Source organism: Haloferula rosea (assembly GCF_016595525.1).
Taxonomy (GTDB): Bacteria; Verrucomicrobiota; Verrucomicrobiia; order Verrucomicrobiales; family Akkermansiaceae; genus Haloferula; species Haloferula rosea.
On sequence record NZ_JAENII010000001.1, the window covers coordinates 115,344 to 173,014 of the forward strand.

The 57,671-nt window shown below is 60.7% G+C and carries 40 protein-coding genes (2 of these 40 cut by a window edge); 21 read left to right on the top strand and 19 right to left on the bottom strand.

Translation table 11 applies throughout. The features are described 5' to 3' along the window. The 3 genes in view from JIN81_RS19380 to JIN81_RS00445 are tightly spaced (at most 9 nt apart) and all read left to right on the top strand, a layout consistent with a single transcriptional unit that may run on beyond the window. A protein-coding gene (locus JIN81_RS19380) for a 3-keto-alpha-glucoside-1,2-lyase-like domain-containing protein (RefSeq protein WP_200275096.1) crosses the window boundary here: on the top strand, positions 1–904 show its 3' portion. Its footprint begins 2,645 nt before the window's first position; 904 of the gene's 3,549 nt are visible here — the last part of the coding sequence; the start codon falls outside the window, past its left edge; the stop codon is at positions 902–904. Further along, complete coding sequence (locus JIN81_RS00440) at positions 901–2,460, top strand: sulfatase (RefSeq protein ID WP_234044354.1); 1,560 nt, start codon at positions 901–903, stop codon at positions 2,458–2,460. The genes JIN81_RS19380 and JIN81_RS00440 overlap by 4 nt, the downstream gene beginning before the upstream one ends. A gap of 9 nt (positions 2,461–2,469) precedes the next feature. Further along, a complete protein-coding gene (locus JIN81_RS00445) occupies positions 2,470–7,860 on the top strand; it encodes a chitobiase/beta-hexosaminidase C-terminal domain-containing protein (RefSeq protein WP_200275109.1) in 5,391 nt (1,796 codons plus the stop codon). A 2-nt stretch (positions 7,861–7,862) separates the two neighbouring features. On the opposite strand, the gene JIN81_RS00450 is transcribed toward JIN81_RS00445, so the two are convergent. Next, positions 7,863–9,275, bottom strand: a complete 1,413-nt coding sequence (locus tag JIN81_RS00450; protein WP_200275111.1) for a GH39 family glycosyl hydrolase — start codon at positions 9,273–9,275, stop codon at positions 7,863–7,865. A 411-nt stretch (positions 9,276–9,686) separates the two neighbouring features. On the opposite strand from JIN81_RS00450, the gene JIN81_RS00455 reads away from it, so the two are divergent. From JIN81_RS00455 to JIN81_RS19385, 11 genes are all read left to right on the top strand, one after another. Beyond that, on the top strand, positions 9,687–11,228 hold the full coding sequence (locus JIN81_RS00455; RefSeq protein ID WP_200275114.1) for a PhoH family protein: 1,542 nt from the start codon (positions 9,687–9,689) through the stop codon (positions 11,226–11,228). Between the two features lie 119 nt (positions 11,229–11,347). Next, positions 11,348–11,848, top strand: a complete 501-nt coding sequence (locus JIN81_RS00460; protein ID WP_200275116.1) for an RbsD/FucU domain-containing protein — start codon at positions 11,348–11,350, stop codon at positions 11,846–11,848. A 52-nt stretch (positions 11,849–11,900) separates the two neighbouring features. Further along, positions 11,901–12,188 (top strand): ribonuclease III domain-containing protein, encoded by a 288-nt coding sequence (locus JIN81_RS00465; protein WP_200275118.1) that lies wholly within the window; start codon positions 11,901–11,903, stop codon positions 12,186–12,188. 161 nt (positions 12,189–12,349) lie between these two features. Beyond that, the gene (murG, locus tag JIN81_RS00470) at positions 12,350–13,501 is read left to right on the top strand and encodes an undecaprenyldiphospho-muramoylpentapeptide beta-N-acetylglucosaminyltransferase (RefSeq protein WP_200275121.1); all 1,152 of its coding nucleotides are present in this window, start codon (positions 12,350–12,352) and stop codon (positions 13,499–13,501) included. Positions 13,502–13,512: 11 nt separating this feature from the next. Continuing rightward, positions 13,513–15,813: a UDP-N-acetylmuramate--L-alanine ligase gene (gene murC, locus JIN81_RS00475; protein ID WP_200275123.1), complete on the top strand. Its 2,301-nt coding sequence runs from the start codon at positions 13,513–13,515 to the stop codon at positions 15,811–15,813. Positions 15,814–15,817: 4 nt separating this feature from the next. Next, entirely contained in the window at positions 15,818–16,738 is a 921-nt protein-coding gene (locus tag JIN81_RS00480; protein ID WP_200275125.1) for a D-alanine--D-alanine ligase, read from the top strand. Continuing rightward, positions 16,739–17,200, top strand: a complete 462-nt coding sequence (locus JIN81_RS00485) for a hypothetical protein (RefSeq protein WP_200275127.1) — start codon at positions 16,739–16,741, stop codon at positions 17,198–17,200. It abuts the gene before it with no gap. A gap of 8 nt (positions 17,201–17,208) precedes the next feature. Further along, the gene (locus tag JIN81_RS00490) at positions 17,209–18,171 is read left to right on the top strand and encodes a cell division protein FtsQ/DivIB (protein ID WP_200275130.1); all 963 of its coding nucleotides are present in this window, start codon (positions 17,209–17,211) and stop codon (positions 18,169–18,171) included. Between the two features lie 29 nt (positions 18,172–18,200). Further along, on the top strand, positions 18,201–19,400 hold the full coding sequence (gene ftsA, locus JIN81_RS00495) for a cell division protein FtsA (protein WP_200275132.1): 1,200 nt from the start codon (positions 18,201–18,203) through the stop codon (positions 19,398–19,400). Positions 19,401–19,424: 24 nt separating this feature from the next. Next, the gene (locus JIN81_RS00500; RefSeq protein ID WP_200275134.1) at positions 19,425–21,026 is read left to right on the top strand and encodes a cell division protein FtsZ; all 1,602 of its coding nucleotides are present in this window, start codon (positions 19,425–19,427) and stop codon (positions 21,024–21,026) included. Positions 21,027–21,316: 290 nt separating this feature from the next. Further along, positions 21,317–22,393, top strand: a complete 1,077-nt coding sequence (locus tag JIN81_RS19385) for a response regulator transcription factor (RefSeq protein ID WP_200275136.1) — start codon at positions 21,317–21,319, stop codon at positions 22,391–22,393. Here JIN81_RS19385 and metH read toward each other — a convergent pair. The 9 genes from metH to JIN81_RS00555 form a co-directional block, all read right to left on the bottom strand. After that, entirely contained in the window at positions 22,378–26,244 is a 3,867-nt protein-coding gene (gene metH / locus JIN81_RS00510) for a methionine synthase (RefSeq protein ID WP_200275144.1), read from the bottom strand. The two genes, JIN81_RS19385 and metH, sit on opposite strands and share 16 nt — an antisense overlap. Before the next feature lie 470 nt (positions 26,245–26,714). Beyond that, positions 26,715–27,614 carry a YceI family protein gene (locus tag JIN81_RS00520; RefSeq protein ID WP_200275148.1) on the bottom strand — a complete coding sequence of 300 codons (900 nt, stop codon included), beginning with the start codon at positions 27,612–27,614 and terminating at the stop codon, positions 26,715–26,717. Between the two features lie 69 nt (positions 27,615–27,683). Further along, complete coding sequence (locus tag JIN81_RS00525) at positions 27,684–29,924, bottom strand: ammonia-forming cytochrome c nitrite reductase subunit c552 (RefSeq protein ID WP_234044389.1); 2,241 nt, start codon at positions 29,922–29,924, stop codon at positions 27,684–27,686. Positions 29,925–30,065: 141 nt separating this feature from the next. Beyond that, entirely contained in the window at positions 30,066–30,536 is a 471-nt protein-coding gene (locus tag JIN81_RS00530) for an ecotin (RefSeq protein WP_200275153.1), read from the bottom strand. Positions 30,537–30,540: 4 nt separating this feature from the next. Next, positions 30,541–31,191: a L,D-transpeptidase family protein gene (locus JIN81_RS00535; protein WP_200275155.1), complete on the bottom strand. Its 651-nt coding sequence runs from the start codon at positions 31,189–31,191 to the stop codon at positions 30,541–30,543. Between the two features lie 99 nt (positions 31,192–31,290). Continuing rightward, the gene (locus tag JIN81_RS00540; protein ID WP_200275157.1) at positions 31,291–32,001 is read right to left on the bottom strand and encodes a peroxiredoxin-like family protein; all 711 of its coding nucleotides are present in this window, start codon (positions 31,999–32,001) and stop codon (positions 31,291–31,293) included. A gap of 78 nt (positions 32,002–32,079) precedes the next feature. Beyond that, a complete protein-coding gene (locus JIN81_RS00545; protein ID WP_200275159.1) occupies positions 32,080–33,159 on the bottom strand; it encodes an alkene reductase in 1,080 nt (359 codons plus the stop codon). 77 nt (positions 33,160–33,236) lie between these two features. Beyond that, complete coding sequence (locus tag JIN81_RS00550; protein ID WP_200275161.1) at positions 33,237–33,887, bottom strand: YceI family protein; 651 nt, start codon at positions 33,885–33,887, stop codon at positions 33,237–33,239. A 52-nt stretch (positions 33,888–33,939) separates the two neighbouring features. Next, the gene (locus tag JIN81_RS00555) at positions 33,940–34,656 is read right to left on the bottom strand and encodes a pirin family protein (protein WP_200275163.1); all 717 of its coding nucleotides are present in this window, start codon (positions 34,654–34,656) and stop codon (positions 33,940–33,942) included. A 145-nt stretch (positions 34,657–34,801) separates the two neighbouring features. On the opposite strand from JIN81_RS00555, the gene JIN81_RS00560 reads away from it, so the two are divergent. Further along, positions 34,802–35,689: a LysR family transcriptional regulator gene (locus tag JIN81_RS00560; RefSeq protein WP_200275165.1), complete on the top strand. Its 888-nt coding sequence runs from the start codon at positions 34,802–34,804 to the stop codon at positions 35,687–35,689. Positions 35,690–35,846: 157 nt separating this feature from the next. Then, the gene (locus JIN81_RS00565) at positions 35,847–39,371 is read left to right on the top strand and encodes a hypothetical protein (protein ID WP_200275167.1); all 3,525 of its coding nucleotides are present in this window, start codon (positions 35,847–35,849) and stop codon (positions 39,369–39,371) included. Positions 39,372–39,447: 76 nt separating this feature from the next. On the opposite strand, the gene JIN81_RS00570 is transcribed toward JIN81_RS00565, so the two are convergent. Next, positions 39,448–40,155 (bottom strand): DUF429 domain-containing protein, encoded by a 708-nt coding sequence (locus tag JIN81_RS00570; RefSeq protein WP_200275169.1) that lies wholly within the window; start codon positions 40,153–40,155, stop codon positions 39,448–39,450. A gap of 298 nt (positions 40,156–40,453) precedes the next feature. Between JIN81_RS00570 and JIN81_RS00575 the strand changes: the two genes are divergently transcribed. Next, positions 40,454–40,948: a fasciclin domain-containing protein gene (locus JIN81_RS00575; protein WP_200275171.1), complete on the top strand. Its 495-nt coding sequence runs from the start codon at positions 40,454–40,456 to the stop codon at positions 40,946–40,948. Between the two features lie 185 nt (positions 40,949–41,133). After that, on the top strand, positions 41,134–42,915 hold the full coding sequence (locus JIN81_RS19390) for an adenylate/guanylate cyclase domain-containing protein (protein ID WP_200275173.1): 1,782 nt from the start codon (positions 41,134–41,136) through the stop codon (positions 42,913–42,915). 1 nt (position 42,916) lies between these two features. On the opposite strand, the gene JIN81_RS00585 is transcribed toward JIN81_RS19390, so the two are convergent. The 3 genes from JIN81_RS00585 to ptsP form a co-directional block, all read right to left on the bottom strand. After that, positions 42,917–44,245, bottom strand: coding sequence for an NAD(P)/FAD-dependent oxidoreductase (locus tag JIN81_RS00585; RefSeq protein WP_200275175.1), 1,329 nt, complete (start codon positions 44,243–44,245; stop codon positions 42,917–42,919). A 130-nt stretch (positions 44,246–44,375) separates the two neighbouring features. After that, entirely contained in the window at positions 44,376–44,936 is a 561-nt protein-coding gene (locus JIN81_RS00590) for a hypothetical protein (protein ID WP_200275177.1), read from the bottom strand. A gap of 116 nt (positions 44,937–45,052) precedes the next feature. After that, positions 45,053–46,813, bottom strand: a complete 1,761-nt coding sequence (gene ptsP / locus JIN81_RS00595) for a phosphoenolpyruvate--protein phosphotransferase (protein WP_200275179.1) — start codon at positions 46,811–46,813, stop codon at positions 45,053–45,055. 152 nt (positions 46,814–46,965) lie between these two features. Here ptsP and JIN81_RS00600 point away from each other — a divergent pair, with 152 nt between their 5' ends. Then, positions 46,966–47,739, top strand: a complete 774-nt coding sequence (locus JIN81_RS00600; protein ID WP_325100825.1) for a CorA family divalent cation transporter — start codon at positions 46,966–46,968, stop codon at positions 47,737–47,739. On the opposite strand, the gene JIN81_RS00605 is transcribed toward JIN81_RS00600, so the two are convergent. Next, positions 47,702–49,078 carry an MBL fold metallo-hydrolase gene (locus JIN81_RS00605; protein WP_200275182.1) on the bottom strand — a complete coding sequence of 459 codons (1,377 nt, stop codon included), beginning with the start codon at positions 49,076–49,078 and terminating at the stop codon, positions 47,702–47,704. The two genes, JIN81_RS00600 and JIN81_RS00605, sit on opposite strands and share 38 nt — an antisense overlap. Positions 49,079–49,320: 242 nt before the next feature. Here JIN81_RS00605 and JIN81_RS00610 point away from each other — a divergent pair, with 242 nt between their 5' ends. Both JIN81_RS00610 and JIN81_RS00615 read left to right on the top strand, forming a co-directional pair. Then, positions 49,321–50,550: a zinc-dependent alcohol dehydrogenase gene (locus tag JIN81_RS00610; protein WP_234044355.1), complete on the top strand. Its 1,230-nt coding sequence runs from the start codon at positions 49,321–49,323 to the stop codon at positions 50,548–50,550. Between the two features lie 209 nt (positions 50,551–50,759). Then, entirely contained in the window at positions 50,760–52,343 is a 1,584-nt protein-coding gene (locus tag JIN81_RS00615) for an L-lactate permease (RefSeq protein WP_200275184.1), read from the top strand. A gap of 14 nt (positions 52,344–52,357) precedes the next feature. Here JIN81_RS00615 and JIN81_RS00620 read toward each other — a convergent pair whose 3' ends face one another. From JIN81_RS00620 to JIN81_RS00635, 4 genes are all read right to left on the bottom strand, one after another. Then, positions 52,358–53,335, bottom strand: a complete 978-nt coding sequence (locus tag JIN81_RS00620; protein WP_200275186.1) for a DUF6807 domain-containing protein — start codon at positions 53,333–53,335, stop codon at positions 52,358–52,360. A gap of 200 nt (positions 53,336–53,535) precedes the next feature. Continuing rightward, entirely contained in the window at positions 53,536–55,029 is a 1,494-nt protein-coding gene (locus JIN81_RS00625; protein ID WP_200275188.1) for an alpha-L-fucosidase, read from the bottom strand. Positions 55,030–55,100: 71 nt separating this feature from the next. Continuing rightward, positions 55,101–57,248 carry a right-handed parallel beta-helix repeat-containing protein gene (locus JIN81_RS00630; RefSeq protein WP_200275190.1) on the bottom strand — a complete coding sequence of 716 codons (2,148 nt, stop codon included), beginning with the start codon at positions 57,246–57,248 and terminating at the stop codon, positions 55,101–55,103. Further along, a protein-coding gene (locus JIN81_RS00635; protein ID WP_200275192.1) for an alpha/beta hydrolase crosses the window boundary here: on the bottom strand, positions 57,245–57,671 show its end. The gene runs 548 nt beyond the window's last position; 427 of the gene's 975 nt are visible here — the last part of the coding sequence; its start codon lies beyond the right edge, outside the window — the gene reads right to left on this strand; the stop codon is at positions 57,245–57,247. Before JIN81_RS00635 ends, JIN81_RS00630 begins: the two co-directional genes overlap by 4 nt.

The following is a 57,671-nucleotide window of genomic DNA, read 5'->3' on the forward strand; positions in this document are numbered from 1 at the left end:
CAATGCGGAGCTGGTGCGGATGCTGGCCTACCTGAATGCTCCGGGTGTGGTTGGCAGAACGCTTGCACTCATGGACACGGCGCCGCCTCCGGTCGCTCCCGATTGGCTGGCCATCGCCGAGCGGAATCAGCGCTACGGCTCCACGGTGAAGCAGATGCTTGAGGCTCAGCCTCCGGCACGGGTCATCCACTACGTGTATGCATTGCGGACCGTCCCTGGTCCATGGGACCGCAGTGAACGGGAACGTTTCTTCAACTGGTTGAAGCGTCTGGATTCGAAGAGTGGAGGAAAGTCCTATGATGGATTCCTGAAGGACCTCACGAAGCAAACCTTGCTCACCGCGACGCCGGAAGAGCGGGAGTGGTTGAAGGATTTCGTGCCAACGACGACCAAGGATCCGCTCGCTGACCTTCCCGTGGCGAAGGGGCCGGGCCGGGTGTGGACCGTCGAGGGTGTCGAAGAGCTTGCCCGCAAGGGGTTTGAGGGTGCGGACCCGGTTCATGGGGAGAAGATGTTCAAAGCGGCGCTCTGTGCGGCCTGTCACAGCTACGGGGGCCAAGGCGGTGCCGCCGGACCCGAGCTGTCGAACCTCGGAGGACGATTCACGGTGAAGGACCTTGCGGTCGCGTTGATCGAACCCAGCCAGGAAGTGTCCGACCAGTATTCCTTCGACGTGCTGACCAAGAAGGACGGCACTCAGGTGGTGGGCCGGATCAAGGAGGAGAAGGATGACCGCTGGATCGTCGCAGTGAACCCGTTCAACTTCGATCAAACCGTGGAGGTCGAGCGGGGCGACGTGGTGAAGATGGAAGCGTCGCCGGTCTCTCCGATGCCGGGTGGTTTGATCAATCAGCTCAACGAAGAGGAACTCCGGGACCTCCTCGCATACGTCTTGGGGAAATGAGGAAGTCTTCTGTCGATGGCAATGAAACGTTGGAGGGAAGCAATCTCGCCTCGATCAGTTCCGCATCTGCGGTCGAGATGAATCGAAGCAGGCTGTCCTTTGTCCGCGGATGTGGGATGCTTGCGGTCATGCTGTTTCTGGCATGTCCGCTCTTTGCGGATTCCAGCGACAGGAAGAACGTGCTCATCTTCTTCATCGATGACCTGAGGCCGGAGCTCAACTGTTACGGGGCTGATTCCATCAAGAGTCCGGCCATCGACAAGTTGGCGAAGGAAGGGGTTCTCTTCGAGCGTGCCTACTGCCAGCAGGCGCTTTGTGCGCCCTCGCGCATCAGCATGATGACGGGGCAGTATCCGGACAACACGGGGATTAGCGGGCTCTTCACTCCGTTGACGAAGGTTCAGCCAAAGGCGCTGACGCTTCCCGGCTATTTCAGAAAGAGGGGCTATGTCACCTGCTCGTATGGCAAGGTCTATCATCATGGTCGTGACGATAGCGAGAGCTGGTCGGATCTGGTGACGAAGTCGGCCGTGAAGTATGCCAACCCGAAGACGCTGGAGGCGATCAAACAGCGCGTCGCGGAGGGAAAGAAGAAGGGGCTGGGTGTTGATGAGATGCGGACGCTTGAAAAAGGTCCAGCCGTCGAGATGGCTGAAGTGGAGGATGAAGCGTATCCGGATGGTCAGGTTGCCAATCAGGCCATCGAGTCCCTGCGGAAGAACCGGGACCGCCCGTTCTTGATGTGTGTGGGCTTCGCCAAACCGCATCTGCCCTTCGCTGCTCCCAAGCGCTACTGGGACCTGTACGAGCGGGACCTGTTCGACGTGCCGGACCGCGGCTTGCCGGTGGGGGCACCAAGCCTGGCATTCACGCCGTGGGGTGAACTTCGTGCCTACCTTGGCATGCCGGAGCAGGGCCCTCTGACCGACGATCAAACGAAGGAACTCAAACATGGGTATGCGGCTTGCGTGAGCTATGCCGACGCCCAGGTAGGAAAGGTCATGGCCGAGCTGGAGCGGCTCGGGCTACGTGAGAAGACCATCGTCATTCTCTGGGGTGACCACGGCTACAAGCTGGGGGAGTTCGGTGCCTGGTGCAAACACACCAACTTTGAATTGGATACCCGTGTCCCGTTCATTGTTTCCGCGCCGGGTCGGCTACGAGGAGGGCGGTCGAAGTCCTTTGTCGAGATGGTCGATATCTTCCCGACGCTTGCCGAGTTGACCGGGGGAGAGGTTCCCGCCCGGCGGGACGGTCTGAGTCTCGAACCGCTGCTCAGGGATCCCGGTCACGAACTCCGGTCGTATGCGCTGAGTCAGTATGCGCGGGGTTCGACCATGGGATACAGCCTGAGAGATGGTCGCTGGCGTTACACGGAGTGGATCCAGTCCGGAACGAAGAAGGTCGTTTTCCGCGAACTCTATGACCATCACGAAAGTCCGGTGCCCGCAGTGAATCTGGCAGATGATCCCGAGCGGGCGGAGTTGGTGACGCGGTTGTCGGAACAGTTGGATGCGGCCCGCAGGGTCGGGGACAGCAAGGTCTATCAGAAATAGTAATTCCCCATGAAAACCCTGCTTGGAGTAATCCCTGCTTTCCTTCTCGTTGGCACGTTCGTCGACAGGAGTGAGGCCCAACTGCTGATCAATGAGATCTCAGCCACGCATTCGGATCGATTGCTGGTGCGTGAATCCGGCGTGTATCCACGGGTCGGGAATACGGTACCGTGGCAGTCGGATGACTTCGACGACCGTGCATGGCTGACGGGGGATGGCCCGTTCGGCTTCGGAAGTTTGTCCGGAGTTGTCCTTGGCACCGATGTTTCCGGAGACGTGCAGGGAAGGACGCCGAGTCTGTACCTCAGGAAGACCTTCGGTGTGTCGATGAGCGAAGCTCAGAGTGGCACGACCCTCCAGCTGTCCGTGCGCTACAACGATGGCTTCATTGCGTTTCTCAATGGGGTTGAAATTGCCCGCCGCAACATGGGGTTGCCGGGCATGTTTGCCTACCGGGACCAACCGTCCCACCTTACCCATTCGAGTACGGCCCTCGAGACGATCAATCTGGGAGTTGCAAGCTCGTTGCTGGAGGAGGGGGACAATCTGCTCGCGATCCAGGTTCACAATCACTCAGTCTCCAATGGTGATCTTCTGATGGACGCGGATCTCCGGCTTGCTGGAGGCTCGGTGCTCAGTGATGGCGAGACCGAATGGAAATACTTCGCCGGACTGGCAGAGCCATCGGGAGGATTGGTGGATCACAAGCAGGTTCGTGCGACTTCCGAGTCGGCACCGGACGTCGCATGGGCAACCAATTCATTCAATGACACCGGTTGGCCGACGGGTGTTGGACCGGTCGGGTTTGATGCTTCCAGTCCCCCGGACTATGCGGTGGGGGTCGATCTCGAGAGTGAGATGAGGAATGTCACCCCGTCGGTTTACCTCAGGCACTCGTTCTCGGTCACGCAGGCCGAGGCGGACTCGGCATTCCCTCTTTCCCTGGATGTCGACTTCGATGACGGAATGATTGTCTATCTCAATGGCAAGGAGGTTTTCCGGGGGAATGTCGGAATCGAGGGGGTGCCGACCGCTCATGACGTGTTGGCTGACAACAACCATCCGGCGACCGGGGATGGGGGCAATCCGCTGGATCGATCGACCACGGTGGCCCTGGCCGAAGCTCGTGAGTTGCTCGTGGCGGGCGACAACATCATGGGCATCCAGTTGCACAATGCGTCCGTAGGAAGTTCGGATGTCATCGCGCGAGCCACTCTGCGGACCACTGGCTCGAGCCCGCGCACACTGGTCGCGCCGGATGATGCGGTGAAGTACTTTCTTGGGGTGTCCGAGCCGGATGGGATCCAGGATGATGATCCAGAAGATGATACCGGCACGATCGAGGATCCTCCCGATTCTGAGAATGATTGGATCGAGATCCGGAATACCGCTTCGGTGCCGATAGCACTGGATGGATGGTCGCTCAGTGATGAGGCAGACAAACCCGGAAAGTGGGATTTTCCCGCCGGGGCCGTGATCCCGGAGAATGGATACTATGTGGTCATTGCAAGCGGGTTGGATCTGGATCCCGCGGATGGGGCGACCAGCTATGCGCATACGAACTTCAAGCTCTCGTCGTCCGGCGAACGCCTCATTCTGACCCGTCCCGATGGGCTGGTTGAGGATGAGTTCGTCACCGGGTATCCGGCGCAGACATGGCGATACACCTATGGGCGACAGAGCGACGGAGCTTTCGGTTTTCTGGAGATCGGTACTCCGGGCGCAGCCAACCAAGGCTTGGTATTGAATCCTGCGCCGGGGAAACCGCAGTTCAGCATCGAGGGGGGCTTTCATCCGTCACCGATCAGTGTTCAGCTTTCCAGTTCCACCCAGGGTGCGACGTTTCGCTACACTCTTGATGGCACGGACCCCTTGGATGGAGTGGTTTATACGGGATCGATCCCTGTCAGCGAGAATACCGTGGTGCGGGCCCGTGCGTTCCTGGTGGGTTCGATCCCGTCCGAGACGGTAACGCATACGTATCTCGTCGGTCAGGGCTCGGTCTATCAGGGGCTTCCGGCCATGTGTCTTTCGGGGGATCCAGCGAAGACGTTCTACGGATCAAATGCTGCGGATGGTCCGGTCGATGGCGAAGGGATCTTCGCGATCCATGGCGGGACCTATGTCAACGGGCAGTGGAACTCCAATGGAGAGACGACCGCATTCAATCATCCGACCGGCAGTGGGCGCTCGAGTGAGAAATACGGTGCGCTCGAGTATCTGCCTCTCGCCGGGGAACCATTGCGCACGGAGCTCGGCCTGCGGGTGGCGGGTAGTGGGCACACCAGGAAGCGCTACACGATCACGGATCCAATGGATCAGCCCTTCACGTCGACTTCCACTTCGTCGACGAAGTTCCAGAAGCCGTCGATGAATGTCTTCTTCCGACCTGAGTTCGGGAATCGGCCTCTGGCTTACCCCTTCTTCGGAAGCAACACGGTGACGCAGTTCGACAGCCTTCGGGTCCGGGCGGGGAAGAACGACTGGTACAATCCCTTCATCAAGGATGAGTTGATGCGGCGGATCTTCATCAATACCGGTCAGATCGGCAGCTATGGGACGTTCCACACACTTTGGATCAACGGTGTCTACAAGGGCTATTACAATACTGCCGAGCGCATTCGTGAAGGTTTCATGCAGACCCACTACAACAGTGAGGCCTCCTGGGATGTCCAACAGGTAAACAGCTTCTCGAGTGGCGATCCTACCCACTGGAACAAGATGATTTCCTATTTGAGGACGGCGGATCTCACGACGACGTCGGGATATGCCGGGGTGCATGACTACCTCGATGTCGACAACTACATCGACTACATCCTGGTCAATGCCTACGCGGCCATGGGTGATTGGCCTCACAACAACTGGATTGCGGCGCGTGAGCGCAGTTCGGTCGGGCGATGGAGGTTCCATGTCTGGGATGCGGAGGGGGCATTCGGTTTCTCCGGGCGGAGCACATCGACGAATACCTTCACCGAGCATCTGACGATTGGGGATGCGCAGACCACGACGAGACTTTACGTGCCTGCCATCTACACGCTGCTGAAGCAGTCGCCCGAGTTCCGGCTTCGGATGGCCGATCGGGCACAGAAGCACCTGTTCAACGGAGGTGCCTTGGTGACGTCGGAGATCTCTGCGATCTACAACGAACTGAAGGACGAAGTCTCACCCATCATTCTAGAAACGACAGGAACGAGTTTCCGGACGTCCTGGTATACGGGATGGATCGCCAACCAGACGCGCTACAACGCGATGTTCTCACAACTGGCGGGTGAGGGGGCGTGGCCGTCCGTCAGTGCGCCCGGCATCAACCAGCATGGGGGTGAGATTTTGTCAGGATTCCAGATGGTGCTCAGCAATCCCAACAGCGGCGGCACGATCTATTTCACCACGGACGGGAGTGATCCGAGGGATCCTGGTGGTGGGGTGGTCGGGACCTCCTATCAGGGTCCGGTGAGTCTGACTGAGGACACGCGGGTGCGGGCCCGGGTGCTGGACGGAGGCAACTGGAGTCCTGAGATCGATGTGGAGTTCAACCTGCCCTTTGCGCATCCGACTTTCACTCCGTTGGTGAGTGCTGATTGGACCGAGAACGCAAATTGGACGACCTCTCCCGGACCCTACCCGGATGGCGTCGGTGCGTCGGCGGTGATTCCTGGAGTGGCTGGGGCGAACCGGAATGTGGACCTCCGGAATCCGGTGACCGCGGGGAGAATCATCTTCGAGCTTGAGGACTCGACGAACCGCAGTCGGGTTCGTGACCGGAGCACCGGCAACACGCTGACCTTTGATCAAGGAGCAGAAGCTTCGGAGATCCGGGTTACCGGTTCGGGAGAAGGCTATGCCGAATTCGAAGTGGAAGCCGGGACGTTGCTGTCCGGTCCTCTGACGTTGACGGTGGATCATCTTGTCGGGGACGACGATCATGGGGCACTGCGACTCCGCGGCGGCTGGAGTGGCCCTGGCGGGATCATCAAGGATGGGTTGGGGGTCGCCTCCCTGACGGGCTTGGGAAAGAACTACACGGGAGTGACGCGGATTGAGCGTGGGGTGCTTCAGGTGTCTGAGCCTGCTGCCCCGGCGGCGAGCGCATTGATCACCGTGCTTCCCGGTGGGCAGCTTCGGTTGACGTCCGGTTCTGATCCGGGAGAGTCCCCCCGGGACTACCTGTTTGGAGGCCCGTTGCATCTTTCCGGGTTTGGTCGGGGGGATGAACTCGCGGATGATTTGGGATACGGGAAGCGCGGAGCGCTCCGCTACGACCCCAAGAATTCCGACAACCATGCGGTGATCTCATCGGCTGTCGAGCTGGTCTCCTCCACGTCCATCCATGTCGATGGATCGTCGAACACGCTTGAGCTCGCCCTGCCGCTCGGCGGCCCTCATTCACTGACCAAGTCGGGTGGAGGGACCCTGGTGCTTGCGGCTGACCAAAGTGCTTATCTTGAACCGATACAAATCGATCAAGGAACACTGGCGATTCAGGGTCTGGTTGGATCGACATTGCAGCTGTCTCCGACGGCCACGCTGACCGGGCATGGAAGCACCGGGGCGATCGGGGGTGAGGGAACGGTTGTTCTGAAGCAGACCTTGCTCGAGTCGCCGGCTTCCAGTGCCAGTCACTACGCGTTGGTCCTCGGAGATACGGGTGGTCCGGTTTTTGGAGACTCGGCCGCGGCAAGCAATGCGACGGCCATTCTCGAAAGTGCCCCGACCGGGGTGCTGGGTGTGGACTTTTATCTCAGAGGGGCGGCTGCGGGCCCGAATGCGGTGTCGCAGGGTGGGATCATGGTGCCTTTCCAAGAGGATCTCTACCGCTCTCTTGCTCAGGCATCCGTCCGGGTGTTCGTGCCCGACGGTGCGGGGCTCCATGAATTTGATGGAGAAAGGTGGAGCTTGGAGGATGACTTTTCGGTCGCCTCAGTGGCGGCGGACTTCGGCCTGGCTCCTCCATTCGAGCAAGTGCGAATTCTGGAGGTGACGCGCGGTGGATCTCTGCCCAGCACTTTTGCGGATTGGCAGCAGGTGACCTTCAATGCGGTGGAACTCGCGGATGCCACGATCTCGGGTGCGGCTTCGGCGCCGTTCGGTGATGGGGTCGAGAATCTGCTGCGCTATGCGTTTGGCGTGCCTGATGGTGAGAGCGCTTTGGCCTATATGCCGCGGATCATCCGCACCGGGACGGGGATGGGTCTTGAGTTTCCCTTTGAAACCCGGCGTCACGATCTTGTGGTGATTGTGGAATCAAGCGGGAATCTGGAAGACTGGTCGAACCCGACGGTGTTGTTCGATTCCTCGGCTGACTTTCCGCCGCCCCAGGATGAGTTCGGTCGAATCCGGATTCTCGATCCGGTGCCGCCTGATGGGCGCCGCTTCTATCGTGTGAACGTCACGTCGAAATGAGTTCAGCGTGTGTCCTTCGGGCGGAGCTCGATCTTCTTGAAGGTGAATGGGGCAAGCGGAAGCTGAAGGTGCAGGATCGAGGTGGAGCTTTCTGATGAGTCCCTGGTCCGGGTGGATCTCCAATCCGTCCAAGTAACCCGCTCACCCTGACCGGTGGCCTGGCGGTAGGTGATGTTTGATCCCGGGGCGAACGGAACGGTCATCGAAATATCGATGGTTTCGCTTTGGTCGGCCTTCGGGTTGGCATTGTAGTTGGCAACCAAGAGGTTGTATTGGTTGGACTCTACGGCATGGGAGAATACGGCGTCCACCATGTTGCCGGGCTTCTTCGGTTTGCCGGATTTCGAGTGTTTGTAGTAGGTGTCACCACGCATCGAGAGGAATGCCTTCTCAGCGACCTTGTCCGCTCCGCTGCCCCAGCGATAGACATCGGTCATGTCATGGGCATACATCATGGCCCCCAGCATCACGGTGAACGACTCTTGGTGGGGTTTCGGCGCATTCTCGAAGCTGTTGCCCTTCTTGCTCATGCTCGCGATGAGTGAGAACTCGTGGATCTCGAGCGCTGCCTGGTCATTCCACTCCGGGATGTCCTTGATTGGTGCGAAATCGACCCGATAGACATGGTCGAGATCCACACGGTCCTTGCGATTGAAGAAGGGGTAGTATGAGACGCCGACGAAATCGTAGCGCACTCGGTGCCGGTGGCACCATTTGACGAAGTCGGGACCGAAGGAATTCTTCGAGGATGCCCAGAGGAAGTGGGTGCCGACCCTGGCCTCGGGCAGAACGGATCGGATGGCCTGTTCGGTGTTCCTGTAATGCTCGAAGAATTCGGCCATGGACCCACGCCAGTGCCCCTTGGTTCCGATTTCCCGTCCGATGCAGAACCGCCACCGGCCGACCTTGGTGGGGCCGTAGGTGTCGACGAGTTCGGTCATCATCGCCTTGATGTAGTCTGACCAGGCTTTCGGGTCGCCGGGTGGCCATGCGTTGCCGTAGGTCTCCACCCGCTCGTCCTCCCTGATGCTGAGGCCCCTCTGGAATGCCCATGGGGGGTTGTCGATCATGACCTGGTAGACGGCGGCTCGCCTGATGACCGAATCCAGCTGCTGCTTCAGTGGGCTCCAGTCGTACACATAGTTGGCTCCGTCCCACTTGCAGGTGTCTTCATGGATCAGCATCTTGCCGTCTTTCGATTTCCCACCGAGTGGTCGGACGATGTTGATGAAGGGGGGATCGCTGACGGGGATCTTGAACCCGCGGGTGGGGGAGATGCGGTTGCTGATGCCCCAGTGGTAGTGCATCGCGTTGCCACGGTTCTCAGGTGCCGAGAAATCACACTCGAGTCGGACCTGGCTGAACAAGGAAATCGTGGGGGTCAGAAAGACCGAAAGGAACAGTGCAAATCTCAAGGCTGAAGGATGGGGATCGTGGGTAATAATCCAAGGGGGATAAGGGGAAGGGTCGAGGGATCTTTCACGGGCAGGTGGGGTGCCGAAGGTGGGATCGGTTTGTCGGCATGCCTAAGGTATCGGCATCCTTCCGGGGTTAGAAAGGATGAGGGAGTGGCATGGCGAGGATTCCCAGCGATGCGACGAAGGAGTCGCACGTTCCAAGTTCCTGACGGTTGCCGCCTTGTGCGGATTGGCGTGGCATCACTCCGGAATTTGATTGCTTCTTGGTGCTACGATGCAGATAGTTCGGACAGCTTGATAGTTTCAGGTCAAAAATTTCCGCCAAGATGCGGACTGACGGAGGCCGGTGGCGGTCGGATACTTCGTCCCCTTGTAACCGCCGACTAAATACCACCCCCGATTTACCCGATGATCCAGCGTGTCGAAGGCTCCCAGTCCAATCTGTTTGAGGAATCCAGTGACGGAAGCACGAAACGGGGGGCGGCGAGGAAGGACGGTAAGAAGAGGGCGAGTTCGAAGAAGGCCCAGGCCGTGGAGTTCGGACTCAAGGCACCCTCCCAGGTGGTGAAGAATTTCGTGCTGGATACGAATGTCCTGATTCATGATCCGGGCTGTTTGAATCGGTTCAAGGAGCACCACCTGTGCATCCCGGTGGATGTGCTTGCGGAGCTCGACCGATTCAAGTCCGAGCAATCCGAGCGTGGAGCGAATGCGAGGCGGGTGCACCGTCAGCTGACGGAGTTGTTTTCCAGTTCGACGGCGATCACGGCGGGTGTGCCCACGGAAGGTGGCGGCACGGTACGGATGGTGATCTACGATCCCACGGCCTGTCCGAAGAACTCGGAGATGCTGAACCATTTCCACCGGGTGTTCCCGGACCGGGAACGTGTCGACCACCGCATCATGGCGGCGACCCTGCTGCTGATGGAGCACAACGCGGCCCCCGTGATCCTGGTTACCAAGGACATCAATCTCCAACTCAAGGCTCGTGCGGTCGGGATCGACTGTGAGGACTACCTGAACGACAAGGTGGACCCGCGTGAGGTGACGACGTACGACATTCGTCGTATCCCGGTGGATCCGGCCGAGATGCAGCGCTTCGCCAGTTCCGGCGAACTGGTGCTGCCGCACGAGCGGCGTCAGGAGGTGGTGTTGAATCAATACGTGCTGCTCGAGGCTTCCGAGAAGCAGACGATGCCGGCGCGGCTTGCGAGCGAAGGCCGGTTGGTGAGGCTGCAAATTCCGGAGGCATTGAAGATTCCGGACGGGATCGCGCTGAAGCCGCTGAATCTGGGTCAGCGCTGCCTGATCGACGCCCTGCTGAATCCCGAGATTTCCCTGGTGACCTGCTACGGTCATGCGGGAACCGGCAAGACGCTGGTGGCGGTGGCGGCGGGGCTGCACGAGATGTTCAACCGCAAGTACACCGGGCTGACGGTCAGTCGTCCGGTGGTGGCGATGGGCGAGCAGCTGGGCTTCCTGCCGGGCACGATGGAGGAGAAGATGAGGCCCTGGCTTCAGCCGATCCATGACGCGCTGGACCTGCTGATGCGTCCGCCGAAGGCCACGGGGCCACGCCGGAAGCAGAAGCCGGGTGCGGAGAACACGGCCAAGAAACCTTACGAAGAATTGCTGGAGCAGGGGATCATCGAGGTCGAGGCGCTTGCCTACATCCGGGGGCGTTCGATTCCGAACCGGTTTTTCGTTCTGGATGAAGCGCAGCAGCTGACCCCTCAAGAGGCGAAGACGGTGGTGACGCGCATGTCGCGCGACTCGAAGCTGGTCCTGGTCGGGGATCCGGCACAGATCGACAACCCGTATGTCGACAGTCGGAGCAATGGTTTGGTCTACACCCGCAATCGACTCAAGGGGCTGCCCTTTGTGGCGCACGTCCCGCTGAATCGAGGCGAGCGGTCTGAACTGGCTGAGGCTGGAGCGACACTTCTCTGAGAAATCCTTCAAGATCAGCCATCCGTAAGGCGCTGCGTTTGACAGTTCCGGTTCGGCTGGCTTTACTGACGCCGTTGAGAAGGCGATGGACAGCACTGGGCCTTTGGCTTGTGACGCTCTTGGTTTCAGGATGCGGCTGGACCAGTCGTGATGGCTGGAAGGGGGCTATCGATCATCAGATCGGCCAACTGGGCTATCGGAACTGGATTGTGCTGGCGGAGGGTTCGTTCCCTGCGCACAGCCGACCCGGAACGAGGCAGGTGAATACCTACCAGTCGATTCCTGTCGTGCTCGACGAGGTGCTGCGCTCGCTTGAGAAGACCGAGCATGTGCGGCCGAGGATCTATCTGCCGACGGAGATGCAGATGGTGGAGAATGATTTCGCGCCGGGGATCGACGAGTATCGGACCCAGCTCAAGGCGGCTCTTCATGGTCATGAGACGATGGAGATGGAGCATGCCTCCATCGTGACGCTGATGAATGACGCGCAGAAGAGTTTCGACGTGCTGGTGCTGCGCACGACCAGCGCGCTGCCGTATTCGAGCGTGTTTCTGGAATTGCAGCCCGGATACTGGGACGGAGAATCGGAAGCGCGGTTGAGGGAGCGGATGCGCAGGTAGTCGCGGGAAAGTCTGGTGTCTGATCCCGAGTCGACGCAGCTTGGCGCCGCAGATGAAAAAGGACGATGAAATCCGGGCTGAGCGGGAGAGCGCATGGATTGGAGATGCGGTGTTGGCGCTGTTTGCACGGAGCTGGGTGTTGCGGGAACGGGGCCGGATGGACGGCGACTGGTTCACCCGGTTGACTTCCAACGACTTCCTGAGTGCCCTCGGGCCACCGACCCAGGTTGAGGCGAAGATTGGCGCGATTTATCGGGAGGAGGGCCTGGAGGCTGCCTTCGCATGGATGGATGAGGAACTGATCCCCCGTCTGAAGAAGCAGATGGCGAAGCAGAGGTAGCCGGGGAGAGCGGGAAGGGGGATCGCGGCATGAAATGCCGTAAAACACGCGGGAAATCTGCAATTCCGCGGTTTTGAGTATTGCCTGATAATCAGGAAATACTGCATATTTCCGGCAGTTCGTACCTCGGGACAGGCGCGGAATCAATCGGGACAACATTCATGGATAGAAGCGTTTGCCAGCCGGGCTTGGTGATCGCCTGCGGAGGAACCGGAGGTCATCTCTTTCCGGGTCTTGCAGTGGCGGAGGAGTGGAGTGCGCGCGGAGGGCGGGTTTTGCTGCTGGTGTCCGAGAAGAAGATCGATCAGGAGGCCTCGCGGAAGTACGACAAATTCCGCTTTGAGACGATTCCGGCCTTGCCCAAACCGGCGACATTTTCGCCCAAGATGCTGCCGTTCGTGTGGAATGTGCTGCGGACCATCGGCCAGTGCAAAGAGATCCTGAAGGACTTCGGTGCGGATGCGGTTCTCGGCATGGGCGGATTCACTTCGCTGCCCCCCGTGGTGGCGGCGAAGAGGATGGGGCTTCCTGCCTTTGTGCACGACTCGAATGCCTTGCCAGGGAAGGCCAACCGCGTGACCAGCCGCTGGTGCAGCGAGGTCTTCGTGGGGCTGGAAGCGGCGCGGAAGCATTTCCCGGGCGTGAAGACCGTGGTGACCGGAACGCCGGTGCGCGACGAGTTGCGCAGCCTACCGACCCGGGAGGATGCTGCGAAGGAGTGGGGGCTGGATCCCGCGAAGCCGACCATTCTCGTGATGGGCGGCAGCCAAGGGGCGCGCAAACTGAATTCCATTGTGGCTGAGGCTTTCGGGGCAGGTGCGGAACACGCGGACCTCCCTCAAGTGCTGCATATTGCTGGCCCCGGGGACGAGGAGCGGGTCCGTTCCGAGGCCGGTGGCCGTGAGGGTTACCGGGTGGTTGGATTTTGTGATCAGATGCCGGCGGCCTATGCGGTGGCAGATGCGGTGGTGGCCCGTTCGGGTGCCTCGAGCATGACGGAATTGGCTTTCCTTGAACTGCCTTCGGTGCTGGTGCCCTTTCCATACGCTGCGGATGATCACCAGACGGTCAATGCGCGGGTCTTTCATGACGCCGGGGCGGCTTACCTCGAGACGGAGTCCGAGTTGACGTCTGAGGAACTGATCGAGCGGGTCGGCGAGATGCTTGAGCCCGGACGACGCTCCGACATGGTGGCAGCGACCCGTCGGCTGGCGGTTCCGGATGCGGCGGCTGCGATTTGTGATGCCGTTGGGACGACGATTGGCTTCGAAGGAACCAAGAAGGGCGAGGGAGGCGCCGAGGCGTCGGCCTGAGCGATGGGGCGATGAGTGATCTTTCCCAGCAGTTGACGGATTTGTCCCGGCCATTGCGGATTCACCTGATCGGTGTGGCCGGTTCGGGGATGAGTGGCCTCGCCCTGTTGTTGATGGGAATGGGGCATCGGGTCAGCGGGTCCGACCGGGTGACGACGAAGGAGACCGAACGGATGCAGGGACTGGGATTGCGCTTTTCCTCTCCGCACACGGCGGAAGCGGTGGAGGGAGCGGATGTGGTGGTGTATTCCTCGGCCATCCGTCCAACCAATGCGGCGCTGGCGGCCGCGCGCGACTCGGGAATCCGCTTGATGAGGCGGGCCGAGTGCCTGGCTGCCATTTTGGCCACCCGCAAGGGGATCGTGGTGTCCGGTACCCATGGGAAGACGACGACGTCCGCCATGGTGGCCCATGCGCTTCGCGAGGCAGGGCTGGAGCCAAGCCACTACGTCGGCGCGGAGATCCCGGTTCTGGGGCAGAATGCCCGTTGGTCGGAAGACGGCGACTGGATGGTCGCGGAGGGGGACGAGAGCGATGGCACGCTGGCTCTCTACCACCCGGCTTGCTCGATCGTGCTGAATGTCGAAGCGGAGCACCTTGACCACTATCGTGACCTTGATGAGATCAAGGACGTCTTCCGGACGCTGCTGTCGCAGACGTCCGGTCCGGTCATCTACTGTGCCGAGGATGAAGGTGCGGCGAGCGTCTGCAGTGATCATCCCCGGGCGGTGAGCTACGGGTGGGAAGGGGCGGATTATACTGCTCGTGAGATCCGCGAGCTGCGGGGAGCTACGGCATTCACCGTATATCGGGGAGATGAACGGCTTGGTGAGGTCGAGCTGGGCATTCCCGGCCGCCACAATGTGCTGAATGCGATGGCCGCGATCGCCTCGTGCGACCGTGCCGGAGCCGACTTCCTTCTGGTGTCCCGTGCGCTGAACACCTTTGCCGGGGCGAAACGGCGATTTGAGACCCGCTTCCTTTCGAAGAGGTTGCGGTTGGTGGACGACTACGGTCATCACCCCACCGAGATCGCGGCCACGATCCAGACCGCGCGCCAGCTGAAGGCCGGGCGGGTGGTCATTCTGTTCCAGCCCCACCGGTTCACCCGGACCCAGGCACTCGCCGAGGAGTTCGGGAAGGTGCTGGCGGAGGCGGACGAGGTTTTCGTCACCGACGTGTATCCAGCAAGTGAGCTGCCGATTCCGGGAGTCAGCGGGCAGACGATCGTCGATGCGGTGAAGCGACACGGCGGCACCATGGTGGAATCGGTTCCCAATCTGGCGACGGCCCACCACCGGGTGGGCAATTCACTGGACCCCGGAGACCTCCTGATCACCCTGGGTGCAGGCAATGTGCATGAAGCCGGTTCGGCCATCGCCCGAGACGAGAAGATCCTCGAGGACCTGTTGGCTCTGGTTCCTGAGGGTGGGCTGGACGTGAAACTCTATGAGCCGATGCGTCGTCATACCACGATGCTGGTGGGTGGTCCGGCCCAGTTCTGGATCGAACCCCACACCTTCGAGGCCTTCGCGGCGACGACCGAGTATTGCCGTGAGCGGGGCATCGCGGTGCGCGTCATTGGCCGCGGGTCGAATCTGCTGGTGCGCGACGGTGGTATCCGTGGTGCGGTGATTCATCCGAAAGGCGGACAATTCTCCGAATGCTACGTCGATGAGAACGGGCATATGGTCGCGGGTGCCGGAGTGAGGCTGAAGAAGGTGGCGAGTGTGGCACAGGCGGCGGGGATCGGTGGATTCGAGTGGATGGAAGGCATCCCCGGAAATGTCGGTGGAGCGCTGCGCATGAATGCCGGTGCGATGGGGGTCGAGACTTTCGATCAGGTGGTGCGCATGACTTTCCTCGATGAGGACGGCGAGATCCGGGAGCGCCAGCGCGAGGAGATCGAATCATTCTACCGGAATGTTCCGGAACTGCGTCGGAACTTCGCTTTGCAGGCCGTGTTCTGTGGCGAAAAGGATTTGCCTGAGAACATCCAGGCCCGCTGGGATGAGTCCCGTCGCAAGCGTCGCGAGACCCAACCGATTGCCGCGAGTGCGGGGTGCATATTCAAGAATCCTGACGACGTGCCGGCCGGCATGCTGGTGGATCAACTCGGGTTCAAGGGAAGCGGTGACGGCAGTGCCGAGGTTTCGCTTGAGCATGGAAATTTCATTGTGAACCGGGGTGGTGCCAGCGCCGGGGATGTCCTGGCCCTGATTGACCGGATTCGCCGGGAGGCGAAGCGTCAGCGCGGGGTGGATCTGGAAACCGAGGTCAAAGTGATCGGTGAGGATGAATTCAGCTTTTAGAACGATGTTACCTGCCAACCTGAAAATTGCGGTGCTGATGGGCGGACCCGGATCCGAGCGGGAGGTCTCGCTCGCGTCGGGGCGGGCGGTTCTCAAGGCGCTGCTCGGTGAGGGGATCGATGCGGTCGAGGTGGATGTGAAGGATGCGGACTTCGAACTGCCCGAGGGAGTCGGTCTGGCATTCAATGTGATTCACGGAACCTTCGGCGAGGACGGCCAGCTTCAACGAGTGCTCGAACGTCAGGGTGTGCCCTACACCGGGGCGGGTTCGACGAGCAGTGGGGTGGCTTTCGACAAGAACCTCGCGAAGGCCCGGTTCGTGGAGGCGGGTGTGCCGACGCCGGCTTCGGTCGTGGTGGATGCGGTTACGGGAGGGCTTCCCGACATGGAGCTGCCCTACGTGGTCAAGGCACCGTGTCAGGGGTCGAGCGTGGGCGTGCACATCGTCCGAACCGAGGATGAAGCCCGTGCTGCGCTCGACGATGTGAGCCGCTACGGAGCAGAAGCCCTGATCGAGAAATTCGTGGAAGGGCGTGAGCTGACCGTGGCGGTGCTGGATGATCGCCCGTATCCGATCGTGGAGATCGTGGCTCCGGACGGGGTTTACGACATGTCTAGTAAATACCCCTGGCTGAGTGGTGGCGAGGGGAGTCAGTATTTCTGTCCTGCGGCTCTGGACGAGGCCACGGCGACCCGGGTTCAGCAGGCTGCGCTTGCGGGGCACCGATCGCTCGGGATCGAGGTATACTCGCGGGTCGACGTGCTGCTGGATGCGGACGGGAATCCTTTCGTCCTGGAGGCCAACACCATTCCGGGGATGACGGAGACGAGCCTTTTGCCCAAGAGTGCGGCGGCGGCGGGAATTCCGTTTGCCGAATTGTGTGTGAGGATCGCGGAGCAATCCTTGGAACTTGGAAAGAGATGAATGAGCTCGAATCCATACCAGTCCCCTGTCGAGCACGGCGATCCGGATCGGGCGATCCGACCGGAGCGAGGGCGCGGCATGGCCGTGGCCAGCCTGGCCCTTCTGATCGCGGGCACCTTGGCTTCGGGGGTGGTGGTCGTCGCGATGACCCGAGCATTTGGAATCCTGGGGATGACGGGCAAAGCGGATCCGTCGGAGTTGGCGGCCGCCATTTCCGGTGTGATGTGGATCAGCCTTGTCGGGATGCTTTTCACACTGGTTGGAGGGATTCTCGCGGCCATCAGCTTGTTCGGAGAAGGCAATCGCGAGCGTTGGTTCTTCGCTCTGGGCATGTTCACCTTTGTCCTTCAGTTGGGAACGCTTCCACTCGGAACGCCCATCGGGCTGGTTCTGCTCTTCGGCGGCTTCCTGAGATGGAGGGAGTTTCATCCAAGCCCGGTCTCCGCATCCCCTGATCAGTAGTTTTTCTCATGTTCAAACGCCGCACATCGAAAGTCCGCCAACGCCGTCAGGTGAGGGTGCTGCGTGCGAGTGTGATGTCGCCACGGATCTTCTGGTATGATTTCCGCAAGGCCCTCTGGGGATGTGTCCGGTTGTTGGTGATCCTTGCCCTGGTCGGTGCGGCGGGATGGGGGGTGTGGCGAGGCGTAGAGGTCGGTCTGCTTGAGAACGAGGAGTTCAAGCTCCGTCAGATCGTGCTCAATGAGAACACGGCGCTCGATGAGATCCGGCTCCTTGACGTTGCCGGCATCGATCTGGAGGGGAGTCTCTTTGATTGTGATGCGGACGACATCCGCAAGTCGTTGATCAGCCTGCCGGAAGTGGCGGCTGCCAAGGTGAAGTGCAATTACCCGGGGACGCTGGAGGTCACGGTGGCGCCGAGGACTCCTTTCGTGTGGGTGGCCTGCGAGTCGCAGTCGATCCCGCCGCGGGACTTGGCGAGGGGCTTTCTGGTCGATCGGAGCGGACACCTTTTCCGTTGCACCCGGGGACTGTATGAAACGGCGCGGAAGCTGCCGGTGATCGAGATCCGTGACGGCGGTGCCTCCTTGAAGGCCGGCGAGGTGATTGATCATCCCGACTTCGCGCGTGGGCTTCGGTTGTATCGGACGGCTCTGGATTTCTCCGCCGATGCGGTGGAGTGGGTGGACACCATCCGGCAGCACAAGGCCTGGGGAAGCAAGTTGGTCACCCGGGACGAGATCGAGGCGACCTTTGGTCACGAGCATTTGAGGCGACAGATGGAGGATTTTCTTGCAGCGGTCGGTCATGCGCGTGAGAAGGGCGACCGGATTGCGACGATTCAGCTGATTGGGAAACGGAACCTGCCGGTCACCTTCCACGAGGTATCGCCCCCACGTGCGATTCCCGTGCCCGAACCCGCCCCGGAGACTCCCGCCGAAACCGACATCAGCCGGCTCCTCAATCGCTGAGACAGTTTTTCCCCTACAGAAGCAACACCATGGCACGAACCAAGATCCACGTCGGACTCGAAATCGGCACCAGCAAGATTTGCATGGTGGTCGGTGAGGTGAAGTCGGATGGCTCGGTGAAAATCCTGGGCGTCGGGCAATCGAAGTCCGTCGGGGTGCGCAAGGGGGAGATCTATGATTTCCCGCAGGTCCGCGCCTGTGTGAAGGATGCCCTCGTCAAGGCGGAGGATGCCAGCGACGTGGAAATCGGCAGTGTGTTCCTATCGGTGACGGGAGCCCACATTCAGGGGGTCAATCACCTGGGAAGCTATCGCCTTCCCGACAACGAGGACACGATCGAACCGGAGCACGTCAAGGAGGCCAAGGAGATTGCCCGGGCAGTCGCCATTCCCCAGGACCACGTTTACATTCACCACATCATCCGTCGATTCGGGGTGGATGGATTTCATCACGCTGCAAGCCCGATCGGCCTGACCGGCCGGACGGTCGATGCGAATTTCCACATTGTGCACGGGATCCGCTCGCGGATTGAGAACCAGATCAAGTGTGTGCGTGAGATGCCGCTCGATGTGGACGATCTGGTGTTCGCGCCGATCGCCACGGCACAGGTCGCGCTGGATCGCGAAGCCCGCGAACGCGGTGCGTTGGTGATCGACATCGGAGGAGGCACCACGGACTACGCACTCTATAGCGACGGGATGATCGAAGCGACGGGATGCATTCCGGTCGGTGGGGATCACATCACCAATGACATTCACCTGGTCACGGGTCTGCCGTTTTCGAAGGCCGAGACCCTGAAGGTCCGCGAGGGGGATGCGTCGGGGGATTCCGCGCGATCCGTGGGTGTGGTGAAGCTGAGCGATGAGAAGGGTTTCGCGGAGGCGGAGGTAAAGCGTCAGTTGCTCAACGACATCATCCGCCAACGACTTGAGGAAACCTTGGGCCTGCTGCGGCGGCGTCTGCCTGACGGGGCGATCGAGCGGATCGGCACCGGAGTGTTTCTCTCCGGTGGCACCAGTCTGATGCGTGGCTTCGGTGAGCTCGCTCATGAGGTTTTCCAGCGCGACATTTATCGACCTGAGCCGCCCGAGTTGAGCGGTGTGCAGGCAAGTTTCAAGGATCCCCAGTTCACGACGGCCCTGGGGCTGATCCGCTATGCGCAGATCGTCGAGAGCGATCGTGCGCCCAAGCGCGGGCTGCTTTCCAAACTTTGGCCATTTTCCCGTTGAGTTCGACCCACCACCACCACAGTCATGATTGAGTTCCCACGCGACCCGCAGAATAGCATTCCCACCTCCTCCGTGAAGATCGTCGGGCTCGGAGGAGCCGGGGCCAACATGCTTGATCGAGTGGCTCTGGATGGCCTCGAGGGGGCCGAGTTGCTTGCACTGAATACCGACATCCGGACGCTTTCGGGATCGGTCGCTGGCGAGCAGATCCAGTTGGGCCGGAACCTGACCAAGGGTCTGGGAACTGGCGGTGACCCTGAGTTGGGAAACAAGGCCGTGCAGGAGGCTGAAGACGAAATCCGGGCCTCGATCAAAGGGCGGAAGATTGTCTTCATTTGTGTCGGCCTGGGTGGAGGAACCGGCTCGGGTGCGGCTCCGATCGTGGCACGAGTCGCCCGTGAAGAAGGGGCGTTCGTGGTCATGTTTGCGACGATGCCATTCGTGTTCGAAGGCATGCGCCGGAGGGAACAGGCCGAGACCGCACTCAACGAACTGGCGGTGCTGTCCAACGCTCTGGTGACTTTTGACAATGGACGCATGGGTGAACTGGTTCTCGCAAAGCAGGGGATTCATGAGGCGTTCGCTGCAGCCGACCGGATGATTTCCGAGAGTATCAAGGCGGTGGTCCGTCTGGTGGTGCGGCCGGGTTTGATCAACGTGGGGCTCGATGACCTGATGACGGCCTTGCGGACGACGCGCTCGCGCTGCCTCTTTGGTTCGGGGATCTCAAGGGGCAAGGACCGCGCCCAGAAGGCTCTGCGCAATGCCCTGGATAGTCCACTGTTGGACAAGGGGGCGCTGCTTGAAGATGCCCAGTCCGTTTTGGTTCACCTCTGTGGTGGCGAGGATCTGACCCTGTTCGAGATCGAACTGCTGATGGAAAGCCTGAGCAAGCATGTGCCGGCGAAGGCGCACGTCCTGTTCGGGGCCGCGGTCGATCCGACGATGGAGGATCAACTTAGCATCACCCTCGTCAGTTCGTTGCCGGAAGAGCGCTTGAGAGCGCTTCCCACGGAAGACAAGGACCGGGCCAAGGAAGAGCGCTCGCTGGAGCCATCAATGGGATTCGCTGCTCCCACCGAGCCGAAGGTCGAGGCCAAGGTGGAACCCGAACCGGAACCCGAGCCGGAATGGGTCCAGGAGCCGATTGAAATCCTTGCTCCCGATCCTGAGCCTGAGCCTGAGCCGGAGGTGGATTCCAAAGAGGAAGAGATCGCTTCCGATTCAAAGGAAAGTGAGCCGGTTCCAGAGCCGGAAGTGGAGGCCGAACCTGAACCTGAGCCGAAGGCAGCAGAGACGTCGGAGCCGGAGGAGGCTGCCTTTTTCGCGGAACCTGAGGAAGGATCCGATGAAGACCTGGAGCCAGAACCCGAGCCGGAGGATGACGATGAGATTCCATTTGCCGAGCCGGGTCCTGAACCGGTGAAAACGGGCAAGCAATCGGGCAAGTCCTCGAGTTCTACGGCGGACGATGACCTCTTCGGTGGCGATGTGGGAGGCGGGAAGGCACAGAGCGAACTGAGTCTCGATGGCGGCCCGAAGGGACGCTTCGAGGGCGCTGATCCGAGCATGATCGATGGCGAAGACCTCGATGTGCCGGCTTTCCTCCGCAAGAAACGTCACTAAGACGAGAGTCGTCTCGTATTAAAAATGGACGGCCCCGCCAGCTCGCGCCGACGGGACCGTCTCCTCCCCAAAGAATGATGAACAGCTCGTTGTCACTTTGCTGTGTCCCAGCAGTTGCTGAAGACGTGAGGACTCTGTCATCAGAATAGCGCCCGGACAATGGGGGGTCTTACGCAGATTGGGCCCGGCTGAAGGGGTGATTTCGACCCTGGTTTGAAGAGTCCGCTTGCAATACGTATAGCTACGTAGTGTTGTAGGCGTTAGGAAGTGTAGGAAATCCCCCTGATATCGTGTTTACCCAAGACTACTTCGACCTTGCTCTGCAGGTCCAGCATGCCGACAGCTTCGATCGGCTCTCCGAGCTGTTGACCGAGAAGCTGCCGAAGCTGATCGGGGGGGATGGTGCCTTGATCTTCGTCACGTGCAACGGCCACAATGTCGAGGAGGTCCACGGCAAGAACGCTTTTGCCCAGGAGGCAAAGCAGCATGTGGGCAGGATCAACCAGTTGTTCTCCATTCATCCGCTGGCTTCGAAGGTGGACCTGGCCAATCCGGGAGAGCTCGGCCTTTCCGTCAGGGAGTATGTGAGCAAGGAGGAGTACATGGACTCCGAGTTTCTGAAAGCGGTCCATCAGAAGTCCGGCATGGAGGATGGACTCTTCGGTCTTCTCGCCCACGGAAATGACCGGACGACCCTGCTGTTCGTCATCAAGCACAAGGGGAGCTTCTCCCTCGAAGAGAGACAGACTTTCGACGCCTTGCTGCTGACGGCCCGATCGGTCGCCAGACTGATTGCCAACGAGAACGTCGGCCGTCAGATCCGGCAGTTCTACCTGCAGCACTCCTCGCAGTCGGCGCAGGCCCTGTTCCTGGCGAAGGAGAAGCGGGATGTGCTTCCCTTCAATCACTGCGCCTTGCGGCTCTCCGAGAATTGGTGGTCGGAAGATGATCCGGTATTCACTCTCTCACCCGACGATCAGGCGACGCTGGCCGAGGGCCTGAAGAAGGCGTGGAGCGATCCCTTGTCGACCTGCTTCTGTGAGGTCGAGCTGAACGTCGGAAGTGGAAGGCAGAAGGTGAATGCCCTGCCGACCATGGAAGGGGAGGCGTGGCTGATTCTCTGCCTTGTCGAGCAGGATGCGGTGGCCGAAGGCGCCATCCAAGCGCTGTTGACCCGGCGTCAGCGCGAGATCATGGAGTGGATCGCCGAAGGGAAGACCAGCGCGGAAGCCGCCATCATCCTCGATATCAGTCCAAGGACGGTGGAGAAACACCTCGAAGCGGTCTTTCAGCGTCTTGGCGTTGAGAACCGGATCACGGCGGTCCGCCGCTACCTCGAGCTCAGGTCCGGTCAGGTGGTGGTGTAACCTAGCCATGGCCCGAGCCACTTCTCGGCTTCCCCGACCGTCCAGCCCTTGCGGTGGGCGTAGTCCTCGATCTGATCCTTCTGCAGTTCGCTGATCGCGAAGTAGTGGCTCTCCGGATGGGAGAACAGGAGGCCGGAAACGGCGGCTCCCGGATGCATCGCGCAGCTCTCGGTCAGGGTCACGCCGGTCTTCTCCGGTGCATCTAGTAGATCAAAGAGGACAGGCTTCTCCGTGTGGTCCGGTTGGGAAGGGTATCCCGGTGCCGGGCGGATGCCCTGATAGACCTCCTTGATCAGCTCGTTGTGGTTGAACTCGTTCGGTCTCTCGTATCCCCATTCGACGCGTGCGCGGTGGTGGAGCAGTTCGGCGAATGCCTCGGCGAGCCGGTCGGCAATGGCCTTGATCATGATGCCCTTGTAGGGGTCGGTTTCGGCCTTCTCGACCTCATCGGCCCATTCGTGGGCACCGTGGATGCCGACGACGAAGCCTCCGAGGTAGTCGGGATTCGCTTCAGCTGCCGCCGGGGCGACGTAGTCGGCGAGGGCGAAGTGGGGTTTGTCGGTGCTCTTCTCGATCTGCTGGCGCAGGGTGTGGAAGGTCGCACGCTTTTTACTGCGTGTTTCGTCGGTCCAGATGGTGATGTCGTCGCCCTCGGAATTGGCGGGGAAGAACCCGTAGACGCCGCGGGCGGTGAAGCGCTTGTTGGCGATGATGTCTTCCAGCAGTTCCTCGGCGTCGGCGAAAAGCTCCTCGGCTTGTTTGGCACCTTCCTCGTTGCGGGTCTTGAGCACCTTGGCTTCACGATCCCACACGCCACGCAGCTCCCATGCGTGGAAGAAGGGAGTCCAGTCGATGTAGTCGGCAAGCTCGCGGAGCGATTGGTTGTCCATGACCCGCGTGCCGGTGAATGCCGGTTTCGGTGGGGTGTAGGACGCCCACGGTTGGGACGGAACGAAGCGGTTGGAGGTGGCTTCTGCGTAGGGAATCGTCGGCTTGTCCTTCTTGTTGAAGTTGGCGCGGAGCTTCTCGTGCCGCTCGTTGTTCTCCGTGATGAATTTCTCCCGCCCATCCTCGGACAGCAGGGTGGTGGTCACGGGTACGGAGCGCGAGGCATCGAGCACGTGGACGATCGGCCCGCTGTAGTGCTGGGCGATCTTCACCGCGGTGTGGGCGGCGGAGGTGGTGGCCCCTCCGATGAGGACGGGAATGTTCATCCCACGACGTTCCATTTCCTTCGCCACGTGGATCATCTCGTCGAGTGAGGGGGTGATCAGTCCCGAAAGCCCGATGACGTCGACCTGCTTCTCGACCGCGGTGTCGAGGATCTTGTCGCAGGGCACCATCACGCCCATGTCGATGACCTCGAAGCCGTTGCAGGCGAGGACAACCCCGACGATGTTCTTGCCGATGTCGTGGACGTCGCCCTTGACCGTGGCCATCAGCACGCGGCCGGCGGTGAGGGTTTTCTCAGCCTTGATACGCAGTTCGCCATCAGGGAGTCCGGGGTGGGTGTCACGCAGGCTCTCGATGATGCTGAGAATCCTGAGCTCCTTCTCCTTCTCCATGAAGGGCTCGAGGTAGGCGACGGACTTCTTCATCACCCGCGCGGACTTGACCACCTGGGGGAGGAACATCTTGCCGGCACCGAACAGGTCGCCAACCACGCCCATGCCGTCCATCAGCGGGCCTTCGATGACCTTGAGCGGCTTGTCGTACTGCTGGCGGGCCTCTTCGGTGTCTTCGACGATGTAGGTGTCGATGCCCTTGAGAAGAGCATGCTCCAGACGTTTCTCGACGGGCTCCTTCCGCCAGGCGAGATCCTCCACCTTGGCTTCCTTCTTCACGCCCTTGTATTCCTCTGCGAGGTCGAGCAGGCGCTCGGTGGCATCCGGGTCACGATTGAGAAGGACGTCCTCAACTGCCTTGAGCAGCTTCGGCTCGATCTCATCGTACACTTCGAGCATGCCGGCATTGACGATGCCCATGTCCATGCCGGCCTTGCCGGCGTGGAAGAGGAAGGCGGAGTGCATGGCTTCCCGCACCGGATTGTTGCCGCGGAAGGAGAACGATACATTCGAGACCCCACCGGAGACCTTGGCGCCGGGGAGGTTCTCCTTGATCCACCTCGTTGCGTTGAAGAAGTCGACGGCGTAGTTGTTGTGCTCTTCGATGCCGGTCGCGACGGTGAGGATGTTGGGGTCGAAGATGATGTCTTCCGGGTTGAAGTCGACCTCATCGACCAGGATCCGGTAGGCACGTTCGCAAATGCGGATCTTCTCTTCGTAGGTGGCGGCCTGCCCCTTCTCATCGAAGGCCATGACCACGGCGGCGGCTCCGAATTTCTTGATGGTCCGGGCATTCTTCTTGAAAGCCTCCTCACCCTCCTTGAGCGAGATCGAGTTGACGATGCCCTTGCCTTGGAGGCACTTCAGGCCGGCCTCGAGGATTTCCCATTTCGAGGAGTCGACGGTGATCGGCACCTTGGTGATGTCCGGCTCGGATTGAACCAGATTGAGGAAGCGGGTCATCATGTCGACGCCGTCGATGAGGCCGTCGTCGAAGCAGATGTCGATCACGGGAGCGCCGTTGTCGACCTGCTGACGGGCGACAGCGAGGGCGTCCTCGAGCTTGCCTTCCTGCACCAGCTTGCGGAAGCGCGGCGAGCCGGCGACATTCGTCCGTTCGCCGATCATGAGGAAGTTCTTGTCGTCCGTGTGGTTGTAGGCATCGGTGCCGGAGAGGCGCAGCAACTGCTCGTTCTGCGGAATCTTCCGCGGCTCCACATCGCGGACACCTTTGGCGATTTCGGCGATGTGTTCCGGGGTGTTGCCACAGCAGCCGCCGGCGAGGTTGATGAACCCGGACTTCGCGAAGTCACCCAGGTGGCCGTTCATGTCCGGCGGAAGCATGGGGAAGCCGGTGGGTGACAGCGGATCGGGCATGCCGGCGTTCGGATAGCAGGAGACGAAGGTCTCGGCGACCTGCGACATCTCTTCGATGAATGGCCGCATCTGGTCCGGGCCAAGCGAGCAGTTGAGGCCGACGGCGAGGGGCTTGACGTGGGCGACGGCATTCCACAGGGCTTCGACCTTCTGGGCGGAGATCATGGTTTCTCCACCCATGCCGACGGCGGCGGAAATGATGATGGGAAGCTTGAAGCCGTCTTCTTCGAACACGTCCTGAGCGGCGACGAGAGCGGCCTTCGAGTTCAGCGCATCGAAAATGGTCTCGACCATCAGAATATCGACACCGCCTTCAACGAGTGCGCGGATCTGCCGTTTGTAGTCTTCGTATACCTGGTCGAAGGTCACGCTACGGAAGCCGGGATCGTTGGCATCGACGGCGGCGTTGTTCAGGCCGACGGTCATCGGTCCAATGGCACCGGCGACGTAGCGGGGGATGCCGGTGTCGTTGGCGACCTGGTCGGCGACCTTGCGGGCAAGCTTGGCGGACTCGATGTTGATCTCGGCGGCGAGGTCTTTGAGAAAGGCATTCTCAAGGACCTTCTGATAGAACTCGGGATCCTTGCGTCCGGCGCCCGTCTCGCGTGGGTCCTCGACGAAGAATTCGCTCTGGGCGATCGAGGTGCCGGAGAAGGTATTGGTTTCGAAAATGTCGGACCCGGCTTCGAGGAAGCGTTTGTGGATGTCGGCGATGACATCGGGGCGGGTGAGCGAAAGGATGTCGCCGTTGTTGAGGAGGTCCTTTTCGGTGTCCTTGAAGCGTTCACCACGGGCGTCCTTTTCTTCCAGGCCATAGCCCCGAATCGTGGTTCCCATGGCCCCATCGAGCACGAGGATTCGTTGTTCCAGAGCTTTGGTCAGATCGGCGGTGGCGTCGGGGCGCGGCATGCCGGAAAACTAGGCAGATCGAGCCCTTGAGCAAGAGTCAAATCATCATATCGCGATTTGATGATGGGTTGTGGAGTAGGGTTCTTTGTCGTCTTGCCTAGGTGGAGTCGGCGATTGAGGTAGTGGGCTTAGATCGCTACTTTGCCGCTGAACTCTGATGAGGGCTTCTTGTGACAATTGTGGCCAAGCCGAGCGCCGCGCCTTTGCTTCGAATCTGGATTTCGAGCAGCTGGACCGCCGATTCAGGGTCGCCCCCACTTTCCTGAAGGTCGGCGAGGTTCAGGCGGTGCCCCGAGAACCACGATTCCGACTCTTCGGGCGGATCGGCTGGCTGACCCAACGAGAAGCAGTGCCTTTCCACACCTTGTGGAAGTGCACGCAATGCTCGCAAGTGTGGATGTTGAGCGAGCCGGATATGGCGTGGCGTGGGTTCTTCCTCCGGGTCGAGTGACTGCCTGCGGTCGGTTTGCCTAACGGGTCACGATCCTTGCCTGGAATTCGATCAGGTCGTTGACAAGATGACCGGCGAGTCGGTGGAAGTAACGGGATGAGCCGTAAATGATGCCCCAGCGGGTGCGGTCGATGGAGAAGCTGGCCTGCGCGGCAGCCTTTCCCTTGGGGGTGATGCCGGTGGCCGCGGTGATTTCAATCATCTCGGTGACGCCCCGCAGTGTGAGATCCGCGCGGATCCGGAGGTTCGGTGAACCGGGAGTGGCTACGGGCAGTGATTCGGCGGATTGGATGGTGAGCTTGCACTCGGGGTGTTCGGAGACATCGAGAAAGTCATGGTCCATCAGGTGCTTGATCAGGATGTCGTGGCCTGGGGAACCGTCGAGATCGGCGCACTTGAGTGAGTTCAGATCGAAGATGATTTCACCGCCGTCGAGTTGGCCCTGGTCGAAGTCGAGATGGCCGGAGGTGATCTCAATGGTTCCGTGATGCTTGTTGAGGAGATTTCTTCCAAGCCACTCGAGCCGGCACTCATCGAGGTCGAGTTCGTGCGAGCCATCGGGCGATGGCGCCTCTTCCGGCAACGGGGTTCCTCTTTCAAGGGGGTGACCGGCATCTTTCCATGCTTCGATGCCACCTTCCAGCACCAGAAGGTCGCTGTAGCCGGCCCGCTCCAATTTTTCGAAAGCCATGGCCGCTTCCTGGCTTTCTCCGTTGGCTCCGTAGATCACGATGGCCTGATCCTTGTCGGTCAGCGACTCCGCGAGACGCTCGTGGAACGCGACCTCAAAGACGGCGTTGCTGATCGCACCGGGAAGGTGGGCCGCTTCATGGTCGTCGGCCAGGCGGACGTCGAGAAGCGTCGGAGCGACGGATTGGGTGAGCGATTCAGCCAGCTCGGCGGGTGCAATTTCCTTCATTCCAGCACCCTGCATCAGGAAGCGGCAGGCGCAAAGCAGGAGTGGTGACGGATTTGCCCGCTGGGCGGATCACTGGCCCATCTGCCGGAGAAATTGCTGGGAGGGTTGGTGGTCGGGGGCGCGCCTGAGGGCCTCGCGGGCCGCGCTGATGGCCTGCTCGACCTGTCCGAGGCGGATCAAAATGGTCGCCTGGGCGTAGGGCGGATCCGGGTTGGTTGGGTCGGTGTTGGCGGCCTGTTGGAGGCTGGCGATGGCGTCCTGGGGTTTGCCCTGGCTGTTCTGCAGGAGTCCGAGGTTGTAGTAGGCACGGCTGAAACGGGGCTCGATGCGGACGGCTTCGAGGAGTCTCGCCTCGGCCTTCGCCGGATCACCGAGTTCAGCGTAGGCGAGGGCGGCAAGGTAGGGGATCTCGGCATTCGTCGGGGCAAGCTCGGCGGCTTCGTCGAGCCAGGTGACCGACTCGGCGGTTCTGCCCATGCTGCTGAGGAAGACCGCGAAGTCGCGACGAGGGGCGGGTGATGTCTGATCCCATGCGGCGGCTCGCTTGAACCACTTCTCGGCCTCCGAGAGCTGGCCGAGCTTCATGTGAATGCGGGCCATGCGCATGGCACCGCCGGGTTGATCCGACTGGTGGCGGGCGACTTTCTCAGTCTCGGCGATGACCGGGTGGTCATTGGGGATTCTTTCGAATGCCGCCCATGCTGCCTCGAGGCGAACGGCCCGGAGTTCATCCGTCAGCATCTTCTCCAGAAGCGGGCCGCTGTCTCCACGACGACCGATGAGCATGGCGGCAGCGGCGCGTGCGAGCGGACCACCTTCCTGCGCGGCCACGTTGGTTTGTTTGACGACGCGGCTGTCGCTCGCCCATGGCTCCATGAGGCGGAGCATGGTGGCGCGCCATGCATCGATTTCCTCGGTTTTGTTGACTTCGAGGAGCATGTCGAGCGCGCCTGTCTTGCCGTTCTGGGCGGCGTGCACGGCCCGGGTTCTCTCCCGTTCCGGGCGCTTCATCTTGTCTCCATACCACTTGTCGGTCCACTCGATCTGCCAATCGAGCCCCTTGTCCGAGTGGCAGTCGTTGCAGGCGTTCGGCGTGCCGAGTTCCTTGGTCAGAAGGGGATCGGGGATCGGGAAACGGTGGTCGCTGCGTGGGTCGCGACCCATGTAAGGACGCTTCGGCATGTGGCAGTCGACGCAGCTCGACCCTTTGGTTCCGGCATCGTGGAAGGTGTGTTCGGCTGGATTGATGATGCTGGCACCGTTGGCACCGCCGGCGTGGCAGGTGAGGCAAAGGGCATTGGTCTGGACGGCGATGTCGCCACCGATCGGTGCCGCGGCATGGGGGTCATGACAGTCGAGGCAGGTCACTCCCTTGTGTCCCATCTTGGACATCATGAGTGAGGAGAACTTGTAGATTTCGTCGAGTTGCTGGCCATCAGCGAACCAGAGTCCCGGTTGGCTGGGCAGGGAGAGCGAGTAGTGATCGTAGAAGGAATCACCGATGACGAATTCCTCGTTGAACTCCTCGCGGCGAGCGTGGCAGGTGGCGCAGGAATGCATCCACTGTTCGCGGGTGTATTTCTTGGCGGGGTCGATGATGCACTCGTCCTTGCCGTGGTTCGGCCTTGAGGGGCCGTGACACTGGGCGCAGCCGACTCCTTGTTCGATCCACTCGCCTTTGTAGGCATCGGTCTCGCTGTCGTGGTTCTTCTTGTATCCGGTGAAGTGACAGTAGGCGCACTGCGAGTTCCAGTTCATCCCGCGTTGCGTCCAGTGGCCCCATTCATTGGGACGGCGGTCCTGATCGCCGTAGATGCTGAACCATTCCTTCTTGGCCGGATCCCAAGCGAGATCGGGCACCTGATAGCGGCCATTTCCGGTATCGAGGAGGTACTGGACGAGCGGTGTCAGACCGATGGCCATCGGGGGTGTGCCGGCGATGGGTTTGGCATCCGGGTCGAGCGTGTCTTCCCATTCGATGCGCGGGTTGTCCTTGCCGCCACTGAAGGTCCATTTGGCATGACCCACTTCGAGAGAGAGCTCGGCGAAGGGTTCAAGGTCGAGTTCGCCGCCGGTGTCCCTGTGGGCCAGGGCGTGGTGAGAGTTCTCCCACTCCTTCAACGAATCTTGGTGGCAGGCGATGCACTCGGATGACTTGGCCAGCACCCCGGAGTGAACGGGGGTTGATGGCGGAGTGACGCTTGTCGGGGTGTCCGCTTCCTCGACGCTCGATGCGGTTTCCTGGGGCTTCTCGCATGCGGCGAAAAAGAGGGCTGGGACAATTAAGGAGAAAAGGAAGCGGGCTCGCATCACGGATGAGATATGACACCCCCGGGGAATCGGCCAGCGAATCCCATCACGAAATGCAGGGGCTTCTCCGGGGAAGTCGGGTGATGGCTGAAGCGATCCGGCGGCATTCGGGCCTTCGGGCCTTTCGCTTGCTTCGGGGAGTCAGCCTTTCGGAATGGGCTCACCCTCTCCCTTGGCACTCCAGATGCGGTAGCGGACTTCGACGCCATCCGGGGCGTAGACAACTACCGGCAGCTTGCTGTTGTAGCGAACCAGATAGGGTTCACCACCGACCCGGACGAATTTCTTCACCTTCGGAGTTCCCGGTGCAGGGAGCATCAGGGTGCCGGCCATGGGGCCGAGTTTTGGAAGCTTGTGATACGTATAACCCCATCCCTCAACGACATGGGAGTCAATGACTCCGCCGAAAAAGTGGCGATTGGCTCCGTCCGTCTCGACGGTTTTGCCGAGAATGAGTTCCACCCGGTAGTCCTCTTCCTGCTCCTTGGGTTCCAACTCCAGGGCGTGGCGGACCATGCCCTCCTCCGCTTCCGGGTAAGGTTTCATGTCCACCTCGGCAAAGGTCAGTGTGGTCAGGCTCAAGCAGCAAAGGGCAAGTTGGCGGAGGCTCATGGGTTCAAGGAATGGTCGGGTTTGAAAGGGTATAGGTGGTCGTCGTGGATGACGATGGGTCATCCACGGGGATGGCCGGCAGGGCGGGCTTCTCCTTCACGATTTTGACTGGAGTGCCGACGTTCACGACGCTGAAGAGAACGGGGGCGAAAGGCTTCGGCAGGCGAATGCAGCCGTGCGATGCCGGGGTGCCGGGGTTGGGGATCAAGCCGGCGTGCATGCCGATGCCCCAGTCGGTCAGGCGCATCCAGTAGGGCATGGGAGCCGGGACGTAGTTGCAGCCTGCGGGGACGGGGGTGCTCGGTTGGGCATCGCCATTGACCACATTGCCAAACTCATCCTCGATCCAGCCGTAGGCGTTGGAATACTTGTCGATGACCTTTTCGGTGATCCGGAAGGTTCCTTGGGGGGTGCTGTGCCCCGGTGTGCCTGTGGCGACGTAAGACCAGCCGATCGGACGGCCACCACGGGTGTAGGATGCCCGCTGGGTCTCGAGGTTGATCCGGATCGCCACCTCGCCGGGACCACCGTCGTCATTCCATTCGTAGAGTTGCGGTTTTCGGACCGTGGTCGTCGTGACGGGGCCACACGAAACCAGCGTGGCAAAGGCCACGCTAGCGACGAGAAGGGCGGTGAATCCGCGGGGAGTGGTCATGAGGAGGTTGCAAACCCAACGTGGGAACTGACAAACATTCAAGCACTTCGCGTTCCATGCAACCTCCAAGCCCGGAATTTCAGGGCGCGACGGGGGGTGTCACTTTTCCATGCTTTTCAGGAATTCCACGATCTCCGCGGGCTCGGCGCGTTGGCGGTAGTCGGCCTTGAGGAATGCCCAGCGGATGGTGCCATCGGGAGAAATGATGTAGGTCGCAGCCAGGGGAAGCTTTTCGTCGCCGGCTTCCTTGCCGTTGAATTCGTTCAGGTTGAAGAACTGCTTGTAGAGGTCGCGGACCTTCGGTGTGAGCTTGAAGACCAGACCGTAGTCGTCGGCCACCTCGTGGTTGAGGTCGGTCAGCACCTCGAATTCCAGCTTGTTCTTCTGTTGGGTATCGAGGGACTTGTCAGGCAATTCGGGGGTGAGCGCAACCAACTGCGCCCCGGCTTTCTGAATCTCCGGCAGTTTCTCCTGCAGGGCGGCCAGTGCGATATTGCAGTAGGGGCACCACCCTCCGCGATACCAGGTGAGCACGACCGGCCCCTGCTTCAGCAGCTTGGCAAGCTCGACCTCAGTCCCCTTGGCGTTCTTGAGCGTGAAGTTCGGTGCCTTGTCGCCGACCTTCTTCGCTTGATCCAGAATACCCGAATTGGCCACGGCCTCGATGCCCTTGGCATATTCCGCGCGCACGTCGGCCGGGGCCTTCTTCGCGGACTCTGCGGAGCGGGCTTCGAGTTGTTCCTTCAAGGTGGTCTCGGCATTCATGGCTGGAGCGAGGAGTAGCAAGGTCAGGAGTGATGCGGTCTTCATGGATGGATGGGAGCGTATTCTGGCGCGGGCATTCCCGAAATTCCTGTCCTAGCGAATCCGAGGGTGTTGCGCTTCCCGCTATGCCTTGGCGGTGTCGAGGGCTGGGTAGTCGGTGTAGCCCTCGCGGATGTCGCCCTTGCCAAGGTAGTAGAAACTCTCTGGCTTCGGCTCATTGAGCGGGGCGTTCAGGCGGAAGCGCTCCACCAGATCGGGATTGGCGATGTACTTCTGTCCGAAGGCCACGGCATCGGCCTTGCCCGAGCGGATGGCGGATTCCGCACCGGCTTGATCGAACTGTTCGTTGGCGATGAAGGGGCCACCGAAGGTTTCCTTGATCTCTGGTCCGATCGGCGGTTCCGCGTGGTGCTCGCGCGCCGAGATGAACGCAATGCCCCGCTCCCGGAGCTTCTCTGCAATCTGGAGGAACAGGCTGCGGGGATCGGAGTCTCCCATGTCATGGGCGTCACCGCGTGGTGCGAGGTGAACTCCCACCCGTCCGGGTTCCCAGACTTCCAGAACGGCGTCGAGGGTCTCCATGAGGAAGCGGCAGCGGTTTTCGATGGATCCCCCGTATTCATCGTCCCGCTTGTTGGTGGAGTCCTGCAGGAACTGGTCGATCAGGTACCCGTTGGCAGCGTGGAGCTGGACTCCGTCGAAGCCTGCGGCCTTGGCATTCTCCGCGCCCTTGCGGAAGTCGGCGATGGCCTCGCGGATCTCCTCTTGGGTCAGGGCGTGGGGCGTAGGGAACGGGACTTCCGGACGGATCAGGCTGACGTGGCCTCCGGCCGCGATGGCGCTGGGTGCCACCGGGAGTTGACCGTCGAGGTAGGTGGGGTGGGAAATGCGGCCGACGTGCCAGAGTTGGAGCATCATCAGTCCGCCCTCGGCGTGCACGGCATCGGTGACCTGCTTCCAGCCGTCGACCTGCTCGTCCGACCAGATGCCGGGGGTGTTCGGGTATCCGACACCACGTGGCGTCACGGATGTCGCCTCGCTCAGGATGAGTCCGGCGTTGCTACGTTGGGCGTAGTATTCGGCCATGAGTGGCGTGGGGACCCTGCCCTTGACGGCGCGGCAGCGGGTCAGCGGTGCCATGATGATTCGGTTCCTGAGATCAAGGGATCCGATCCGGGTGGGTTCGAGAAGTGGGGATGACATGATGGAGTGGGATAGAGGGCGTGAGAATGCCGGGTCCGGAGCGACCGGACCCGGCGGTGGAGGGTTCGGCCTGGGCCTCAGTGACTGTGCTCGCCGCTGTGTGGCGTGATGACCAGGTCGAGTTTCAGAACCACCTCGTCGCGGATGAGGTCATCCTTCTTGCCGGCGTATTCGATGCCCCAGTCCTTGCGATTGATGTCGAACTCCGCCTGGACCTTGATGTCCTCGCCATCCTTCGCGGCCGTGGCGGGGAAGGTGATGTTCTTTTCCACACCCCTCAGGTCGAGGTCGCCGGAGATCTGGTATTTGCCTTCAGATTCCTTTTTCACGCGGGTCAGGTAGAAGGTGGCTTTCGGGTGGTTGGCAACGTCGAAGAAATCCGCGGCCTTGAGGTGCTCGGTAAGTTTGTCGTTGTCCGACCAGGTGGAGTTCATGTCGATGTGGATGGTGCCGCCGGTCACTTCGTCCGAATCGCTGATGTGGAGGTGGCCATCGATTTCCTTGAAGCCACCTTCGTGGCTCCCGGTGACTTTCGAACCGACGAAGCTGACCATTGACGCCTCGGTCAAGGAGTAGAGAGGATCCTCCTCCTCACCGTGCGAGTGTGCGGGGTTGTTGTCGGCTTGGGCTTCGGTCACTGTGGCCGTCGCGGTCTTGTCGGCGGGGTTCTCGCAGGAGACGAGGGCTGCGGCGATCAGCCCGGAGGCGATGTAGGAATGTGGTTTCATGGTGTTGTCGTTGATTGGGTTGGTGTTCGTTAGAGTTGAATCGAATGCGGATTCAGGCGAGGTCAAAGAGAAGTGCCTCCAATCCGTCTGCGGAGGCCGTGAATTCCAAGGTCCCCGGGGATTCGGTGGACAGGGCGTCGCCAGGTTCCAGTCGCTCGCCGTTGATCTCGACACCGCCACGGATCACCTGCAGCCATGCGCCCCGGCCGGTGGCAAGCGTGTGGGTGGTGGATTCTCCGGCACCGAGTTGCAGTTTCCACACAGCCGCGTCCTGGGCGATGGCAGCTGAGTTGTCCCGGCCGTCCCCGGAAATGAGAAGTGTCTTCGGGGCGTTCGATTCGTCTCCGCTGGGCTTCCATTCGGTGTAGCGGGGTGTCAGCCCCCGTTGTTTGGGGGTGATCCAGATCTGCAGCATGTGCGTCCCAGCCTTCGGGGAAGGGTTGAACTCGGAGTGGGTCACGCCTGAACCCGCCGACATCACCTGAATCTCCCCGCGGGTGATGGTGCGCTCGTTTCCCATGCTGTCCCGATGGGCGAGTTCGCCTTCGACGAGGTAGGAGAAAATCTCCATGTCGCGATGGGGATGGGTGGGAAAACCGCCCAGGGGGGCGATCCGGTCCTCGTTGATCACTCGCAGCGAGCGGAAGCCCATGTGTTCGGGGTCATAGTAGTTGGCGAAGGAGAAGCTGTGGTAGCTGTCGAGCCACCCGTGTTCGGCGTGGCCTCGTTCGTTCGATCGGCGAATGGTCAGGTCGGTCGTTGTTTGCATGCTTCGATCATGGCAGCGGATCTTGATTCACGCGAATGCCCGCTGGGCATGCTCAGCTTGCAGAATCGGCATGCGGCAAGGATCTCTGGTATGGCTGGCTCATCGCGTGATTGTGGTGGCGGAGGTAGGATGGCAGATTGGGTGCATGGAGCTTCGACGGGTCAGGGCATTTCTCGCGGTGGCGGACGAAGGTTCGATCACCGCGGCTTCCAAAAGGCTGCATCTCACCCAGTCGGCCTTGAGCCGGCAGATCAAGGGTCTCGAGGACGAACTCGGAGTGCCGCTGCTGGAGAGGGGGGCGCACTCGATTTCACTGACCGCGGCGGGCGAGATCCTGGTCAGGGATGGGGGGCGCTGGGCCGAGCAAGCGGAGATGATCGCCGAACGGGTGAGAGCCGCTGCGCTCGGGGAAATCATCAAGATTGCCTATGCTCCTTCTCTGGCAGGTAGCTTGCTTGGGCCGGCATTGGAGCGTTTCTCCCAATTTCATGCCGCGGTGAGGGTGCAGCTCTCGGATTGCTCGACGGCGGAGATGAAGGCAGGTCTTCGGGCCGGGGAGTTCGACCTGATCCTGACGGTTCCCGAAGAGGGTGATGGTGCGGGGATTCGTTGGGTCCCGGTGGAGCGGCGCCCTTGGAGGGTGGTGGTCGGTGCTTCTCATCCACGGGCGGCGGCGGAGCGAGTGGGGGTGGCGGATTTGGCCGGCGAGCGATTCCTGATGTTTCGGCGCGACGAGTATCCGGACTATTGGAAACGGGTTTCGGCCTACTGCCGGGACCATGGCCTGTCCCCGAAGGTCGTGGGAGAGTTCGATGGGTATTCGAGCCTCGCCACGGCTGTGGAAAGTGGCATGGGTGTGGCATTCGTGGCGGCTGGAAGTCCCGTGGGGAACGGGGCGAGAGTCTGTCTGCTGGAGATTGATCCTGAGCCCGAACCAATCTGTGTGGCAGCGGGCTTGGCGGATGGGGTGGAGCCCCGCCGTGTGCTTCAGGTGCTCATCGAGGAACTGAAAAGGTCCGCCGAAGGGGCGTGATGGTCCGCTAATTGCTTCACATTAGGGGAGTTCCAGCCAAATTCCTTGGCGACTTTTCCAAAATCCGTGTATTTACAAGGTCGTGCGTGTGCGGAATCGACAGCTTCGGTCACAACATCCTTCACCCCGGGGTTTCGCTCTGGTGGCGGTGGTGTTGATGATGACCCTGTTGACGCTGCTCGGGGTTGCGCTGCTGAGCTTGTCAGCCGTGGAGTTGAGGGGCAGCAGCCATGGCGACCATCAGGCCATGGCGAGGACCAATGCGCGGCTTGCCCTGATGAGTGCGGTCGGGCAACTCCAGCGAGAGTTGGGGCCGGACCAACGGGTGACTGCTCAGGCGGACCTTCTCGATCCGAATTCAGATCGCCATTGGACGGGTGTATGGTCGTCGGTCGACGAATCGGGAGCCAGCATCTGGCAGCGGGATCCGGAGTTGGGCGGCTGGACGGACGCCCGTTCGAATGGTTCGTGGAGTCGTGAGTCTGCGGTGAGGAAGTGGCTGGTCAGCGGTGATGCCTCACCCGGCAGCGGAGCTGAGCGGGTTGAGTTGTTGGGCGATGGCTCGGTGGAGACCGGCGAAGAGGTCACGGCTCCCTTGGTCGAAATCGAGGGGACCGGACGACTGGCTTGGTGGACGGGTGATCTGAGCGTGCGTGCCAATCTCTCCGTGGCGGATCGGCATGCGGATGCCGATGCCGAGGAACCGGGGCGGGCGACCTATCGGCGCATGCTGGCTCAGCAGGCGGAGGAAACGCTCATCGGGGATGGGATCGAATTCGGGTCCGGTGAACGGGAACGATTGGTCTCTACCAACACCGTGGGGCTGGTTGGTGGGGATGAATGGACCAAAAGACACTTCCATGACTTCACCGTGAATTCGAAGGGGGTGCTCGCCGATGTGCGGGACGGCGGATTGAAAGGGGACCTGAGTGCATTCTTCGAGAGCGATGGGAGCGTTCCTTCGCTGGACGGTATGGTGGGACTGGCCGACCAGGACTCCCTGCTGCTGGATGTCGAGAATTCGCGCCACCAGTCGACCGCTCCGAGGATGGGCTTGCTGCGCGACTGGGTCAGGTCAGCGGTTCCCTATTCCGGGAACAACGTGGCTTCCGTGGTCCCGGAAACCGACACGAGCGGTGGTGGACTCAGCGAGAAGCTGGCCCTGTGCAACGAGAGCCCAACGCGTCTCAGGTCGGCGATCAAGTCGAGCCTGCAGCCGGTCCTCGTGGAGGCGAGCAATTACCTGCAGATCAGTACTTACCAACTCACGCCTCTTCCCCGCCCTTCCTACCAGCTGCGTCACCACCTCTACCCGCGGGTAGTACTGTGGAACCCGTACAACGTGGAGCTGAGGTTTGATTCAGCCATTGTTATGTTGCAAACTAATGGACGGCAGGAAATGTGGACGGACAGTGAGCAATACGATGAGGAGGGGAATGTTGACAGAATTCGTCGGAGTCAGTGGCTCTCATTCGAGGGAGGAAGGAGTACTAACTTCGTGCCAGACTTTCGAAAAGGGCAGTTTCGAGTTAATCAGACGGAGGGTTATAATGACCCATATATGGGTTCCTACTACTTCACGATCCCTGAGACTACATTTGGTCCCGGTGAGTGCTTGGTGTTTTCGCCCCGTAGATCTGCTGAGTACGACGGACTAAGTGCTTATCGGCCCGGCCCATATAATCTTGCAGCCAATATGCTCAGCTGCGAAGTCGCTCCCGATCCGTCACGCAGTTTCTATGTTTCTGGATCTGATATCGACAAGGATGGGGCTCCGTTTCGTCCGATCCGGTTTTGGTATGCTCCGACTCCAGCCTGGTCGTTTGATGGACGGGGCGTTGTCAATCAAGGTGATGACACCCGCGTCGTGATGAAGCACTTGGGTGATGTCAGCACGGTCACTTTCGAAGTATTCGATTCGCTTCCCCAACTGGCCTACATTTCGGCGTCGCTTCAGTATGGTGCAGGTAGGGAGCCTCGGGTTTCTTGGAATGATCAGCGTCCGATGGATGTTGAGTTGCTTGATCCGGTCAACCCTCGCCCGACCTTGGACCCCGATGTGCGAACCCGTGAGGGCATCCGCTTGCGTTGGTTCGACGAGCATTTGTCGAACATCGTGAACTCCGGTGCGCTGGCGGCGGATTCGCATTTCTTCGAGGAGGCACTTTTCGCGACATGGAATCCACGGGCGACCTACGCGGTCAGAAGCCCGTGGGAGAATCTCGGCGGGAGCATGCCGACCGGAGGGCGAACGGGATCCGGAGGGGGGCCATGGTTCTTCGGAGCTTATACCCGCGACCTCTATGATGAGTTGGTCAGCTTCAATGAACAGGTGCCGGTTTTCCGGGAAGGGAGGTACCATGGCAATCCCTTCGGTCCTCCGCAGGAAGGGCAGACGCGTCATACGGTTTTCGAGTTGCCGCGTTCCGAAACCGGGGTGATTTCCCTGGGTCAGTTGCAGCACGCCAAGTTGTCCGATCTGGTCTGGCATCCGTCGTTTGCCATCGGAAATTCCCTGGTGGATCCGCGTCTCGGGCTCGAGGGGATGACGGGGACGATCCCGCGGAGTGATTCTGAGGATGAACACAAGCTTGGTGGGTTCCACCGCAACGCCATCGGGTGGTCGTCCGACGCCCAACGCTCGAGTGACCGGGAAGCATGGGCAGAGCAGGCACGTGCCTTGTTGCAGGACATTCCTGACGATGACCACCTGGTTTATGATCTCTCGTATGAAGCCAATCAGGGGTTGTGGGATCGCTTTTTCGTTTCCAGTGGAGATGCCGGTGCGAAGGCCGCATTCATTGAGGACCCTGACGGCAAGCCACTCCCCAACGGCCGGATGGTGCTTGCCGGATCGACCCGGTCGGAGCTGACGTCCGAGCGGATCGCCGACTTCCATCAAGCCGCCTATCATCTGCTGGTCGATGGTGCTTTCAATGTGAACTCGACACGTGTGGAGGCATGGAAGGCGATGCTGGCCGCCACCCGGGATACGGAGTTGGGAACTTCGTTTTCGCGGATGCTCGAGCCCGTCGAGGGTTCCCATGGTGAAGATGACCCCGGGAACTCGGATTCCGGCTGGGCGGGTTCACGAGTGCTGCAGGACGATGAGATCGAGCGCCTCGCGGTCGCGATCGTGGATGAAGTTCGGAAGCGCGGGCCGTTCCTTTCGCTGGCTGACTTCGTCAACCGGCGGTTGGCTGACGACGAAACCGGTCGCACGGGGGCGCTGCAGGCTGCGATCGATCGCGCCGGACCACGCGGTGACAGCCTGAATCAGGAGTTTCTGGATGACTATCCGCTGAACAACGAGGATCCGATCCGCGACTATACCCACCCCGACAACATTCAGGACTCCACCCGCCTTGAGCAAACCCTCAAGCCATCGAGCAAGGCGTGGGGGGCGGCCGGATTCCTCACCCAGGGTGATCTGCTTCAGCCCTTGGCACCTGTGTTGACCGCGCGTTCCGACACCTTCGTCATTCGAGCGTATGGTGATGTGGTGGACTCCAGTGGTGACATTCTCGCCAGAGCCTGGTGTGAAGCCGAAGTGCAACGGACTCCCGTTCCCATCGATCCGGATCGAAGCGGGTTGAACCCGCGTCGCTCGTCCGGAAGCCCCGAGTTCGGGCGCCGCTTCGAGATTGTGTCGTTCCGTTGGTTGAAGCCCGAAGAGGTATAGGAGCGCCACGGGAGGTCATGAGGACCCCGGGTTACTCGCGAGGGTAGAGGGATGTGGTCCGTTCCTCCTGGATCGGTCAGGGCACGGGGAAGCGGGGGATCCCGCAGGGTAGATGAATCCAGCCTTCTCGCGTTGCCTGCTCCTTCTTTTCCGGGTCGGGTGGGATTGTTGCTCCTTCCGCTGCCTGCCATGTGGTGATCGAGGCGACGAGCGCATCGAGCATGTTGTCATCCTCATGGCAGCCTTCGGCGCCGTCGAGCCATGGCATGCGGGTCTTCAGTGCCTTCACCAGGGTCGTTCTCCTGTCCCGAGCCTCCCGTGACTTGCCTTTGTAGCCGGACACCGTGATGCCCCAGATGTTCATGCTCCCCGCTGGATAGACTTCGAAAAAGCGACCACCGCTGCGATCCGCAATGTCATGCCGCTCGAGCAGAGCCATGGCCCGCATCGCCGGTAGGGCGATGAGGTCGGAAGAGACGCTCAGGGGCCAACGACCGGTGATCTTGCGGGTTGCGAAATCCGTGGCACGGAAGCGTAGCCGATCTCGCAATGGTTTGTTCCAAGTCCGCGAGGTCCATTTTGCCACCGCATCAACGAAAGCCGTTGGCCAACCGAAAGGAGCATCGATGCCGACCGCGCCCGCACGCTGAATGGCTTGGTCGAGTTCGTCGTCATCGCAGTTCATTTTCAGCCGCCTGACGTGGGCGCTGCATGAGGTCCACTCAATCTCGCACATGGCGGTGAAGGCGGGTTGTGATGCGAGGTCGATGCCCAAGGTCAGCATGAAGCGTGGTGTCCGGGTTCACGGCAGACGGTTCGATGCCCGTCGTGGTGTATGAAGAGTCCGAAAATCCATGATGTCAGTCGCACGAAAAACGTTTCACAATAAGTGCACTGGGCTCACAGGTTCGCTGGTGCTCTCGAAGAGACGAAGGGCGGAAAAACGACCGGGAAACCGCTTTCGCAAGCGAAAGTTTCGTAGGCCGATTTTTCATGAGACAGGCAGGAATGCGGTGCTTTCCTAGGGCGTCGGAGGCAACTCCGAGATCAACTGAACCAAAACAACAAACGAATCAATTATCATGAAAATGCTCGCATCATTCATCGCCACCGCCGCCCTTCTTCTTCCTGCCGTCTCGCTTGCCGAGGAAGCAGACAAGCCAACCCAGTCGGTTGTCGCCATTGCGGCCGGTAATGAGGATTTCTCGACACTCGTTGCCGCCGTCAAGGCAGCCGGTCTTGCTGAGGCTTTGTCCGGAGATGGTCCATTCACCATCTTCGCCCCAACGAATGCCGCGTTCGAAAAGCTTCCGGAAGGAACGGTAGAGACGCTTCTGAAGCCAGAGAACAAGGAGAAGCTTCAGGGCATCCTCAAGTATCACGTCGTTTCCGGCAAGGTGATGGCGGCTGATGTGACCGCAGGCGAAGTCGAAATGCTCAGCGGTGACAAGGCAACCATCAAGGTGGCCGATGGCGTGGTCACCATCGACAAGGCGAAGGTCGTCAAGACCGACATCGTCGGCACCAACGGAGTGATCCACGTGATCGACTCGGTGATCCTTCCTGCAAAGAAGTAAACGTTCCGAAGAACACCTAGTCATTCTTTCAAGCCACGCCCGATGAGGGCGTGGCTTTTTCGTTGGGTCGGGGTTGTGATTCCTGAGCTTAGCCTGACGTTGGCTGAGTTCTTGCCGCAGCAGGGGGTGCGTGGTTGATTGGGGTGGCTGGCGGGTCGAAAGTGGACTGCCGCACATTTGACACGGTGAAGATACGCACGAAACTTTTCCTCGCGCTGGTGCTTGTGGTCGCTGGCGGCACTGCCGGTACGCTTGTTCTTGCCGAGCGTCAGTTCCAATCATGGGTGCGCACCCAAGTGCTGGAGAGCTTCGAACGCGATATCGGTCGACTTCTCGAGTCGAGGCAGGAGCGCCTGGCTGAAGTCAGGGAGGTGGCCATGAAACTGGCGAAGCATGATGTGGTGGCGCGCACCATCAAGTCGGAGCGTTCTCAGGTGTCCGAGGAGGATCGGGAGGCCATGCAGCTGGCGTACACGCAAGCCATCCGGCCCATGCGGGGGCTACGAGGACAGACAGCTGGCAGGGAAGGGAGCGAGGGCCAGGCGGAGCGGCCGCCACTGGAGCTGCCATTGATGGGGGTCGTGGGCCTGGATGGGGATCGGGTGTTCCTCAGTCGGAAACGTGGGAGGTTGGCTGCTTCGTGGAAGGACGCGGGGGAGCACTTCGCGGCGACGGAGGGTGAGGCTCTGCAGGTGGTGGGATACGGTCTGGTGGATGATAGGGATCCCGGGGAGGGCAGGGTGAAGGAAGTGGTCGTGACCCCGGTCGAAGTGGATGGCGAGTGGGCAGGATGGTTTTTCCTGGGGCGGGATGCAGGGAGTCGCGAAGAAAGGGTGCTTGCGAAATTCGGAGCCCGCGAGTCGTGGACGGGACTGTGGGTCGATGGCGAGTGGTTTGCCGAAGGGGTGGATCCAAGTCTGTCTTCGATGATCGAGAAGAGGCTCGATGGCCGCTTGATCGAGTCAATGGACCCCGTGGTTTTTCGATGGCAGGACGAACCTTATCTCCTGCTGGCCCGTGAATTGAATCCGGAGTCTCCCCTCGGGCGTGGTGCCCAGGTTGCGGTGTTCAGTTTGGCTCGGCTGGATGATGCGGTGGAACACCTTCGCTGGGGCGTTGCGTTGCTCGGTGTGGCGACATTGCTCCTGACCATCCTTGTGGCGTGGTGGTTGTCGCGGCGCTTCAGCGGTCCCATCCTCCGCCTGGTGGAAGCAACCCAGAAGGTGCGGGAGGGGCGGCTGGACTGGAAGGTGCCCGTGACTGGAACGGATGAATTCGCCACGCTCGCCACCGACTTCAACCGGATGACGGAAGACCTGAGTCTGAAGGAGAAGTATCACGACCTGTTAGGTAAGACGAGTGACCCGGTGGTGGCCCGGCGGTTGACCGAGGGCTCGATGTCCCTGGGCGGTGAGCTCCGTCATGCGGCCGTGGTTTTCTGTGATATCCGCGGGTTTACCGCGATGACGGACGGGATGGCTCCCTCCGATGTCATCCACATGCTCAATCACCACATGACGGCCATGACGCGGGTGATCCATGCGCATGGCGGCGTGGTCGACAAATTCGTTGGCGATCTGGTGATGGGCGTCTTTGGTGCCCCGGTTTCAAGGGAGGATGATGTGGCCCGGGCGGCTGCGTGTGCCACCGGAATGATTCGTGCCCGCGCCGAACTCAATGGGGCAATGGGTGAGCCGGTGGAGATCGGGGTGGGTCTTGCCGCTGGTGAGATCGTTTCAGGTTTGATGGGTTCGGAAGACCGATTGAACTATACGGTCCTGGGCGACCGGGTGAATCTTGCAGCCCGACTCTGTTCGCTGGCCGGATCCGGTGAGGTGCTGGTGGATGAACAAACGGCCGAACTTCTCGGCGAGGATGTCGCCAAGGAACCGAGAGGAACCATGGAGGTGCGCGGGTTCCGGAGTGCGGTGGGAATCTGGTCGCTGGTGGTGGAAGCCGATGGCTGAATCAGCGGCTGTTTCCTTGGGGAGGTGCGTCCGCCGGTGGATTCACAATGACCCGCACGCCGGGATTGTTGCGGATGTAGGCGAATCCCCATCCCAGCAAGACCACCAGCTTGTTCCGGAATCCGATGAGGAAAAGAATGTGGACGAACAACCACGCGATCCAGGCGAGGAACCCCCTGAGCCGGAGTTTGCCGGATTTCACCACTGCGGCGTTCTTGCCGATGATGGCCATCAGTCCTTTGTCGAAGTATCGGAAGCCTGGTCTGAGTTCGTGCTTCTTCTCCTCGTAGCGGGTCTTTTCCAAGCGGAGTTCCTCCTTGAGAACCTTGGCGACGTGGTCACCCATCTGGACGGCAGCAGGAGCCACTCCGGGGACGGGCTTGTCGTCCATGTCGTTCATCCGCACAAGGTCGCCAATGATGAAGACATCGGGATGACCCGGCACGGAGAGGTCCCGCTCTGGGGTGATGCGGCCTGACCGGTCGGCGGGTTCGACTCCCAGTTTTCCCGCGAGTGGATTGGCTTCGATGCCGGCGGCCCAGATGATGGTGGAAGCTTCCAGTTTGGCTCCGTCGGTGAATTCGAGGTATGCGGGGCCGACATCGCGGACCATGCGTTCGGTCCAGACTTCGACGCCGAGTGTTTCAAGGCGCTCCTTCGCGTAGGCGCTCTGGTCTTCATCGTATGGGGTGAGCAAGCGATCGGCGGCCTCGATCAGGATGACCCGCAGGTCCGAGCTGTCGATTCGCCGGAACTCGCCCTTCATCGAGCGGTGGACCAAGTCGACGAACGCGCCGGAGAGCTCGACTCCCGTGGGTCCGCCGCCGACGATGGCGACGGTCATGAGTCGTTTGCGTTCGACCGGATCGGTGGTTCGCTCGGCTTTCTCCAGACTGGAAAGGACTTGCCGGCGGATGCCCTGAGCGTCGGCCAGGGATTTCAGTCCGAGTGTGTGCTCCTCCCACTCGGGGTGACCAAAGAATGAGGTCTTCGCTCCGGTGGCGAGAACCAGATAGTCCCACGGATAAGAGTCACCGGAAGCCCCGACGGCCGTCTTCGTTTCAGTTCCGAGTTCCAGGATTTCGTCCATAAGGACGGTCACGTTGTTGGAGTCGCGGAACACCTGCCGCACCGAGCAGGCGATGTCCGGTGCGGCCAGCGATGAAGTGGCAACTTGATAGAGAAGCGGCTGAAAGAGGTGGTGGTTGGTCCGCTCGACCAGGGTGACAGTGAATTTGTCGTTCTTGGACAGGGCTTTCGCACAAGCGATGCCGCCGAAGCCCGCACCGATGATGAGTACCCGGCGGGGGCGGAGGGTCTTCGATTCCATATGTGTCGACACTCGCACCCGTGAGCTGGTGCGCAAGGCTGGTATGTTGCCGAGTGGATACAAAAAAGCCGCCGGCGTTGCTGCCGGCGACTTCTTTCAAATCGTTCGCTCGAAGGAGCGAAGTGGCGAATCAGGCCATGAGAAGAGCTTCTTCAGCTTCCTCATCCTTGTCGCACTTCTTGCACTTGCCAGCGAGGGCAGGCTCTTCCTCTTCGTCGCACTTCTTCTTGCACTTACCGGCGAGAGCAGGGTCTTCCTCTTCGTCGCACTTCTTCTTGCACTTACCGGCGAGAGCAGGGTCTTCCTCGTCGTCGCACTTTTTCTTGCACTTGCCAGCGAGAGCAGGGTCTTCCTCGTCGTCGCACTTTTTCTTGCACTTGCCAGCGAGAGCAGGATCTTCCTCGTCGTCGTCGCACTTCTTGCACTTGCCAGCGATCAGGGCTTCATCCTTTTCCTCGTCCTTGTCGCACTTCTTGCAGTCGGCGAGGGCTTCGTCTTTCTCCTCGTCCTTGTCGCACTTCTTGCAGTCGGCGAGGGCTTCGTCTTTCTCCTCGTCCTTATCGCACTTCTTGCAATCGGTGATGAGGGTGGTTTCTTCCTTTTCCTCGTCCTTGTCGCATTTCTTGCAGTCGGCGAAGGCCAGCGGCGCGCAGCAGCAGGTCAGAATCAGTGAGCGGATGATCAATTTCATGGAGTTGTCTGGTTGGTTTATCGGTTTGGAGTAGTTAATTCCGAGTGTTGGAACGCTTTAGAGGTACGTTTGTTCCAAAAAATGTCCAATTTTTTTCCGATAGGTCCTCCATCGGCCTAATCCAGCAGTTCCGGGTAATATTTGGAGGCCAGAGCGGTGGACAGATCGAGAACATCGAAGCTCAGCGGGGTTCTGATGGCCTCATCGGCCATGGCGGCGCATTCCGCGTGGCTGAGGGCGCGGATGGCGCGGCGGACCCGCGGCACCTGATGGGGCCCAACGGAGAGTTCTTCGACTCCGAGACCGAGCAGGAGGGGGGTCAGTTGGATGTCAGCAGCCATTTCGCCGCAGACGCCCGTCCAAACGCCGTGTTGGGCGCCGGCATCGATGGTTTGCTTGATCAGGCGGATGACAGCGGGGTGAGTGGGGCGGTAGAGGTCTGCGACCCGGTGATTCACCCGGTCTGCGGCGACGGTATACTGAATCAGGTCGTTGGTGCCGATGGAGAAGAAATCGACTTCCGGGGCAATCAGATCGGCAATGATGGCGGCGGAGGGCAGCTCGATCATGACGCCGGTTTCGATATTTTCGTCGAATGGCACGTCATCGGCCGCCAACTCGTCCATGGATTCCTTCAGCAGGTCCTTGGCTTTCCGGACTTCCCGGATACCGGAAATGAGTGGGAACATGACGGCCACGTGACCGTGAGCACTTGCGCGGAGGATGGCGCGAAGCTGTTCCTTGAACATGTTCGGGCGGTCGAGTGAGACCCGGATCCCACGCCAGCCCAGGAAGGGGTTGGGCTCAGGCTCGGTCAGAGGTTCGACGGGTAGCTTGTCTCCACCTGAATCCAACGTCCTGATAATCAGTGGGTCAGGTGATAGGGCCTTGGCGAGGTTGGTATAAATTTCGGCCTGCTGGGCCTCGCCGGGCATTTGCTCGCCCTTGAGCAGGAGGAATTCCGTCCGATAGAGCCCGATTCCTTTTGCTCCGCTGTTCTGGACGAGTGGTAGCTCGGAGGGGAGCTCGATGTTGGCGGAAAGGGTGATTTTCCGGCCATCGGTGGTGGTTGCCTCGGCATCCCGCTGCGCTTCGAGTTCGTAGCGGACCTTCTCCTTGTCCGACTGGAGTTGCCGATACCGGGTGAGGGTTTCCTCGGTCGGGTTGAGGATGAGCTTTCCTGAATACCCGTCGATAATGGCCGGCATCAGGGCCTGAAGGTCGAGGACGGCATCCTGGAGACCCACGACGGCAGGGATGCCGAGAGAGCGCGCAAGGATGGCGGTGTGGGAGTTGACGCTGCCCATCTCCGTGGCGAAGCCGACCAGGTGGCGGCGGTCCATGGTCGCGGTGTCCGATGGGCTGATGTCGTAGGCGACGAGGATGTGTTTGTCGTCGGGGTTTGTCTGTTTTTCCTCGTGGCTGAAATTCCGCAGCACGCGCTGGCAAACGTCCTCGATGTCGGCGGTGCGCTCGCGCAGGTAGGGGTCCGGGACCCGGCGCATGGCTTCGAGGAAATTTTGCGCCACGGCGTAAAGGGCGTGCTCGGCGTTCTGGCGGCGGTTCTCGATCGTCTCGTTGACCCGGTCGACGATGGCCCGGTCCTCGAGCATCATCAGGTGGGCCTCGAAGATCCGGCCTTCCTCTTCTCCGGAAATCCCTGCGATCCGCTCCTGCAGTTCGCGCAGCTGGTCCTTGGTTTTCTCCAGTGCGACGCGGAATCTCGCCTTCTCGGCATCGACGTCCCGAATGGGATAGACTTCGGGGGCGGAGAACCCACGAGCCACCACATGCACGGGGGCGATGCCGATTCCACGTGAGGCTGCAATGCCCTGAAGGACAATTTCGCCGTCACGTGTTTTCTTGCCAACCTCCATGGTGTTCGGGGAATGCTGGTCGATGGGGAAGGGGGATCAAAGCAGAAAAATGTTGGTGCGGTGGGAGCTTTGGTTGACGGCACAAGGCATTGAGCGGGTCCTTGTCCCATCTTCCCTGAGCGGTTTGACTACGACGCATGGACGGCGAGCGCGTGAAAAGGGAGCTGACGGATGGATTTGCCTTGGGGGAATCGTTGCGGGAGCTGGTGGGTCATCGTCCGGCCCAGCAGCAGTGTTTGCGGTCGGATGACGAGCTGTTTCTGGTGGTCCATGAGGTCCCTTTGGCCGGCGTGCCGGAGCGCGTTTCACTGGGTTTTTGGAAGCATCCGACCGACGGCTGGTTCGGACCGGGGGGGAAGTGTGGATTGCGGAAGCTTGAGGCGCTTCTGGACCGGTATGAGGATGTGGTGGATGGGCATGAGGCCACCATCGAGACCATCGAGACGGCGACTTCGCTGTTTCCCATCATCAAGCACGCCCGTCCTTTGGCCCGGTCATCACGCAACCTCGCGGCGGCGCTGGATCGGGCGGTCCTGTTTTCCGAGAACGACCGTGAGATCCGCACCTTGCGGGACCAGGCGCGGGAGATCGAGCGGGCGGCCGAGCTGCTTTTCCACGATTCGAAGCTGTCGCTGGATTTTCTCCAGGCCCAGCAGGCGGAGGATCAGCAGGAGGCGACGGAGCGGCTCAACCGCATCGCCTTCCGCCTGAACCTTCTGGCGGGATTCTTCCTTCCGTTGGTCGCGTTGGGCGGCTTGTTCGGGATGAACGTGGCTCTGCCGGACGTGTTCCGACCGCTGTTTTGGGTGATTTTCAGCGTCGGCCTGCTGATGGGCGGAGTGCTGGTGTTTCTCGTCGGCCGGAAAACGGCGGCCGACCAAGGATGGCTCAGCTCAGTTCGTAATCGCGCCCGGGCTCGGGAATGATGGCCTCGGTGGACGGCAGGAGTCTGGCCAGTTCGTTGCGGAACCACTCGCTTGCCGCCGGGTCTCCGTGGACGAGGAAGGTGCGTTTGGGCTTCACCTTCAGGATGTAGTCGAGGAGGTCGTCGCGGGTGGCGTGTCCGCTGAAGTCGAAGACCTCCATCTGGGCGCGGAGCGGGACGGGTGGATGGGATGAATCCAGCACGATTCGCTCTTCGGCTTTCGCCGCACGGATGTGGCCGGCGGGCGAGTCGGGGTCGGCATAGCCGACGAAAAGCAGGGAGTTCTTCCTGTTCTCGAGGAAGCCGGCCCGGGCAAACCCGTTCGACACCGTCTTCTCGGTCATCATTCCACTAGAGAGGCAGTAGATGGTTCCGGGTTCGGGCACGATGGCGGTGCGCTTGCGGTTGCGGCGTCGGCTCCCGGCCTTGAGGTCCATGTCGGACAGGATGCGGAAGTCATCGTCACTGCGTCGGGTCGCCCCATTGCCGAAGCGGTCATAGATCACCGTCATCTTGGTGGAGAGTCCACCGATGACCACCGGGGTCCGGGCGGGAAGGAGTCCTTCGCGCTTGAAGCGGTGGATCATGGTCAGCACTTCCTGGGTCTTGCCTACGGCGAATACCGGAACCAGCACGGCACCACCACGCTTCAGGGTTTTGGCCATGGTTTCGGCGAAGCGGTATTCCTCGGCTTCCCGGGTGTAGTCGGGCGGGCGAGGGCTGTCGCCGCGGGTGGTCTCGATGACGAGTGTGTCGACGGGATCCTCGGGGAAGTTCGCTCCCTTGATCAAGGTGGAGGGTTCGAAGTTGACGTCGCCGGTGTAGAGAAGGCGGTGGTCGTTGGCTTCGATGGTGACGCCGACCGATCCGAGCACGTGGCCGGCGTCATGGAAGGTGGCCTGGACTCCTGCCTGAGAGTCGAGGAAAAACGGGGTTTCGTTGGGGCGGGTCTCAATGGTGTTTTCGATCTCGTCCAGCTCCCGGTGGGAGAAAAGCGGGTAGACGTCGATGCCCAGCTCGTCGCGCTTGGACTGCATGACGTTCACGGAATTGTGGAGCATCGCGAAACCGAGCTCTGCCGCAGCGGGAGAGAAGAACAGTTTCGCCTGTGGCTGGCGATGGGCGAGCAGCGGGAGCGTGCCGATGTGGTCCAGATGAGAATGCGTCACGATGGCGGCATCGATCGAGCCGTCCTCGATCTCATGGAAGCGGGGCGTGGCATCAAGTCCCTCCCGTTTCGGGTGCATTCCGGCATCGAGGACGATTCGGGAGTTGCCGGTGTCGAGAAGGTAGGAGTTGGCGCCGATTTCGGGCGCCGGGCAGAGACTTCGGAAGAGCATGGACTGGAAAAGCCCGGACCTTGGGGGGGGCGGGTGAAATGTCGACCCCTGATTTTCCCATCTCCGGCCGGATCCCTTCCCTCCGCGTGCTACCCGTGAGGGACCAGGGTCGGGAATCGGATCGATGGACCGAGGTCTGGAGTCGACCAACCGGCGGAAGGGAATCCGCGTCAGTATGATCGAAGTGGCGCTCCAAGCATTGCCATCCGCAGTGGACTCCGATATGTCACCCATCCCGGATTATGAGTGACCCAATCGTGGACCAAGCACAGATCGCACGGATCGTTACCGAGGTGATCGCATCCCAAGGCGGCGGTGATCGTTCCCAGGCATCCCGAGAGGCGGATGCAAGCCCGGCCGGGGGAGTCATGGGACGTGCGGCGGTGCTGACCGGGCCGAAGACTCTCGAGATCCAACGGTTTCCCCTGCGTGGCATCCGGCCGGACGAGATTCTGGTCAAGGTGGAGGCTTGCGGGATCTGCGGCACGGACATCCACTGCTACAATTCGGATCCTTTCGGTCTCGCCCCCGTCGTGCTCGGTCACGAAGGAACCGGTGAGGTGATGCAGGTGGGCTCCGAGGTGAAGATGGACAGCGTCGGCAAGCCGGTGCAGGTCGGCGACAAGATCGTGACGAGCATCCTTGAAAATTCGCAGGAGTGCATGATCGCGAAGTACAACCCGCTGAAGTCGAACCTCTGTGATGACCTCAAGGTGTATGGTTTGCTGCCTGACGAACCCGACAATCATTTCAACGGCTACTTCGGCGAATACCTGATCATCCGACCGGGGTCGTCCTTCTTCGTCGTCAACGACATGAGCCTGGAGCTTCGTTGTCTCATCGAGCCGGCTGCGGTTGTTTGCCATGCCTATCAGCGTGCGAAGGACGTGGGCATGCGGTTGAATTTCCGCGCCCGGGTCGTGGTGCAGGGGTGCGGGCCGATCGGCCTGCTGATGATTGCGGTGCTGCGCACGGCGGGCGTCAACAACATCATCGCCATCGACGGGAATCCCGATCGTTTGAAGCTGGCTGCTGAGCTGGGGGCGGATGAAACGCTGAACTACAAGGACTACTCCGGCATCGATGATCTTGCGGCCAAGGTCGAGAGTCTGACCAAGGGGGTTGGCGCCCATGCCGGATTCCAGGTCACAGGGGTGCCGCAGGCTTTTGCCAATCTCTTCAAGTGCATCCGTCGGGGTGGAGGAATCTGTGAGGTCGGTCACTTCGTCGACGGTGGCGAATGCTCGATCAATCCCCATCAGGACATCTGTCGCAAGGAAATCACGGTGACGGGAAGCTGGGTGTACAACAGCTTCGAGTATCCGAATGCCTATCACTTCCTGCAGCGCGCGGAACGCATCGGACTGCCCGTGGCATCACTGGTCACCCACAAGTTTCCGCTCGACCGGATTCAGGACGCCTTCGATGTCAACCTGCGCCAGGAAGGCGTGAAGGTCGTCGTCGAAGCCTGAGGAACCGTCCGAGGAAGCAGCTGGTCTCCATCCTTGGTGCCGGGGGAGGTCCGATCACGCACGAATCCTGATTCGAGGCGCACGCCTTGCTCATGGGTTCCCCTCGAGCGGGGGGGAAGCTAGAAACTTCCCACAGGAAAGCTGGCGCCGTCGGTGGCTCATTTCAAAGGTGGGACGGGTGTCGGATCGACCTGTGGTCGATGCAGCCCATGAAAGAGGTTATCCTAGCGCTCGCCCCCATCGTTGTCCTCGTGGTGTTGATGACCAAGGCCAACCCATGGCCCTCCTACAAGGCGCTGCCGCTGGCCGCGCTGTTGATGTATCTGGTGAAAACCATCGGCTTCGAGCTGGATGCCAATACGGCGAATGCCGTGGCCTTCGCGGCAGTGTTCAAGGCGTTTACCCCGATCCTGATCGTCTGGGGGGCGATCTTCCTCTTCAGCACGATGGAGCATTCGGGGGCGATGGATGTGATCCGCAAGAAGCTCGCGACGATCACCGGCAACCGCATCGGGCAACTGATGATTGTCGGCTGGGCCTTCGCCTTTCTGGTCGAGGGTGCGAGTGGCTTCGGAACGCCTGCCGCCCTGGCAGCTCCGATACTGGTGGGACTGGGTTTTACGCCGGTTCGTGCGGCGTTGTTTTGCCTGATCATGAACAGCGTGCCGGTGTCCTTTGGCGCGGTGGGCACGCCGACCTGGTTCGGGTTCCAATCCCTCGGGCTTTCCGAGGAGCAGCTGATCCAGATCGGAATCCGTTCGACCGTGATCCACGGGGTTGCATCGCTGGTCGTGCCCCTGATCGCGCTGCGGTTCATGGCTCCGTGGAAGGAGATCCGTGAGAACCTCGTGTTCATCTTCCTGTCAGTGCTCAGCTGTGTGGTGCCCTACATCATTCTGTCGTTCTTCAGTCTCGAGTTTCCCGCGATCATCGGAGGATCGGTCGGTTTGATCGCGACGGTCTTCTTCGCCAATCACAACATCGGCCTGAAGCGCAGTGAGGGCTGGGAGAACCGCGAGCAGGTTGCGGGCAAGGCGGTCCTGAAGGCGGCTTTCCCGATCTGGGCCACCGTGCTGGTGTTGGTCGTGACACGGATCCAACAGCTCGGGTTGAAGGGCTTGATGACGAGCATGGAGCCGCTCTGGTCGGTGGGTCTGGGATCGTTGGGAGAGTTTACCATCGCGAAGTCCCTGACCGTCAGCATGGAGGGAGTCTTTGGCGCCGAGCAGGTGGATTGGGCATTCAAGACGCTCTACGTTCCCTCGCTGATTCCGTTCATCCTCGTGTCGTTGATCAGCTTCAGGTTGTTCCGGATGGAGAAGATGGCCCGCCGCAAGGTGATTTCCGAGTCGGCACAGCGGATGTATCTTCCCGGGGTGGCCTTGTTCGGCGCGCTGATTCTCGTCGAACTGCTGCGCTATGGTGGCGACGCGTCGTGTGCGGCCATCATCGGCTCGTCGCTTGCCGACCTGCTGGGCCCGGGATGGAAATTCGGAGCTCCTTTCCTCGGGGCCCTGGGGTCGTTCTTCTCGGGTTCCGCCACGGTTTCGGCCATGACCTTCGGTGCGATTCAGGAAAATGCGGCGCTGTCCATCGGGCTGGATCCGGTCGTGGTTCTGGCGATGCAGTCCGTGGGCGGATCAATGGGAAACATGGTTTGCATTCACAACATCGTGGCGGTTTCGACCGTCGTCGGCCTGCAACACCAGGAAGGTTACCTGCTCAAGCGCACGATCATTCCGTTGGTGGTCTATGGAACGATCGCCGGGGTGGTCGGAGCGATCATGCTCTGATTGACGTTGCTCTTCTAACGACCTGAACCGGTTGTAGAGTAGATCTTCCACTCGCTGGGAAGATCGGCGGACTCATGGTCGCCGGTATGCAGCATGATGCGATAGCGGAAGGTGAGGCTGTCCCCATGTTTGAGGGTATGATCTCCCAGATGGGCATCCTTCTTGCCCTCGAAATCGTGTTGCCCGAACGGGTTGGCGGCGAGCAGTCCGTAGTCCCGGGCGTGCCACCAGGTCGGGTGGCGGAGGTTCGATGGATGGTCGAACATGGCGACGACCACGGGTTCGCCCGACGCGTCGGGGCCCGAGTAGGCCACCCAGGCTGCCCGTTTGCCCCAGGCTTTGCCGTCGCGTTCCCCATTGCTGTTGAGGATCGCTCCCTTGGCGACGGGGCCCTTGGTGCGCAGCGTGGGTGCGACCCGGATGGCTGCGGTCCCTTCCTTGGTGTCACCGAAAAGGGCGTCGCCGTTAGGGCTGGTCAGGATGGATTCCATGTCGATGAACCGGGTATTGCCGCGCGCGGTGATCGTGTAGGTGCGCTGCTCCTTCAGGTGAACGGTGTCACCTTCTTCCCACGAGAGCTCCACACTGAAGCTTGCGGTGTCCGTCCTGACGCCATCGACGTTCTTGCTACCGGTGGAATTCGTGCCGAACCCCTTGTGAACGATGCGTCCCTTTCGCTTGAGGTGCTGTGCCCAGAAATCAACGCCATTGACGAGTCCGTGGGTGAACCAGAGCGAGACGTGGTGGGGGTGGTCCTTTTGTTCGCCGTCGGTGGCTTTGGTCAGAGGAAAGTTGCGTGTCAGGCCTTGGCCGGAAGAACCGATCACCGGGTAGAGGCAGGGGACCTTGCGATCCGTGCGATACTCGGTGAAGAGTTTGCCGTCGATCTCGACGCGCAGACGCTCGTCAGATTGTTTGAGCTCGATCTGGGCGTGAAGGGGTGCGGTGGCGAGGAGCAGGGCGAGAGGGGCGAGAGGGGCGAGGTGGTTCACGATGGTGGGATGACTTGGACTTGTGGATCAATTTAGGCGATCGGGAAGCCATCACCCATTACCCATGTGGGGTAATGGAGTGCGTGGGTCCCCCCACAACTGACAGCCCGATCACTGTAGATCTTTCAGAGGAAGTGCCCCGGCGATGAGAATGCCAGGCGTGGCCATGCTTCCGGGAGTTTGATGCCCCTCGGTCCGCGTTACTTCGTGATCTTGAAGCCAAGCACCGGTTGGTCGGGCAATTGCTTCGGCAAGCGGATGGTGAGCGCCTTGTCGGTGCGGTCCCACTGGATCGCTTCATTGCTGCCCATCAGGGAGATGCCCGTGATGTCTTCCTTGAGTGCTCCTCCAGTGGCGAGTGTCTGGATCACGATGTCGGCGGTCGGCTTTGCCAGCACGAAGGCGTAAAGGACCCCGTCCTTGGTGGTGAAACGGATGTCGTTCTGGGAGTAGTTCTTGCGGTTCTCGCCCTGGCGGCCGGTCTTGATCTCGAGAGGACCTTCCCCATAGGTCGTCCACGGCCTCGTTCCATAGATGCCTTCACCGCATGTTTTGAGGACGTCGCCGAATGTGGTCAGGTAGGCGGCCTGTGTGTCGGGGATGGTGCCGTCGCCCTTGAGCGCGATGTTGAGCATGACCACGCCGTTCTTGCTGATTGCATCGATCGCGTTGCCGACCATGACGGGGATCGACATCCTGTTGACGGCGGTTGCCCGGTAGAACCAACCGCCGGACAAGTCGGTGGCCCAGATCCACGGTTCGGACTGGATCTCGCCCGAGCTGCCGCGTTCGAGGTTGTAGGTGAAGGCCCGGCGGTCGAGTTTGCCATCCTTGCAGGAGAACACGACGGTCTGCTTGCCGTTGTTCTCTGCGAGGTCGCGGTTGACGTAGTCCGAGAACAGTTTGACCCCGAGCCCCTTGCCTGTTCTCTCGTTTGGGTAGGGGCAGTCGTTGTTGAACATGTCCGGATCGTATTTCTCGATGATCTCCCAACAGCGGGCATACCAGTGTTCATTCCAGCTGTCCTGACTGGCGTATCCCCGGGGGTCGTAGTCCATGTTGAACAGGGACCACTCCGGGGTACCGGGCTTCTGGTACTTGCGGGCATTCGCGAAGAAGCGCGGCGACCAATACAGGTGGGTGGAGACCCCGAACTTGAGCCCGTGCGTCGTGGCTGCGGCCTTCCATTCCTTCAGGGTGTCGCGCTTCGGCCCCATCTTGAACGAGTTCCATGGGTGGGAGGAATCGTACATGTCGAAGTTGTCGTGGTGGCACGCCACCGGCATGATGAAACGCGCGCCGTTGTCCTTCACGAATCCGACCAGGGCATCGGGGTCCCATTTCTCTCCCTTGAAGAGGGGAATCAACTTTTCGTATCCGAACTCCTCAAGTGGGCCGTAGCGCTCGATGTGCCACTTGGTGAGCGTCTCACTCATGTCCAGTTCGTTGTCCGGCTTGCCGGCGGGAGGCGGCGAATACATACGGCGCCCGTAGTGGGAGCCATCGTTCGGGCGGTTTTCGTCGGCTGCGGACGAGATTCCCCAGTGGAACCAGACACCGAGCTTGCCGTCGACGAACCAGTCCGGCACCTGGTAGTGCTCGGCCATCGATTCCCAGTTTGGTTCGATCTCGCTTGCCGGAGAGAGTCCAGCCGCCAAGGCGCTGACAAGTGAGTAGATCAGAGTGCGGTGCATGGTGTGATGGAGGGTGTTCAGGGGTGTCTGATGGGTGCGGTGGTCCGGGGATGGGGCAGTTGATCCGTGAATCATTTCCGCAACCCGATCTTGCTGAAGTCGATGGGCTTGATCCCCATTTCCAGAGCAGGGGAGCCCGGCTTGAATCGGAAGTCGCCGTTCTCGGGGTCGACGAACATGGGGTCGACGGCCCGGCTGTTGGCGTCCGCACCCTTGCTCTGGTTGTGCTTGAGTGTCTCTTTGGCCAGTTCGGGGCGGGGGGCGCAGAAGTAGATGTTGTGGTCGGTCTCGATATCCTCGATGCGTGCCACCTTGCGCCCGCGCCGGTCTTCACCCTTGTTGCCCTTAACCGGGAGGATGTTGATGAAGTCCGTTTCCTGGTTGGTCGAATAGAGGATGTTGCGCTTGATCGTTGCGCCGGTCATCGGTCCCTCGCGCAGGGAGAGGTAGTAGCCTCGGGGAGGGGCGATGATTTCGGCGACGATGTTGTTTTCGCATCGGGTATTGAGCTTCAGCATCATGCCCTGCGAGGTGCACTTGTAGATCAGGTTCTCGGCAAACAGGGTGTCCATCTGACCGCCGTCCGTGCGCACGGCGCACTGCATGATCATCGGTGCGACCAGATGATGGATGTAGTTCCGGCGGATCACATTGCCCGCACCCGCGCCGCGGATGTAGATGGCGTTGCCGTCACCCATCTTTTCCATCGCGTGATGGATTTCGTTGTATTCGATGAGGTTGTCGTGCGTGTGCAGGTAGGGGCGCACGTCGTCGATGGTGGGATTGGCTGGAAGATTGCCGATCTCGTGCCGCCTGATGGTTCGCCCGAGCTCGCGGCCCTTCTTCTTGAAGAACTCGGTCATGCAACCGGACAGGATCACGCCGGTGTAGGGTGTGTGGTGGACCAGATTGTTCGCCACACGGTTCTCGCCGCTTTGCCACAGCATGATGCCGGGAGAGTGCCAGTAGATCCCGCCGACATGGTGGACGTGGTTGTTGTAGACGAGATTCTTCCGGTTCACGTCCTTGGTGCCCGGGCCGTAGCCGCAGAGCAGGATGCCGGCTCCGCCCATGTGCGCGATGTGGTTGCCTGAGATGGTGTTCCCCATGCCGTGCAGGTCCACCCGGATCGCCCCGCTTCCGCTGTGGAGGAAGTGGCATTTCTCAATCGCGCAATTCTCCGTTCCGCGAAACCTGACAAGCGCGTTGTCCTTGTCGAGCATGTCCCAGTCGTGCTGCAAGCCCGCGTCGTTGGGGTCCAGAAGATAGCGTTCGCCATGTTTGAATGTGAGCCCCTGGAAGCGGAGGTTCTTCACCGGGGTATCCTTGGGACCTTCCATGTCGATCTTCCCCTCGACGCGGATGTATTCCGTCAAGGTCGGGGCCGCGATCGGCAGGTCGTTCCGCGGCCAGAGGTAGAGCTTGCCCTCTTTGCTGTTGAGAACCCACTCGCCGGGTTCGTCGAGTCCTTCGAGCGTGTTCTCCACCCAACACGACTCCGTCCCCTTCAGGAAGTGGAGCTCATTCATCACGTAGGTCGCGTCGATGGAGGTCAGGGCGGTCCCGGACGACTCATCGACCGACTTGAGCGGCAGAATGTTCATGATCCACGCATGGTGGGGGCGGACGATGATCTCGACGTCCTCGACATTGGACCACTCCCGGAGCGCTCCCCCAGGAAACCGCAGTCGGTTGCGGCTGCTTCCCTTCAGCGGGATGAAGCCAGCGGACCGTGCCCGTGGCAGCATGCCCTCCGAGTCATAGAGGGTGCGGAACTTCCCTGTGGCATCCGCCACGACCACGTGATCGCGCGCGACCGGTGGAAGGCCGGGGAGGTCGACTTCCGGCTTTTTCCATCCCGTGATCTCCCGGCCTGATGTGAACACCGGGGTTTCCCCGGGGGAAGCGGTGTAGGTAATCGTGGAATTCTCCGGTGCCGAGTCTTCGAGTCCGAACACGACCGTTTCAGTAAGCTGATAGATCCCGCCGCGGATTTTGACGACGAGGTCGCCGCGCTTGCTTTGCTTCAGGCCACGGACCGCATCGCGTGCACGCTTGAGGGTCGCGAAGGGGCCATCGGTGCCCTCTGCATTGGCCTCGGCCAGGGTGCCGGACCAGCTGTCCGAGCCCTGCGGTGAGATATAGTAGTCCGCAGCCTTCACCACATGGCAGAAACAGAGTCCGGCGGCTGCGAGAGCGAGTTTTCGCTTGGGATTCATTTTTTGCTCGGGATTCGAGATGGCTTGTTCCGGATCTGTGCGATCGCGAAGTCGGCGGTGATCTTCTGGATCTCCTGCACGCCCGGCTTCGGTGATCCTCCCGCCTTGCGCCAGTTGTGTCCGGCGTTCTTGACGACGACCATGGTGAGATCCGCGCCGATCTCGTCGGCCTTCTTCTTCAGGTGAGGGGCGTGGGCGAAGGGAATGGTGGTATCGCCATCACCCTGCAGCAGAAGAAGAGGAGGGCTGCCCTTGCGAATCCAGAAATACGGGCTCATCTCCTCGTATGCTTCCCGGTTCGCAGCGTAGCCTTTCGAGTTGCCCACGATCCGGTTGCCGAAGCGGTCGGCTCGCTTGTCGGACGCATCGGTTCTGAAGAGTCCGACATCGGTGAAGTCGGTCGGCCCATACCAGGAAATACCG

Coding starts and splice junctions, on each gene's coding strand:
- JIN81_RS00440 (WP_234044354.1), top strand. CDS start 901: ATGAGGAAGTCTTCTGTCGATGGCAATGAAACGTTGGAGGGAAGCAAT.
- JIN81_RS00445 (WP_200275109.1), top strand. CDS start 2,470: ATGAAAACCCTGCTTGGAGTAATCCCTGCTTTCCTTCTCGTTGGCACG.
- JIN81_RS00455 (WP_200275114.1), top strand. CDS start 9,687: ATGATCCAGCGTGTCGAAGGCTCCCAGTCCAATCTGTTTGAGGAATCC.
- JIN81_RS00465 (WP_200275118.1), top strand. CDS start 11,901: ATGAAAAAGGACGATGAAATCCGGGCTGAGCGGGAGAGCGCATGGATT.
- murG (WP_200275121.1), top strand. CDS start 12,350: ATGGATAGAAGCGTTTGCCAGCCGGGCTTGGTGATCGCCTGCGGAGGA.
- murC (WP_200275123.1), top strand. CDS start 13,513: ATGAGTGATCTTTCCCAGCAGTTGACGGATTTGTCCCGGCCATTGCGG.
- JIN81_RS00480 (WP_200275125.1), top strand. CDS start 15,818: ATGTTACCTGCCAACCTGAAAATTGCGGTGCTGATGGGCGGACCCGGA.
- JIN81_RS00485 (WP_200275127.1), top strand. CDS start 16,739: ATGAGCTCGAATCCATACCAGTCCCCTGTCGAGCACGGCGATCCGGAT.
- JIN81_RS00490 (WP_200275130.1), top strand. CDS start 17,209: ATGTTCAAACGCCGCACATCGAAAGTCCGCCAACGCCGTCAGGTGAGG.
- ftsA (WP_200275132.1), top strand. CDS start 18,201: ATGGCACGAACCAAGATCCACGTCGGACTCGAAATCGGCACCAGCAAG.
- JIN81_RS00500 (WP_200275134.1), top strand. CDS start 19,425: ATGATTGAGTTCCCACGCGACCCGCAGAATAGCATTCCCACCTCCTCC.
- metH (WP_200275144.1), bottom strand. CDS start 26,244: ATGCCGCGCCCCGACGCCACCGCCGATCTGACCAAAGCTCTGGAACAA.
- JIN81_RS00520 (WP_200275148.1), bottom strand. CDS start 27,614: ATGAAGGAAATTGCACCCGCCGAGCTGGCTGAATCGCTCACCCAATCC.
- JIN81_RS00525 (WP_234044389.1), bottom strand. CDS start 29,924: ATGCGAGCCCGCTTCCTTTTCTCCTTAATTGTCCCAGCCCTCTTTTTC.
- JIN81_RS00530 (WP_200275153.1), bottom strand. CDS start 30,536: ATGAGCCTCCGCCAACTTGCCCTTTGCTGCTTGAGCCTGACCACACTG.
- JIN81_RS00535 (WP_200275155.1), bottom strand. CDS start 31,191: ATGACCACTCCCCGCGGATTCACCGCCCTTCTCGTCGCTAGCGTGGCC.
- JIN81_RS00540 (WP_200275157.1), bottom strand. CDS start 32,001: ATGAAGACCGCATCACTCCTGACCTTGCTACTCCTCGCTCCAGCCATG.
- JIN81_RS00545 (WP_200275159.1), bottom strand. CDS start 33,159: ATGTCATCCCCACTTCTCGAACCCACCCGGATCGGATCCCTTGATCTC.
- JIN81_RS00550 (WP_200275161.1), bottom strand. CDS start 33,887: ATGAAACCACATTCCTACATCGCCTCCGGGCTGATCGCCGCAGCCCTC.
- JIN81_RS00555 (WP_200275163.1), bottom strand. CDS start 34,656: ATGCAAACAACGACCGACCTGACCATTCGCCGATCGAACGAACGAGGC.
- JIN81_RS00560 (WP_200275165.1), top strand. CDS start 34,802: ATGGAGCTTCGACGGGTCAGGGCATTTCTCGCGGTGGCGGACGAAGGT.
- JIN81_RS00565 (WP_200275167.1), top strand. CDS start 35,847: ATGATGACCCTGTTGACGCTGCTCGGGGTTGCGCTGCTGAGCTTGTCA.
- JIN81_RS00570 (WP_200275169.1), bottom strand. CDS start 40,155: ATGCTGACCTTGGGCATCGACCTCGCATCACAACCCGCCTTCACCGCC.
- JIN81_RS00575 (WP_200275171.1), top strand. CDS start 40,454: ATGAAAATGCTCGCATCATTCATCGCCACCGCCGCCCTTCTTCTTCCT.
- JIN81_RS00585 (WP_200275175.1), bottom strand. CDS start 44,245: ATGGAATCGAAGACCCTCCGCCCCCGCCGGGTACTCATCATCGGTGCG.
- JIN81_RS00590 (WP_200275177.1), bottom strand. CDS start 44,936: ATGAAATTGATCATCCGCTCACTGATTCTGACCTGCTGCTGCGCGCCG.
- ptsP (WP_200275179.1), bottom strand. CDS start 46,813: ATGGAGGTTGGCAAGAAAACACGTGACGGCGAAATTGTCCTTCAGGGC.
- JIN81_RS00605 (WP_200275182.1), bottom strand. CDS start 49,078: ATGCTCTTCCGAAGTCTCTGCCCGGCGCCCGAAATCGGCGCCAACTCC.
- JIN81_RS00610 (WP_234044355.1), top strand. CDS start 49,321: ATGAGTGACCCAATCGTGGACCAAGCACAGATCGCACGGATCGTTACC.
- JIN81_RS00615 (WP_200275184.1), top strand. CDS start 50,760: ATGAAAGAGGTTATCCTAGCGCTCGCCCCCATCGTTGTCCTCGTGGTG.
- JIN81_RS00625 (WP_200275188.1), bottom strand. CDS start 55,029: ATGCACCGCACTCTGATCTACTCACTTGTCAGCGCCTTGGCGGCTGGA.
- JIN81_RS00630 (WP_200275190.1), bottom strand. CDS start 57,248: ATGAATCCCAAGCGAAAACTCGCTCTCGCAGCCGCCGGACTCTGTTTC.